Annotated in this window: 49 protein-coding genes and 1 other RNA gene (2 of these 50 only partly in view); 4 read left to right on the top strand and 46 right to left on the bottom strand. The window is 48.9% G+C overall.

From position 1 onward, the window contains the following. From DWY63_RS01265 to DWY63_RS01235, 7 genes are all read right to left on the bottom strand, one after another. Positions 1-1,361 carry the 5' portion of a cobaltochelatase CobT-related protein gene (locus DWY63_RS01265; protein ID WP_117800892.1) on the bottom strand. Its footprint begins 427 nt before the window's first position, so 1,361 of the gene's 1,788 nt are visible here — the first part of the coding sequence; the start codon lies at positions 1,359-1,361; its stop codon lies beyond the left edge, outside the window. Between the two features lie 11 nt (positions 1,362-1,372). Then, complete coding sequence (locus DWY63_RS01260; protein ID WP_117800888.1) at positions 1,373-2,284, bottom strand: AAA family ATPase; 912 nt, start codon at positions 2,282-2,284, stop codon at positions 1,373-1,375. A gap of 190 nt (positions 2,285-2,474) precedes the next feature. After that, a complete protein-coding gene (locus tag DWY63_RS01255; RefSeq protein ID WP_055226489.1) occupies positions 2,475-3,932 on the bottom strand; it encodes a radical SAM protein in 1,458 nt (485 codons plus the stop codon). Positions 3,933-4,162: 230 nt separating this feature from the next. After that, on the bottom strand, positions 4,163-4,621 hold the full coding sequence (locus DWY63_RS01250) for a hypothetical protein (protein WP_117800885.1): 459 nt from the start codon (positions 4,619-4,621) through the stop codon (positions 4,163-4,165). A gap of 323 nt (positions 4,622-4,944) precedes the next feature. Beyond that, complete coding sequence (aspS, locus tag DWY63_RS01245) at positions 4,945-6,279, bottom strand: aspartate--tRNA(Asn) ligase (protein ID WP_330415392.1); 1,335 nt, start codon at positions 6,277-6,279, stop codon at positions 4,945-4,947. A 387-nt stretch (positions 6,280-6,666) separates the two neighbouring features. Then, entirely contained in the window at positions 6,667-7,839 is a 1,173-nt protein-coding gene (locus DWY63_RS01240; RefSeq protein ID WP_022463295.1) for a metallophosphoesterase, read from the bottom strand. A 93-nt stretch (positions 7,840-7,932) separates the two neighbouring features. Further along, entirely contained in the window at positions 7,933-8,733 is an 801-nt protein-coding gene (locus DWY63_RS01235; RefSeq protein WP_055218178.1) for a PHP-associated domain-containing protein, read from the bottom strand. A gap of 296 nt (positions 8,734-9,029) precedes the next feature. On the opposite strand from DWY63_RS01235, the gene DWY63_RS01230 reads away from it, so the two are divergent. After that, positions 9,030-10,052, top strand: a complete 1,023-nt coding sequence (locus DWY63_RS01230; protein WP_117509079.1) for a hypothetical protein — start codon at positions 9,030-9,032, stop codon at positions 10,050-10,052. A gap of 21 nt (positions 10,053-10,073) precedes the next feature. Here the strand turns inward: DWY63_RS01230 and DWY63_RS01225 are convergent, their stop codons facing one another. The 25 genes from DWY63_RS01225 to DWY63_RS01100 form a co-directional block, all read right to left on the bottom strand. Continuing rightward, the gene (locus tag DWY63_RS01225) at positions 10,074-10,622 is read right to left on the bottom strand and encodes a TetR/AcrR family transcriptional regulator C-terminal domain-containing protein (RefSeq protein WP_055226495.1); all 549 of its coding nucleotides are present in this window, start codon (positions 10,620-10,622) and stop codon (positions 10,074-10,076) included. Between the two features lie 120 nt (positions 10,623-10,742). After that, positions 10,743-12,341, bottom strand: a complete 1,599-nt coding sequence (locus DWY63_RS01220; protein WP_243001821.1) for a sensor histidine kinase — start codon at positions 12,339-12,341, stop codon at positions 10,743-10,745. Further along, positions 12,338-13,021 (bottom strand): response regulator transcription factor, encoded by a 684-nt coding sequence (locus DWY63_RS01215; RefSeq protein ID WP_117800882.1) that lies wholly within the window; start codon positions 13,019-13,021, stop codon positions 12,338-12,340. Before DWY63_RS01215 ends, DWY63_RS01220 begins: the two co-directional genes overlap by 4 nt. A gap of 258 nt (positions 13,022-13,279) precedes the next feature. Further along, positions 13,280-14,383: a glycerol dehydrogenase gene (locus DWY63_RS01210; protein WP_117801211.1), complete on the bottom strand. Its 1,104-nt coding sequence runs from the start codon at positions 14,381-14,383 to the stop codon at positions 13,280-13,282. Between the two features lie 550 nt (positions 14,384-14,933). Continuing rightward, complete coding sequence (locus DWY63_RS01200; RefSeq protein ID WP_117800878.1) at positions 14,934-16,223, bottom strand: ATP-binding protein; 1,290 nt, start codon at positions 16,221-16,223, stop codon at positions 14,934-14,936. A gap of 223 nt (positions 16,224-16,446) precedes the next feature. Further along, positions 16,447-17,997: an ATP-binding cassette domain-containing protein gene (locus DWY63_RS01195; RefSeq protein ID WP_117509081.1), complete on the bottom strand. Its 1,551-nt coding sequence runs from the start codon at positions 17,995-17,997 to the stop codon at positions 16,447-16,449. A gap of 313 nt (positions 17,998-18,310) precedes the next feature. Next, positions 18,311-19,219, bottom strand: coding sequence for a phosphotransferase (locus DWY63_RS01190; protein WP_117800873.1), 909 nt, complete (start codon positions 19,217-19,219; stop codon positions 18,311-18,313). Positions 19,220-19,404: 185 nt separating this feature from the next. Then, positions 19,405-19,881 carry an LURP-one-related/scramblase family protein gene (locus DWY63_RS01185; RefSeq protein ID WP_117800870.1) on the bottom strand — a complete coding sequence of 159 codons (477 nt, stop codon included), beginning with the start codon at positions 19,879-19,881 and terminating at the stop codon, positions 19,405-19,407. A 199-nt stretch (positions 19,882-20,080) separates the two neighbouring features. After that, positions 20,081-20,438, bottom strand: a transfer-messenger RNA (tmRNA) gene (gene ssrA, locus DWY63_RS01180). 128 nt (positions 20,439-20,566) lie between these two features. Next, positions 20,567-21,037 (bottom strand): SsrA-binding protein SmpB, encoded by a 471-nt coding sequence (smpB, locus tag DWY63_RS01175; protein ID WP_022463315.1) that lies wholly within the window; start codon positions 21,035-21,037, stop codon positions 20,567-20,569. A gap of 19 nt (positions 21,038-21,056) precedes the next feature. After that, positions 21,057-22,886 (bottom strand): ribonuclease R, encoded by a 1,830-nt coding sequence (gene rnr, locus DWY63_RS01170; protein WP_243001829.1) that lies wholly within the window; start codon positions 22,884-22,886, stop codon positions 21,057-21,059. 223 nt (positions 22,887-23,109) lie between these two features. After that, on the bottom strand, positions 23,110-23,346 hold the full coding sequence (gene secG, locus DWY63_RS01165; RefSeq protein ID WP_055226503.1) for a preprotein translocase subunit SecG: 237 nt from the start codon (positions 23,344-23,346) through the stop codon (positions 23,110-23,112). Between the two features lie 86 nt (positions 23,347-23,432). Beyond that, positions 23,433-24,776: a phosphopyruvate hydratase gene (gene eno / locus DWY63_RS01160; RefSeq protein WP_022463318.1), complete on the bottom strand. Its 1,344-nt coding sequence runs from the start codon at positions 24,774-24,776 to the stop codon at positions 23,433-23,435. A gap of 56 nt (positions 24,777-24,832) precedes the next feature. Continuing rightward, positions 24,833-25,066, bottom strand: coding sequence for a hypothetical protein (locus DWY63_RS01155; protein ID WP_117509087.1), 234 nt, complete (start codon positions 25,064-25,066; stop codon positions 24,833-24,835). 270 nt (positions 25,067-25,336) lie between these two features. After that, positions 25,337-26,878 carry a 2,3-bisphosphoglycerate-independent phosphoglycerate mutase gene (gene gpmI / locus DWY63_RS01150; RefSeq protein WP_022463319.1) on the bottom strand — a complete coding sequence of 514 codons (1,542 nt, stop codon included), beginning with the start codon at positions 26,876-26,878 and terminating at the stop codon, positions 25,337-25,339. Between the two features lie 181 nt (positions 26,879-27,059). Continuing rightward, positions 27,060-28,349, bottom strand: coding sequence for a homoserine dehydrogenase (locus DWY63_RS01145; protein WP_117800866.1), 1,290 nt, complete (start codon positions 28,347-28,349; stop codon positions 27,060-27,062). Between the two features lie 13 nt (positions 28,350-28,362). Further along, the gene (locus tag DWY63_RS01140) at positions 28,363-28,746 is read right to left on the bottom strand and encodes a RidA family protein (RefSeq protein WP_055218381.1); all 384 of its coding nucleotides are present in this window, start codon (positions 28,744-28,746) and stop codon (positions 28,363-28,365) included. A gap of 298 nt (positions 28,747-29,044) precedes the next feature. Further along, positions 29,045-29,797, bottom strand: a complete 753-nt coding sequence (tpiA, locus tag DWY63_RS01135) for a triose-phosphate isomerase (protein ID WP_022463322.1) — start codon at positions 29,795-29,797, stop codon at positions 29,045-29,047. A gap of 35 nt (positions 29,798-29,832) precedes the next feature. Beyond that, on the bottom strand, positions 29,833-31,026 hold the full coding sequence (locus tag DWY63_RS01130) for a phosphoglycerate kinase (RefSeq protein WP_022463323.1): 1,194 nt from the start codon (positions 31,024-31,026) through the stop codon (positions 29,833-29,835). Between the two features lie 214 nt (positions 31,027-31,240). Next, positions 31,241-32,254: a type I glyceraldehyde-3-phosphate dehydrogenase gene (gap, locus tag DWY63_RS01125; RefSeq protein WP_022463324.1), complete on the bottom strand. Its 1,014-nt coding sequence runs from the start codon at positions 32,252-32,254 to the stop codon at positions 31,241-31,243. A 263-nt stretch (positions 32,255-32,517) separates the two neighbouring features. Then, entirely contained in the window at positions 32,518-33,318 is an 801-nt protein-coding gene (locus tag DWY63_RS01120) for a histidinol-phosphatase HisJ family protein (protein ID WP_117800863.1), read from the bottom strand. Continuing rightward, positions 33,315-34,409: a tRNA 2-thiouridine(34) synthase MnmA gene (gene mnmA, locus DWY63_RS01115; RefSeq protein ID WP_055218213.1), complete on the bottom strand. Its 1,095-nt coding sequence runs from the start codon at positions 34,407-34,409 to the stop codon at positions 33,315-33,317. The genes DWY63_RS01120 and mnmA overlap by 4 nt, the downstream gene beginning before the upstream one ends. 2 nt (positions 34,410-34,411) lie before the next feature. Continuing rightward, on the bottom strand, positions 34,412-34,849 hold the full coding sequence (gene nifU, locus DWY63_RS01110; protein ID WP_022463327.1) for a Fe-S cluster assembly scaffold protein NifU: 438 nt from the start codon (positions 34,847-34,849) through the stop codon (positions 34,412-34,414). Between the two features lie 107 nt (positions 34,850-34,956). Next, a complete protein-coding gene (nifS, locus tag DWY63_RS01105) occupies positions 34,957-36,138 on the bottom strand; it encodes a cysteine desulfurase NifS (protein ID WP_022463328.1) in 1,182 nt (393 codons plus the stop codon). Between the two features lie 6 nt (positions 36,139-36,144). Then, positions 36,145-36,600: an RrF2 family transcriptional regulator gene (locus DWY63_RS01100; RefSeq protein WP_022463329.1), complete on the bottom strand. Its 456-nt coding sequence runs from the start codon at positions 36,598-36,600 to the stop codon at positions 36,145-36,147. Positions 36,601-36,758: 158 nt separating this feature from the next. Here DWY63_RS01100 and DWY63_RS01095 point away from each other — a divergent pair, with 158 nt between their 5' ends. Then, the gene (locus DWY63_RS01095; RefSeq protein WP_117800860.1) at positions 36,759-38,120 is read left to right on the top strand and encodes a polysaccharide biosynthesis protein; all 1,362 of its coding nucleotides are present in this window, start codon (positions 36,759-36,761) and stop codon (positions 38,118-38,120) included. A 167-nt stretch (positions 38,121-38,287) separates the two neighbouring features. Beyond that, positions 38,288-39,322 carry a 3-deoxy-7-phosphoheptulonate synthase gene (locus tag DWY63_RS01090; RefSeq protein ID WP_022463331.1) on the top strand — a complete coding sequence of 345 codons (1,035 nt, stop codon included), beginning with the start codon at positions 38,288-38,290 and terminating at the stop codon, positions 39,320-39,322. A 98-nt stretch (positions 39,323-39,420) separates the two neighbouring features. On the opposite strand, the gene xerD is transcribed toward DWY63_RS01090, so the two are convergent. The 3 genes from xerD to DWY63_RS01075 all read right to left on the bottom strand — a co-directional run bounded on the left by xerD (position 39,421) and on the right by DWY63_RS01075 (position 43,786). Next, complete coding sequence (xerD, locus tag DWY63_RS01085) at positions 39,421-40,302, bottom strand: site-specific tyrosine recombinase XerD (RefSeq protein WP_117800857.1); 882 nt, start codon at positions 40,300-40,302, stop codon at positions 39,421-39,423. Positions 40,303-40,413: 111 nt separating this feature from the next. Beyond that, a complete protein-coding gene (locus DWY63_RS01080; RefSeq protein WP_022463333.1) occupies positions 40,414-40,989 on the bottom strand; it encodes a stage II sporulation protein M in 576 nt (191 codons plus the stop codon). A 214-nt stretch (positions 40,990-41,203) separates the two neighbouring features. Further along, entirely contained in the window at positions 41,204-43,786 is a 2,583-nt protein-coding gene (locus DWY63_RS01075) for a glycoside hydrolase family 3 protein (RefSeq protein WP_117800854.1), read from the bottom strand. A gap of 187 nt (positions 43,787-43,973) precedes the next feature. Here DWY63_RS01075 and DWY63_RS01070 point away from each other — a divergent pair, with 187 nt between their 5' ends. Further along, positions 43,974-44,804 carry an AraC family transcriptional regulator gene (locus DWY63_RS01070; RefSeq protein ID WP_055267029.1) on the top strand — a complete coding sequence of 277 codons (831 nt, stop codon included), beginning with the start codon at positions 43,974-43,976 and terminating at the stop codon, positions 44,802-44,804. 112 nt (positions 44,805-44,916) lie between these two features. On the opposite strand, the gene rny is transcribed toward DWY63_RS01070, so the two are convergent. The 11 genes from rny to dxs all read right to left on the bottom strand — a co-directional run. Next, positions 44,917-46,482 carry a ribonuclease Y gene (rny, locus tag DWY63_RS01065; RefSeq protein WP_117800851.1) on the bottom strand — a complete coding sequence of 522 codons (1,566 nt, stop codon included), beginning with the start codon at positions 46,480-46,482 and terminating at the stop codon, positions 44,917-44,919. A 148-nt stretch (positions 46,483-46,630) separates the two neighbouring features. Next, positions 46,631-47,257, bottom strand: coding sequence for a regulatory protein RecX (locus DWY63_RS01060; RefSeq protein WP_117800848.1), 627 nt, complete (start codon positions 47,255-47,257; stop codon positions 46,631-46,633). Further along, positions 47,258-48,325, bottom strand: a complete 1,068-nt coding sequence (recA, locus tag DWY63_RS01055; protein WP_022463338.1) for a recombinase RecA — start codon at positions 48,323-48,325, stop codon at positions 47,258-47,260. A gap of 273 nt (positions 48,326-48,598) precedes the next feature. Then, positions 48,599-50,041 (bottom strand): glycogen synthase GlgA, encoded by a 1,443-nt coding sequence (gene glgA / locus DWY63_RS01050; protein ID WP_117800845.1) that lies wholly within the window; start codon positions 50,039-50,041, stop codon positions 48,599-48,601. Positions 50,042-50,233: 192 nt separating this feature from the next. Next, positions 50,234-51,034 carry a sporulation transcription factor Spo0A gene (gene spo0A, locus DWY63_RS01045; RefSeq protein WP_022463341.1) on the bottom strand — a complete coding sequence of 267 codons (801 nt, stop codon included), beginning with the start codon at positions 51,032-51,034 and terminating at the stop codon, positions 50,234-50,236. A 206-nt stretch (positions 51,035-51,240) separates the two neighbouring features. Next, positions 51,241-52,461, bottom strand: a complete 1,221-nt coding sequence (gene spoIVB / locus DWY63_RS01040; RefSeq protein WP_158568303.1) for a SpoIVB peptidase — start codon at positions 52,459-52,461, stop codon at positions 51,241-51,243. 165 nt (positions 52,462-52,626) lie between these two features. Then, entirely contained in the window at positions 52,627-54,318 is a 1,692-nt protein-coding gene (recN, locus tag DWY63_RS01035; protein ID WP_055218237.1) for a DNA repair protein RecN, read from the bottom strand. Positions 54,319-54,382: 64 nt separating this feature from the next. Continuing rightward, positions 54,383-54,859 (bottom strand): arginine repressor, encoded by a 477-nt coding sequence (gene argR / locus DWY63_RS01030; protein ID WP_055218239.1) that lies wholly within the window; start codon positions 54,857-54,859, stop codon positions 54,383-54,385. A 29-nt stretch (positions 54,860-54,888) separates the two neighbouring features. Beyond that, the gene (locus DWY63_RS01025; RefSeq protein ID WP_055218241.1) at positions 54,889-55,746 is read right to left on the bottom strand and encodes an NAD(+)/NADH kinase; all 858 of its coding nucleotides are present in this window, start codon (positions 55,744-55,746) and stop codon (positions 54,889-54,891) included. Between the two features lie 19 nt (positions 55,747-55,765). Beyond that, positions 55,766-56,575 (bottom strand): TlyA family RNA methyltransferase, encoded by an 810-nt coding sequence (locus DWY63_RS01020; protein ID WP_022463346.1) that lies wholly within the window; start codon positions 56,573-56,575, stop codon positions 55,766-55,768. Then, positions 56,572-57,671, bottom strand: the 3' portion of a protein-coding gene (gene dxs, locus DWY63_RS01015; RefSeq protein WP_117800839.1) for a 1-deoxy-D-xylulose-5-phosphate synthase. It continues 778 nt past the right edge of the window; 1,100 of the gene's 1,878 nt are visible here — the last part of the coding sequence; its start codon lies off the right edge, out of view; the stop codon is at positions 56,572-56,574. The genes DWY63_RS01020 and dxs overlap by 4 nt, the downstream gene beginning before the upstream one ends.

Here is a 57,671-nt window from a genome sequence, read left to right as displayed (position 1 = left end):
ATCGTGTAATCCCAGAACGTACAGAAGCTCATCACGCGGAACGGGATGTGCAGGCGGCTTAAGGTCTCCGCCAGAATGTACGTCTGCAGTGTCACATTCTCCTGGCGCGGCCGCTGGGAACCGCTCGCATCTACGAGAATATCCACGACAAAATCCAGCGAATTCCGCCGCTGCTCCAGCCGGAACAGATCCGCATTCTGGCTCCGTCCCACCTTCCACATCCGCGCGGGCTGTAAAATTCCGTGGTCTGCATCCGCAAACGACTGATCCTCCTGCAGCAGCATCGCTTTTTTCAGTTCCTGATACAGCAGCGAAATGTTCTGCCGCACCGCGCGGTGCTGGTCGTAATAGGCATGAAGGTTTTTATCCTTCTGCTTCTGCGCGTAGGAGAGCTGATAATACTTTCCGACCGGATTTTTCAGCACACCCTCCGTGTAATAGAGGCTGCAGTCGCTGTGGATGCCGCGGCAGAGCTGGTAATTCCGGCTTTTCTCCTCACTCTCCGAGAGCCACGTTTTTCCGTAATTGCGCTGAATGTACTGATACATCCGTGCCAGCGCTTTCTCATCGCCGACAACGACCTTTTTGGTATCGCTTCCCGCTGTTTTTTCTTTCTTCTCTTCCGCCTCTTTTGATGTGAAATTTGTCATATCAAGCGAAACTCGCTCCAGATATGTCTCGAGCCCGTCCTCATACAGCTCTTCCGAAAGGAAATCCTTCCAGGAATACTCGGTGAGCTCCTCGATCGTTACCGCAAGAACCGAGGCAAGATCACCGTGCTTTTTCACAAATGCGGGATCGACAACCTTATTGTACAGCTCGTCCGTCACCCGGATCAGTTCCATTGTATCCGCTGTTTCGGGTGCGTGCTTCAGCAGCTCCATCCACTCCCTCGTTTTTCCCGAGTATGAAGGGCTTTTCCCCTCGTCCTCTTCTCTTCTTCCGCGCAGATACTCCAGTTTCAGGCGGCCTGTCTCATTTTTGGATAAAGATTCAAACGAGTGGTCCAGTATTTCCTCCGCTGCTCTCCTTCGAAAGCCCTTGACACCGGGGCGCTCGCTTTCGAGCCGCTTCGATACGGCCTCCTCCGTCACCAGCTGGGCGAGCATCATCAGTTCTCCCTCCGCTGCGCCGCTGTAAACCTTCTTCACCAGATACAGGCTGTAGGCTTCCCGATCAAAGTAACACGAAAAGGCGCCCTGGCGGATTGTGTCGTACAGTACCGTATCCGGCTCCTTCGCATACCGCTCCACATCCGGGTTCAGCTTCAGCGTGTAGTCGCCGCTGACAGTCCAGACGAGATTGCGGATCCGGCTTTCCAGCTCCATCTCATGCGTTTTTAATGTTTCCTCTGTCACCATACGTATTTCCTCTAAAAAATATCCTGCGGCGTCCACTCTTCCGGAATCCGCGTGCGCACGACATCCCGCACGATCTCTTTTTCAAACAGGTCAAAGCATTTATTGACAATGCCGATCTGCACCGCAAGATACGGGGACAGCCCCTGGCGCATCGTGCCGATCGCTCCGAACAGACCGCGGAGGTCGAGCGCGCGCGTGGTGATTTCCGCCTGTTTTGCCTTTTTCTGCAGATCGAGGTAAAGGCCGGCCAGCGCTTCGCGTGCCGCCGGTTTCAGATCCGGGAATTTTGACTGCATCAAATAAAACAGTGTCTCTTCTGTAAGCGGCGGCATGTCAATCACCAGAAAGCGGGACACCAGCGCTTCATTCAGCTCCCTCGTTCCCGCATAGCCGTAATTCATCGTTCCGATCATCCGCGCCGCCGGGTGAAGCGGAATTTTATCGTAGCCCGGCACATCGATGATGCGGCGGTAGTCGAGTGCGGCATGAAGAACACTGACCGCATCGTTTTTCGCCATGTTGATCTCATCGAGAATGCCAAAACCGCCTTCCTCTGCACAGCGGTAAATGCTGCCTTTCCGGAGTGTGACCTCCTGGTTCTGGAACGTATCGGTTCCGATCAGCTCGGCGCTTCCTGTGTTTACATGGAAGGAAACGTTGTACGTCGGTCTTCCGAAAACATACGCCAGTGTCTCTGCCAGCACGTTTTTTCCCGTTGCCTTCTCGCCGGTCAGCAGCAGATTTTCGCCCTGCAGCAGCGCGGCAATTGCCATCTCCAGAATCTCTTTTCCGAAAAACGGGATTTCCGGCGTGCTCATGCGGTTCTCTAAGCCCTCCGCCACCGGATAGCTCTCGCGGAATTTCCGCACACTCTCAATTAACGCCCCGCTTACGCCCTGTTCCTGTAAAAATGAATCATTCATCTTCTATTTTTTAATCCTCTCTGTCGTTAAAATATCTTTTTGCTTCTACCAGTATACGGGATCTGCCTTTTTTCTGCAAGACCTGTCGGACTTAGATTGAATTGGATTGAAACATAAAGACACCGGAAAACAGGCTTTATCCCGTTTCCCGGCGTCTTATTTCTGTCATTGATTCAGTTCATGCATCGCATTATCCGCGGATTCCGGAAAGAATCTCCTCTGTGGAAGCTTTTGCCTCCTCGTCCAGGTTCTCTTTCTTATAGTTCTCATATCTCTGTTTGTGATGCGGATTCTCTGCCCACAGCTCGTCTGCGGCTTTTTTCCACTCAGCAGCATACAGATCACATTTTCCGCACAGATGCTCTGCGCTCTCCGGAGACTGCAGGTCGGTTGACTTCGCGCCGGTCTTCTCTACCATCTCACGCAGCAGTTCCGGATTTTCGAGCATCGGACATGGACGCAGGTGGTTGCGGTTGAACGGCTGTCCATCGCGGTATGCCTGGAACAGCGGCTGCTGCAGTGCTTCGATCAGGGAAACTTCGTTGATGTTGGCGCCGGAGTAATGGATGAAAACACACGGCTCCACATCGCCGTTTGCATTGATATGGCAGTAGTTTCTTCCTCCTGCGATACAGCCTCCGACAAACTCACCGTCGTTCTGGAAGTCCATAACAAAGATCTGTTTGTCACTCTTATCGGAACGGATCTCACGCAGTCTGTGATAGATATATTTTCTCTGCTCAACCGTCGGCATCAGCTCCGGTGCAGCGTCCATGCCGACCGGCATGAAGTGGAAATACCAGCTGTAACGGCATCCGTGCTCGATCAAAAGATCCAGGAACTCGTCACTTGTAACGGTCTCGAGGTTTGCTCTTGTGTAGCAGATGGAAGTACCAAAAAGCAGACCGTGTTTTTTCATCAGATCCATGGCTGCCAGAACTTTATCGAAAATACCCTCGCCGCGGCGTCCGTCGTTGACCTCCTCGAAGCCTTCCAGAGACAGGGAGAAGGAGATATTGCCGAGCTTCTGAACCGCCTCACAGAACTCCTCGTCGATCAGGGTTCCATTGGTGAAGCAGTGGAATTCACAGTCATGATGCTCTTCTGCCAGACGCAGGATGTCTTTTTTGCGCACAAGCGGTTCGCCGCCGGTGAACATGTAGAAGTAGGTTCCCAGCTCTTTTCCCTGGCTTATGATATCAGAAAGTTTCTCATAGGAAAGATTCAGCTTGTGGCCGTATTCTGCTGCCCAGCATCCGGTGCAGTGCAGGTTACAGGCACTTGTCGGGTCCATCAGCATCGTCCATGGGATGTTGCAGTTGTATTTTTCACGGTTCATACGGATCTGTTTCGTTCCGACGAAAGCTGCCTGGAATCCCAGGTTCAAAGCAGTCATTTTGATCACCTGCGGATCCAGCTCGTCCAGTCCGCGGTTGACATACTGTACCCATTTGTTGTCCGGATTCTGCAGCATGGTGCGGATATTGTCGAACGTTTTCTCCGCAAACATATTTCCGGTAAATTTCTGTACAAAATCCGTCAGATTCAGCAGTGCTTTTGTTCTGTCATCTCCGTGGTTCACATATTTTAAAACACCATCGATCGCAGCGCCTGCAGCGGCTCTTTCTACTTTCATTTTTGCATCCATTGTTCACGATCTCCTTTGTAATAGTTTAATATTTTCGCCCGGAATTGATCTGGTTTTGAATACCACATCCTGGCTTTTTCCCATTATATTCTCCATATTTGGAAAATACAACCCAAAATTTCCTCGTTTTGGACATATCAAAAAAAGTGTCCCACGAGGGAACACTTTTTCCTGTTTTTCTCTTTCTGTTATGTTTCACATTGCATTTTCGGATTCACACAGGGCATTTCCTAATTTTCGATCAGAACCGCACGGATCGGGCCGCCGTATTGGTGTTTCTTTTGGATCGGCGCAGCCACGAGAAAATAATGACCAGAGGTCACTTTCTCCAGATTCAGATTTTCAACAATCACCGTGCCTTTTTTCAGCAGCTGCTGATGAACATCATTCCCTGATGTCTCATTTCCGACGGTTTCCTGCTCCACACCGAGTAGCACCAGTTTTTTCTCTGCCAGGTAATCTGCCCCATCGCGTGTAATCTGCGCATCGCCGCGGATCAGGAGACGTTCACAGTCTTCTTCCATGACCTCCTCGAGCACTTCTCTTGTCACTTTTCCCTCAAGCTCCGCCACCTGACAGATGCCAAGTGACCGGTCGAGCGTCGTCTGCGCCGTTCCTTCCTCCGTCATCAGATGACGCGGCGCGTCCATTGCGGAAAACTGCTCTCCGGAAATGTCATATAATTTCATATTTTCCTATCCTCAAACCGGGAAACTCCCGTCTTTCTTTTTTCCAATATTTGCCGATACTGCCAGATTCTGCCGGCAGCCAAACCTTGTTTAGTATAGCCTATTTTCGGACGCTTTACAAGGCTCATTTCTGCAAAAATTCTGACTTTTATACAGCAATCCTATCTGCAATAAACAATTTGTCATTTTCACTCCCCTGATGTATAACAGAAATATCCAAACGGTTACGCTATCTTTCAAAAGGGAGGGAAATCTTATGAAACTCCGGCTAAGCCCGTGGATCTGCGCCACGGCTTCGCCGGAGTTTTTTACACTCTTCTGGTTTACGGAATCAGACGGTGAATGTCTCTTGGAAACAGGGATGCGTTCCGCACATTTTCAAATCCGAGAAGCCGTGCCGTAAACCGCTCCAGCCCAAGACCGAGGCCGCCGTGCGGGGGCATGCCGCAGCGGTGCATCATTAGATAGCTCTCAAACGCTTCAACATGCATGCCGCGGCTTTCGAGCTTTTCCACCTGCTCCCGGTAATTGTGGATGCGCTGGCCGCCGGTCGTCACCTCAAGGCCGCGGAACAGAAGGTCAAAGCTTTCCGTCTCTGCCGGATTTTCTCTGCTGTCCATCGCGTAGAACGGGCGCTTGGCGCTTGGATAATGTGTCACAAATACGAAGTCACTGCCTGTCGTTTTCTTCACGTATTCGCACAGCAGTTTTTCCTCCTCCGGTTCAAAGTCCAGTTTCTCCGAAAAGGCTCTTTTGTATACGCGGCTCACCAGCTCTTTCGCCTCGGAAAAACGGATTCTCGGAATCTCCGTGATCACCGGCACCTCTGCTTTTAAAAGCGAAAGCTCCGCTCCGCATGTCTCCTGCAGCCGTCCAAATGTGTACCGCAGCATTTCCTGCTCCATCGCCATGATGTCCTCAAAATTCTCGATATAGCCCATCTCAAAGTCCACGCTTGTATATTCGTTCAGATGACGCGCCGTGTCGTGCTTCTCCGCCCGGAAGACCGGTGCGATCTCGTAGACACGCTCGAAGACGCCGACCATCATCTGCTTGTAAAACTGCGGGCTCTGCGCCAGATATGCCTGTTCGCCGAAATACGACAGGGAGAAGATATTAGCTCCGCCCTCGGCTCCCGCTGCTACGAGCTTCGGTGTGTGGATTTCGGTGAAGTGCTGTCCATCCAGAAATTCGCGGAACGCCTGACAGATCCTGGCCTGAGTCTGGAAAACCGCGCGCTCTTTTTCATTTCGCAGCGTGATGGGCCGGTAGTCCAGCAGGTTCTCGATGGAAGTGTTGACCCGCTTCTGGTTGATGACAACCGGCGGTACTTCTTCCGGCTCGGAGAGGATTTCCACGTCTAACAGATGCAGGTCATACCCGCTTCTGGAACGCTCTTCACGGATCACCTCCGCGGTAAACCGGACACACGCCTCTTCTTTTAATTCCTCCAATGCAAACCGGGCATACGCCGGCTCGTACACGCACTGCACCATCTGCCGTTTCGTCCGAAGCAGCACAAATGCAAATGAGCTCATTTTTCGGATTTTGTAAATGCTTCCATGCAGCCGCACGATTTCGCCGATGTGTGCTCCTAACTGCTCTGCTTCGAGTTCCTCTGTTTTTCTTACTTTTACGGTATTCATTTCTGTCTTCATAGTCTTTTCTGCCTTTCTGTTCTGATTTTTCTTTATCGCCGCAAAATCAGCAGAAAATCCATATGGACATAATCTGTATGTCCCATACGATCACAACCCTTCTCTGATGTAAATTTCAAGTCATTCCCGCATGGATAAAAAATGGCAAAGAAAAACCACACGGGGTATTTCTTTTTCTCCCGGTGTGGTTTCCCTTTGCCTTATCTTCCACACAGGTACAACACAATCAGCGCCTGTACCTGTGAAGTATAGTAGTCTTCACTTTGATACAAGCGCTATCAATCGTCGTCCCTGTGCATCTGTACGCTGTGCATCTCGTTCATCGTTGATAACCTCTGTTTCGTAGTTTTGTTGTATTATAATTCTGCGTTCCGGTTTTGTCAACCCTTATTTTCCGTAATCGATGATCACCACTTCCGCTTTCGTCCCGATCCGCATCGGCGGTCCCCAGAGACCCACGCCGGATGTGACGATGCTGTACATGTCTCCGACTTTCTTCATCCCGCAGGCATTCTCCCACATCAGGCCGGTAAGGATATTGCCTGGGAAGAGCTGTCCGTCGTGCGTATGGCCGCCAAGATCAAGGTCTGCGCCTGCCTCTGCCAGCTCGGTCAGCTCCGACGGCTGGTGGTCAATCACAAAAACTGGAAGCGACTGGTCCAGTCCGGTAAGTAGTTCGGACGGCGTGTCGCGTGTCTCCTGCGTTTTGCGGATCCGGTCGGGATCTTTTCGGCCCGCCAGATAAAAGGCATCATCGATACAGACCACATCATCCTCCAGCAGATGAATCTTCGCGCGGTCCAGAAACTCACCGAACCGGCGGTCGGCGATGCGCTCCTCCTTCGTCTCAAACGTAAAGCCCGCGAGAATCTTCTCATCGAGATCGTGGTTGCCGTAGCAGGCGTACGTGCCGTACCGGCTCTTTAAGCCCGCCAGAAGATCCGCCACGCGGTCCGGCTCATAGATGGCATCGTACTCATTATCAAAAATATCCCCGGCAATCACAACGACATCCGGCTCCTCAGCATTGATTTTTTCCACCATCTCTTCCATCTGATGACTGCCGATGCTGTACCCCAGATGAAGATCTGCGACGAGCGCAATTTTCAGATGTGCATCCTTTTTCGATGGAACCTCATATCGTGTCGTGTAAATATGGACTGCATGCACCATTCCGTAGATGCACATTCCCGTCACAAAAAGGATCGCGCCAAGGCCGACCGCTTTCAATCCCATCGGAGAATACAGCCAAGTTTTCGTCAGTGCCGTATGCGCAAAAATGAAGCGCAGCAGCACCAGAATCGCGGTGAAGCCAAGAAAATACAGATACATGCCAAGCCAGCAGTTGCTGATGACCTTTAAAATCCGGTGAACGGGATCTCTTTTGATCAGAAAGCTCGTCAGCAGGGAAAGTGCAAAAAATGCATACAGCACCAAAATGACACCCAGCACGGCCGGATGGCGGAACAAAGGATGCACCTCCTTCATCCACCGCAGCAGCCAGTAGGCGGTAAATACATTTGCCAGTATGTAGACCGGCGCAAGAAATATTGCAAGCATACGTATGTTTCCTCTCTTTTTCGATTCAAATACAGGGCAGGAAAAAGCGTGCCGAACGAAACGTTTCCGGCACGCTTTTTTGCCAGGCATTCATCAGAGTTTTTTCTCTATGATATCAAACAGCTCACGTCTCCGCTTCCGCCAGCGCCAGCCATTTGCAAGTTTGTTGTAGAAATAGAACGAATCCACAAGCACCATGTTCAGGCGGCCGATCCGGTCTTTCGTCGTTCCGTTGTAATGTTCGCCGCCGCATTCGATCTGCGGGCACGTTTTTACGTAGGCGATCAGATCATCCTCACTTCTGATAGTATCCGGCAGCTCGGTATACGCTTTTCCGATGCAGTCCAGCCGGTGCGCATCGCTTCCGCCAAAGCCGGGCTTATTGAATTTCTCCGCCAGCCGTTTCGCTTTTGCGTTCGTCTCCGCGCTCTCACACGCATTGAAAATTTCAACAAAATCGAACTGCGGGAGAAGCTGGGCAATCCGCTGCTGATACTTTTTCTTCCGTTCATTCGTGCTGATCATGCTCATAAATTTTTCGCCGTACGGATGCGCCGGTCCTAAAATTCCGCCGTACGCATGGACGATCTTGACAAGGATCGATCCCGGCAGGCCGCGCAGCTCCAGAATTTTTAATTTTACGCCGAACGGCATAATCACAAGAATGTGGCCGCAGTCGCACGTATCGTACTCAACACCTTTTAATACCACAAAATCCTGGTGTGCTCTTCCCTTGATGGCATTCTTCCACTCGCGGTATCCGTCATAGGAATCGTGGTCGGATACCAACATTCCTCCAAATCCTTTTCGTTTCAGTGTTCGGATGTACTCCTCAATCATGACTTTTCCATCCATCGAACCCTCTTTTGTGTGGCAGTGCATATCAAATTTCATGCAAAACGCCTCCTTTTATCTTCCATGTTCGAAAACCATTTCGTTTTTCCTATTTTTCTGGAATTGTTTCGGATGGTTCCGCCGCGTTTTTGGCGCGGCAGAATCGATAGTTTGTACCATCTAACTTTATTTTACCACTTTTTCCACAAAAGAAAAAGAAATTTCTTCTGAAGATCTGGTAAATTTTCCTTAAGGAATGGAGTTTTTAGACAATTCCTGTTCTTTGTCCCTGTTTTTACCGTGTTCTTTTTGCTATGATAAAAACAGCTTATTTTACTTGATCGGAGGAACACATTATGAATTCACAGGACATCACCCGCGCACTGATCGACACAACAGTTGCACGCGCGATGGTGGAGATGGACGCAGATCCGAAACGCAGCGTCCGCAAGCTCTGCGATCTTGGCCGCCAATTTTCCCGCGGCCGCTTTCAGAATCAGATTTTTGCCATTTTTCAGGATCTTCTGCGCAACGATGAAAGCCCGTATTATCAGGCGATCGACTTTCTGCTGCGCAGCAACGATCCGGAAGCGCTTCGTCAGTTCGGCATCAACATCGGCTACAACAGTTTTACCTACGGTGCGCAGATTCTGCGCCAGAAGCAGAAAGAACTTTCCTTTGCTGTTCCCTGGGTTGTCAAGCTCCGTCTCGACAGCCGCATCCCGGACACTTATGATTCCTCGTTTTTTGCATCCGTGGTCAGAACCGGTCTGACATACGGCATCTACTCTTATCAGCTCCGCTCCATGGATCATCATGAGGATATGGAATCCTACCTTGCCGTCATCCAGTCGCATCCGGAATGCGCGTTTCTCTGGTTTCTTTCCGATACGCCGCTTACCGAAAAACAGCAGAAACTGCTTTTATCCTGCCCGAACCTGATGGTTTCTCTTCCAATTGATGCCCCCTCAACGGCTTCCATGGCAAAAGCCCTGCGCCATCAGAAAACGCTGTTCGGTATGCACAAAGTCTATCAGGATGCAGATGCTGCCGCTTATCTGCTCTCTTTTGACCACCTGTATTCCCAGATGGAACAGAGTGTCTTTTTCTTTCTGGTCGCAGATGATTCGTGCTCAAAAGAAAGTATCCGGGCTGTTTCCGATGTTGTTCAACAGTACCGCTTCACCCCCATACAGCCATTCTTCCCGATCGAAGTGCAGGAAGACTCCCGCAAAATTGAGCAGATTATCACCGCCCATCCGGCGTATCTGCTGCTTCTGCCGGATCACATGGCCCGCACACTCGATACGCCCACCGTTTCCTTTGAAGAGTTGTCTCTTCGGAATATATTTTACCGTGAACTGCTCGCAGATGCATAAAAGTACAGCCAAAGCGGAATTTTATTTCTTTGGTTCCGCTTTGGCTGCTATTTTTTCTGATGATCTATATATCACTTCTTTCAGTTCTTCGACAAACGTTTCCGGTTCCAGCTCGCTTTCCATGGAAAACCAGCGCAGAACCGCGGTCAGGAAGGCATCACAGAAGAACGTTACAAACAGTTTCTGATTCTGTACCTGAAAGAGATCCTGTACAAAAAACGCCATGACCGGCTCGAGCATCTCGTAAAAGTAATCCTTAAAACTGTTCTGCCCTTCGATCCTCAGGGCACTCTGGTAAAATGCTTTATTCTGATAGAAAATATTGCAGACCGCCACCAGCACATCCCATTCATTCTCAAAGTTCTTTCCGCCCATGTTTGTCAGAAAGTCCACATAAAAGATCCAGTTTACCAGATCGTATTTATCTTTAAAATGATAATAAAAGCTTTTCCGGTTCAGACCGCATTCCTCGCAGAGATCTGAAATACTGATTTTTGCAAAAGACTTGCGTACCATCAATTTTTTCATTGCATCTGCAAGCGCACTCTTTGTACTGTTGGAATCCGCCATCTCTTCTCTCCCTCTCTTTTCGACCGTTTGTGCTATTATTCTACACCATCTTTTTCCTTTATGCAAGAAAAGCGCACCAGGAAAAGGCTGTATTTCCTTTTTCTGGCACGCTTTTTGCAATCATGCTTCTTCCGTTTTTCCATCTGCCTCCAGTGTGAACCAGAATGCCACACCGTTGTCGTAATTCTGGCAGCCGCACTGCTGCTGGAAGGAATCCATAATGGCTTTTACGATGGAAAGGCCGATGCCGCTTCCGCCGTATTCCCTTGTTCTCGCTTTGTCCACCTTGAAGAATTTCACCCATACCTTGTCGAGATCCTCCTCCGGGATCGGGTCCCCGGTATTGAAAACGGTTGTCTTTACGACATTCCCTTCTTTTTTGCAGGTGATCTCAATCGTGTGGTCGTAGTCCAGATGGTTGAGGGCATTCGTCAGATAGTTGGTGATAACCTCCTCGACTTTGAATTCATCGCCCCAGACATAGAGCGGGTCGCCGCCGGTAAAGAGCACTTTTGCCTCTTTCTGGCGGATCAGGATGTCGGAGGACTGCAGCACACCTATGATCACGGCGTTCAGATCGAACCGTTCCATATTGACCTGATCCTCACCGAACTCGAGTTGGTTCAGGTTCAGGAGTTTTTTGACCATCTCGTTCATCTTTGCCGCCTCGTCGATGATGACATCACAGTAGAACTCGCGGCTTTCCTCATCGTCGTTGATGTTGTCTTTCAGGCCTTCCGCATAACCCTGAATCAGAGCGATCGGGGTTTTCAGCTCATGTGTGACATTTGAGAGGAACTCGCGGCGCATTTCATCAATCTGCGTTTTTTTGTCAATATCTTTCTGCAGCTCAACGTTCGCACTTTTCAGCTCGGAAATCGCCTGCTCAAGCTGTTCGGACATGACATTGAAGTTGTTTCCAAGCTCGCCGATCTCGTCTTTTCCGCCGCTCACGTAGCGGGCATCGAAGTCAAGGGCTGCCATTTTTTTCGAAATTTCGGTCAGCTCCTGCACCGGACGGACGATCTGGCGGGTGATGATCCAGATCACAATGGCACCGATGATGATGATCGGAATGCCGATAAAGAGGTAAAACTGGTTGGAAAGGCCGACCGCATCCGTGATGCTCTCCAGCGGGCATCTTGCAAAGTAGCAATTTCCATTGTCAAACCAGCCGATGATCTGCAGATACTCGGCATCGGCGTGGCTGTCGTAGAATTTCTGGATCTGATAGTTGTCTTTGCTGTCAACGACTTTGGTATTTGCCTGCTCGTTTCCGCTGATCAGGCCGAAGATCAGGGTCTGGAGGCTCTGGCGGTCGGTTGCGTTGGAATAGACGAAGCTGCTGAGCTCCGGTCCGGTAATAATGACTTTCAGGTTGTTGGTAGCGCAGAACTGCTCGAAGGTATCAGGGATATTGTCGCTGTCTCCGCCTGTCGCATTCAGTTTCTGAAAGCTCTCTGCCAGAATGTGTTCTTTATCCCGGATATAAAAGGACCCGAGAAAGAAGTAATTGATCAGGCCGATGATAAGCAGGGTAGCTACCATGGTCGCAATAAAAGTGTAGGCAATTCGTTTTTTGACGGAGTGTTTTCTTCCCTTTTGTGGCATTTTCAAGTGAAACCGGTGCTTTTTCTCCGTCTGGTTTCCCATTGTCACACGGGAATCTTCTGCAGACATCTCTATGGAAGTCTCATTTTGTTTTTCTGTTCCGTTCATGATTCGTCCGCCTCGAATTTATAGCCCATGCCCCAGATGGTCTTGATTAAATCGCCTTTGTCGCCCATTTTGCTGCGAAGTTTTTTGACGTGGGTGTCGATGGTGCGGGCGTCGCCGTAGTAGTCGTAGTTCCAGACGTTGTTCAGGATTTTTTCTCTGGAGAGGGCGATTCCCTGGTTTTCGAGGAAGTAGGTGAGGAGTTCGAATTCTTTATAGCTTAACTCCATTGGTTTTCCGTCGATGGATGCCATGTGGGCGGCTTTGTCGATGCGGATGCCGCCGGCTTCTAATACGTCGTCTTCGCCGGTTTTGCCGCTGCGGCGCAGGATGGCTTCGACGCGGGCGACGAGGATTTTCGGGGAGAATGGTTTTGAGATGTATTCGTCTACGCCGAGGTCAAAGCCGAGGAGTTCATCGCGTTCTTCGCTTTTGGCGGTGAGCATGATGATCGGGACTTTGGAGTTCTGGCGGATTTCGCGGCAGACCTGCCAGCCGTCCATTTTGGGCATCATGACGTCGAGGATGATGAGGGCGATGTCTTTCTGGACGTAGAAGGTGTCTACGGCCTGTTCGCCGTCACCGGCTTCGATGACGTCGTATCCGGCTTTTACTAAGAAATCTTTGACGAGTTTGCGCATGCGGCTTTCGTCGTCTACTACTAGGATTTTTAATTTTTCCATGAGTTTTGTCTCCTTTATATGACGGACGGAAAACGCCCGGCTGCCCGCCCGCTCGTGCTTTTTCCTGATCTCGTTGTGTTTTTACTTCTGATATTTTTACCATTTTACTTTAGCATGGGTTTATGTTTTTTTTGTGAAATAGGATGAGTTTATTTTAACATATAGGAAGGGAGTTGGGAACTTCTATTTTTGTGTTGATTAAATTTGAGTATAAAAAAAGATCTCCTGAGGTTGGCAGGAGATCTTTTTTCATACGGGTTATTCTTCTTCGTCGAGATAGTATCTGCCGTAGGCGTCGGCTGCTTTGATGGCGGCGAAGACGGTCTCCGGGGTTACTTCGAATGGCATGTTGTGAAGGGTGTCGTTCTCTGCGCATGCGGTTTTGGCTACTTCCATGAGCTGGTCGTCGGTTACGTTTCCGGCACCGAGTTCAGCCAAGGTGACTGGGAGACCGACTTCGATGCACCATAAGATGATGTCTTCGAGTTCATCAAGCGGTACGTTTTCCAGGACGAGCTGAGTCAGGGTTCCGAAGGCTACTTTTTCACCGTGGTACATGTGATGGCATTCCTCGAGTACGGTGAAGCCGTTGTGGATGGCGTGGGCTCCTGCGAGGCCTGCGCTTTCAAAACCGATTCCGGAAAGGAGGGTGTTGGCCTCGATGACTTTCTCGACTGCCGGGGTGCATACGCCGGCTTCAAGAGCGATTTTGGCTTTTACGCCTTCTTCCATCAGAGTGTCAAAGCAGAGTTTCGCGAGTGCCATCGCTGCCTCGGTTGTTTTTCCACCGGCGCAGGAAGTAGCTCCGCTTCTCTGGCAGGCTCTTGCTTCAAAATAGGTGGCAAGTGCATCACCCATTCCGGCTACGGTCAGGCGGACTGGAGATTTTACGATGATGTCGGTATCCATCAGAACCAGGTTCGGGTTTGCCGGAAGGAAGAGGTATTTCTCGAATACACCCTCTTCTGTGTATACAACAGACAGTGCGCTGCACGGTGCATCGGTCGATGCAATGGTCGGGCAGATGAATACTGGTGTTTCTGCGTAGTAGGCAACTGCTTTTGCGGTATCAAAAATTTTGCCTCCGCCGACACCGATAACCAGATCACAGCCTTTTTCTTTCACGATAGCAACCAGACGGTTGATCTCACTCTCACAGCACTCGCCGTTGAAATAATCAAAAACAACGTCGCAGTCGCTTCCCGCAAAGCTTTCTTCGATCATTGCTCCGATCCGTCTGTAGCCTCCCTGGCTGATCAGAACCAGTGCTTTCTTTCCACATTTTGCCGCATATGTTCCGATGTTTTTCATTTCCCCTGCGCCCTGTAAATATTTAGAAGGGCTAATTAAAATTTTTGCCATTTCTCTTACGCTCCTTTTTTGTTTTTTGAACGTCAGCCTCCGCTTCTGGCGTTTTCTGCGAAAAATGAGTTTACCGCAGAACTTGTCTTTATTATAATAACTGCGCTGTAAAATTGCAAGAATATTTCCATCCAAAATGAACCCCGGAAGTTCACATATTTCCCCGGGATTTTTCGGTTTATTCTGCCTGATCGTAAATGATTTTGCAACGCAGCAGTCCTGTGCGTCGTTTGGGTAGGTATACGGTGCAAACAGATAGACAACTGTCGGGGCATCGTAAAAAGCATTCTGGATTGTGCTGTCATCAGCGATGCTGTCGGCTTCGAGAATTTTGTCCAGTTCTTCCTTTTTGATCTTCTCCGGCTGGTAAAACGGGTGGAACGTCTGGCTTTGATTAAAGTAACCGCCCCTCTGATACGTTTTCACGTAAATTGGCTAAGGGTTGGCTGTGTTGACGATCGCATCGGCATGAACTTTTGTGATGTCGTTTCGGATGATTTTAAATGGCATGGGGATCACCTTCTTTCGTGGGATTTATAGCTGTTTTAATTTATAAGTTGCAAACAGCGTATAATGGTATATTTACCATCCGCTCCTGCTCTTTATACTTCAATGTTGAAAATCGAACTGCTTCTTCCGGCTGGAATTTTTCGCAATATGTTTTAAGACTATGGGATCGAATGTTCTGTTCCGCCTTTACTTCAATCGGCACAATACTCTTTGCCTTCTGAATCAGAAAATCCTGCTCGAAAGTTGCTTTTTCATTTCCATAATAATATGGCGTATAAGGGGTATCTGAAATCAACTGCTGCAGAACGTACTGTTCTGTAAGCGCGCCTTTAAATTCAACAAAAATATCGTTACCCTCCAATATGGATTCTGCTGGCAGTTCACTCATTGCTCCGAGCAGTCCTACATCCAGTACGAATAATTTATATGCATTCATATTTTTATACGCCTTCAGCGGCATATGAGGCTCATTTACCCGGTTGACTTTATATACTAATCCACAATCCAGAAGCCACTGAATTGCTATTTCAAATTCGCTGCTTCTGGCTCCTTTCTTTATCTGTCCAAAGAAAAATTTTTTATTCTCCTTCGCCAGCTGCATCGGAATAGAATCCCATACCATTCGTATTCTTGGGAGAACTTTTGCTTCAATATGCTTTCCAAAATCACCCTCATACTGCCGTACAATATCACTCTGTATCTGTCGTACTTCTGCATAATCTTTATTCAAGCGAAATGCATCTACAACTGCTGGCATGCCGCCTGTATAATAATAATTTTTCAGCCAGAACAAATATTTATCCGCAAAATTGTCAATTAAATTGTAATCCTTTGTTTCCAATGCACTTTCCAGCCCTTCTTCGTCCATAGCGCACAGGAATTCTCTAAAATTGAATGGATATAAATCCAGTAAATCTACTTTTCCCACCGGATAGGATATTCCCTCATGAAGCGCCACGCCAAGAAGTGAACCTGCTGCTATTACATGATATTCCAGTGCTTCTTCGCAAAAATATTTCAAAGATTCCAACGCTTTCGGTGCATTTTGAATTTCATCCAGAACAATCAATGTATTCTCTGGGGTGATCGTTACGCCTGATTCAATATTGAGGTTCATAATAATACGTTTTATATCGAAATCCGTATCGAAAACCGCCTGCATTCTCTGATTATTGTAAAAAGAAATGTAGGCGGTTTTTTCATAATATGTCTTACCAAATTCTTTCATTAACCACGTTTTACCAACCTGCCGGGCTCCCATTAAAATCAGTGGTTTTCTGTTACTTTTTTTCTTCCAGTCTAATAGTTTATCCATTGCAAATCGACGCATGCTGATCTTCCTCCATTTCTCTTTTTTATTATTTCACATTTTTCCCTGGTTATTCTTACTCTAATTTAACATTTTTCCCGACCTAATTCAATATAAAATTAACATTTTTCCCGACTTCACCGGAACAGAATCTGCTGCGAAACCTTCTCTTAAGACAAACATAATCTCTCTACGGAAAAATACGACGGCCAGCCACCGTCGTATTTTTCGTTATCGAATATTTTTATTTTTCTTCTCTGATCAGTCTGAGTCCGTCTTTTTCCAGCAGATACTCCTTCCCGCACACCTCTCCGATATACTTCCTGTCATGCGAAATGCTGATGATGGCGCCTGGAAATTCGCGGAGCATTTTTCTTATGACCGGTCCCGATAAGGGTGAAAAGTTTCGGGTTGGTTCATCCAGAATCAGCACATTGGCATTGCCAAGGCTCATTTTCAGAAGCAATACTTTTGCCTTCTGGCCGCCGGACAGTTCGCGGATGGGGTGATCCATCTCGTCTGCCGTGTACTTCAGCGATCCGAGATACGTCCGAATCTTCGTCCTCTCACTCTTCTCCCCGGTGGAATCCAGAAAATCGACCGGCGTCATGGAAAGATCCAGCTGATCCTCATAATTCTGCGGCATATAATCTACGCGGAGATCCTCCCGTTCTTTCAGCTCTGCCGCAATCTTTTTCAGCAGTGTCGTTTTACCTGCCCCGTTCGGGCCGACAATGCATATTTTTTCCGGTCCTCTTATCTTTAAGGTGATATTTTCCGCCAGAACCCGCTCCCCATCCGGCGTTTCCAGTTTCGGAAGCTGATATTCGATGACCGTTTTCCCGGCGGGCATGGCTGCCTCTGCTCCTCCAAGCTGGAAGTAAATCGCTTCCTCCTGCTCCGGCATTTCTGTCATACGGGCATCTTCTTTTTCAAATCTGCGGTTCATCGCCTTTACGGTATGCATTTTGTCCTTCAGATTTTTCGCCACGGACGGTGCCTGACGGGAACAGTTGTTCAAGGCGTTCTGCACGCTCTGGTATACCTTTCGGTATTTCTCATCGCGCAGCGCTTTCTCTCTCCTGTCACTCTGCGCCTTCTGTTCCTGGCGCTCGAAGTTCTGCAGGCGCTCCTCTACATACGTCCGATAGGGAAGTTTCGCAACCGTGTATCTCGATTTTGTCTTCCGCACAATCTGTTCAATATGAATGACCATATTTGCCGTGTTTTCAATCAGCGTTTCATCGTGCGAAATAAAAACAACAATATGCTCCCATTCGCGGATCAGTTTCTCCAGAAGTTCCAGTGTCGCAAGATCAATATCATTTGACGGCTCATCCAGCAGAAGGACCGTGACATCCTCCATGAGAAGACGCATCATCTGCGCTTTCACCTTCTCGCCGCCGGAAAGCTCACTCATCTGCTGATCCCGATAGAAAAATTCTTCCGTCAGACCAAATTTTCTTGCCAGCACCGCCAGATCCTTCGGTGTCTGATCCCAGAACTTTTCTTTTTCATAGAAATACTCATACACCGTCTTCGTTTTCTCCGCCTCCGGAAGTTCCTGCGGCAGATATCCAAGCCGCTCCTTTCCGATGATGCGCTCGCCTGTGGATTCGATGTAATCTTCCGTCAGTGCGGGATCGTACATCCACTTCAGCAGCGTCGATTTTCCGTTTCCCTCCTCTCCAATGATAACGGCCTTATCACCGTCATTCAGTACAAGCTGAAAATCTTCGAGAATCACTCGCAGATCTTTTTTATGTGTCAGTGTTAATTTTTTTATCTGCATCATACAGAAGCCCCCTTTGCTCCGGCAGCCTCTTTTCTACTTTTTTACGCAAAACGAGCCTGTCCTGCGTACGCAAAACAGACCCGCAAAAAAATATCCCTGTTCTATTCTCATAAAAAAGGGAGATGATTCAGCGATTCTCGTCTTTAAGCGTACACGAAAAACAGGCCTGTTTTCCAGGCTGCCCGTTCTTTGTGTTTTTCTTAAAGTCGATTATCGCAGAAACATTCCCTCACCTTTACACCAATGGTGCTCTTTCTTTTTATTTTCTGTTCCCTATTATAGGACAACTTACAGATAAATGCAATCCGTTTTTTTACAAATTGAGAAGTTCCTCTGCCAGCGCCTGTGCATGCTCCAGATACCAGCCGTCTTCGTCCTCTTCTGCTTCCACAAACTCGATATACTCATTCAGCGTGGCCAGCTTCACATCCAGATTGAACTGTTCGCGTGAAATCTTTGTCTTTAACGCTTCATACATCCGATCCAGAAACAGCTCTTTCTGTGCATCGTTCATGTAGAACGGGAAAGTACTCCGTGTCTCGGTCGCATGTGCCAGGAATCTTGCAATGTCCAGAGAATACGGCATCATTCCACCAACTCCCCAGTCAATCATGACAACATTTTCGCCGTCATAGATCACATTCCACTGCAGGAAATCACCGTTTGACATCGTACATGGACAAGTCAGCTGGCGGTCCAGGAACATCTGATACGCTTTCCGCAGAATTGGATCATCCGCTACGGACGATGCTCGGCGCAGAACGCGTTTCCAGTATTCGACAAATCTCTGCTCCACTTCATTTTCCGGCGCTTTGTCCATCGACGGCGTCCAGAAATACGACTGAATTTTACTTAAGGTTTCTGCCGCTTTTTCTGTTGTCTCGTCCGTCATATCCCGCATGTCGTTTCCTTCTACATACTTCATGCAGATCCAGTCCGCATCCTCTGCCTGCCGCATGCCGACATACTGCGGTACGTGAAACTCTCCTTTTGACAGATACTGCGCATAAATCTGCGCTTCTTTGCTACCGGTTTTCTTCAGTGTATATTTTCCTGCATCTGTCTCGATCACATACACATCATACTCCCGCACTTCATCTTCCGCCTCGCCCCACTGCTCGCAGATGCGGGAAACTGCTTTTACCGATTCTCCGGTGATGTCTGATGCCATTTTTCGGATTTCATCTGACTCTACCGGTTTCTGAAAATTTCCTAACTCCATCTCTTTTGTTTTATCCTTCCCATTTTCACTTTATTCCAGTACTACATCACATCTGTGATGCTTTTGTCATTCTGTCTTCCAGTAACTCAATTTTTTCCATATACTTTTTACTCAATTACGCTTGCTCCAAACGGCATAAACGAGAGCCTTGTCAGCTCCCCTGACGCCATTCCAGACACTGCCAGCTATCCATTATTTTGTGAACAGTTTGCCGCATCGATCGCCAGCACCAGTAATAATGCCGGAATTTCATTGCTCGGATTATCATATTCGATGACATACGTGTCACCCCAGCTCAGAAGTTTTTTATGTACGTGGACGACTGCACTGCAGGCTTCATATACATCGTAATCCCATCCCATGAAGTCACCTTCTGCACGCCATCCCATGAAATCTACATCGTATTTGGGGCGGAACAGTGCAAAACGTTTTTCGATATGTCCCATTAACTGCCCGTTCCATTCAATTTCGAAAGTCGGAAGAAAGCAAAATAATTTCTGTTTGATAAACCCAATTTCATTATGCGCCGCATTGTACACATGCAGACGGTGTCCCAGCGAGATAAATTCATTTTTCACAAAATACTTTTGGTTCCCCTGCTCGTCATAGATATCATACGTGTCTGACCAGGAAAATACACGTTGTTTGATTAGTAACTGCATATCTGCTCCCCTTTTCATTTTTCTATCAGACAATCGACTTTTTTATGGAAAATTTTTCCTTTTCCCCTTAATTTTCGACCGCGATTTTGACGCCATTTTTTTCGGTCTGAAACGGTCTAAAGCGCTATTTTTACCCTGTTTTTTCTACCCAAAATGTACAAAAAAACCGCTAAAACACTGGATTTTAGCGGTTTTTCAGGTATGGACCTGAGGGGAATCGAACCCCTGTCCGAAAGCCTATTCATTCAGGCATCTCCCATTACAGTCATTCTATTAAAGGTTCCCCCATCGGCACGCCGGATGACAGGCTTGCCGCTTCGGTAGCTTCATAAAATCTTCCATCTCCGCAAAGCTTTGGAAACGAAGTGCTCCGCATCTGTTTGATGCCAGGAGAATAGCCGCGGAAAACTATTCAGCTGACAACGCCGCACTTAGGCAGCGTACGCTACGTAATTATCGTCTGCGTTTAAATTTAGGTTCCAGGTTGATGACGCGGTCCCGGAGTCCACGAATGGCTTCCCAAACTTCAAAACCCCCGTCGAAACCAGTACAAGCCCGTGCTGGCTCTACAGACGCTTTTCTTTGATACGGGGACGCAAACAGATCGTCCCGGTGCAGTGAAAACTCTCTTTCAACTGCCGTATATTGTATTATAGTCTTTCCCCATACTTTTTGTCAAGGATTTTTAATACAGATTTTTAACTTTGAAATCTCTCTCCGCCTCACGTCTCTGATCCTTCTTTGCGATATCCTGCCGTTTATCATACAGTTTTTTACCGCGTGCCAGACCGATCTCGACTTTTACGAGGCTGCCTTTAAAATACACCTGCAGCGGAACGAGCGTGTAGCCTTTTTCCTTGATCTGCGCCTCAAGTTTGCGGATCTCATAGTCGTGCAGCAGCAGTTTCCGGATGCGCAGCGGGTCTTTATTGAATATGTTGCCCTTCTCGTACGGACTGATGTGCATGCCGTAGATGAATACCTCATCACGCTCAATGCGGATGAAGGACTCCTTGATGCTGCATTTTCCCATGCGGAGGGATTTTACCTCGGTACCGGCAAGGGAGATGCCGGCCTCGTATTTATCCTCGATAAAATAGTCATGATATGCCTTTTTATTGTTGGCAATCATTCGATTTCCTTTTTGTTTTGCCATAACTTTTTCCTCCAGGGATTTATTCTGTCTCGGTTTCTTTTTCTACATACGTAAAATCGATTGTCCGGTTGGCAGGCTCGGCGTTTCGTACACGGACACGCACCGGCTCACCAAGGCGGAATACTCTTCCGTGCTGCTCTCCGACCAGACGGTAATTTTCTTCATCAAAATTATAATAATCGTCTTTCAGTGTCATGATGTGAACGAGTCCCTCAACGGTATTTGGCAGCTCCACATAGAAGCCCCATCCGGTCACGCCGGAAATGACGCCGTCGTACTCTTCGCCGACATGCTCCAGCATATATTCGGCTTTCTTCAGCTTCACAGCCTCTCTTTCTGCCTCTGCAGCACGCTGCTCCATCGCACTCGACTGCTCCGCCACATGCTGCAAAATGGACGAATATTTGCCGATTCTGCCGCCCTTGTCGAGACGTCCCCGCAGATCATCCTTGATAATGCGGTGGATCTGCAGATCCGGGTAACGGCGGATTGGTGAGGTAAAATGGCAGTAATATGACGCTGCCAGTCCGAAGTGGCCGCTGCATTCCGGGGTATAAATGGCTCTTGCCATCGACCGGAGCAGCAGGCGGCTGATCAGCGGCTCTTCCGGGGTTCCCTCGATGCTGGTGAGAATCTTCTGCACCTCACCCGGCGTAATCTCATGGGAACGCTTTTCGACTTTGATGCCCTGTTCACGGATCAGCGTCAGCGTTGCCTCCATGCGGTCTCCGTCCGGCTTGTCATGCGTCCGGTATAAGAACGGGATTTCGCGTGTGCAGTATTCCTCTGCCACGGTCTCGTTCGCCATCAGCATGAAGTCCTCGATCATCCGTGTTGCCACGTTCGACGGATACGGGCGGATCTCCACCGGCGTCCCTTCTGCATCAAGAATTACTTTGCTCTCCGGGAATTCAAAATCAATTGCTCCGCGTTCTTTCCGACAGCTCCGGATCAGTGCAGACAGTTCCTGCATCTGGCGGAACATCGGAACCAGCTCATGATATTCCTCCAGCAGCTCCGGATGTGCTTCCGGCTCGGTCAGGATTGCATTGACGGCGGTGTAGGTCATGCGGCGGTCCACGCGGATCACCGTCTCAGCGATCTGATGGCCGATCACACGGCCTTTCTCGTTGATCGTCATAATACAGGAGAGTGCCAGGCGCTCCTGTCCTTCATTCAGGGAACAGATGCCGTTTGACAGACGCTTCGGCAGCATCGGAATGACGCGGTCCGGCAGATAGACACTGGTGCCGCGCTTTAACGCCTCACGGTCGAGGGCGGAATTTTCCTGCACATAGTTGCTGACATCAGCGATATGAACGCCAAGCGTCCACGTATCGCCCGCTTTTGTGACGGATACGGCGTCATCGAGGTCTTTGGCATCCTCGCCGTCGATTGTCACCATCTGCCAGCTTTTCAGATCGAGGCGGCCATTGTAATCGTTTGGAATTACTTCCTCCGGGCATTTTTCTGCCTGTGTGATCACGCGTGCCGGGAACTCCTCCGGGATCTGGTAAACGTCCACGACTGCCTGGATATCGACAGTCTGGATACGCGGCTTCTTCTCTGTGTCGCCGTCCTTTCCATTCTTTCTACGGAATCGGTCATCGCGTCCTCTTCTGCCCTGCTCTCCGGCGCGGCGGTCTCTTTTTTCCCGTTTTTCCGTCGTTGTGGATGCACCGCGGCTCTTCTGGTAACGGCCGTCGGAGATCACATCGATTTTTCCTTCTTTTACCAGGATTTCCATAACCTCCGCAAGCTCCGACCGTTTTGCTTTCGGCACCTGCAGCAGCATGGCAATGTCTTTCAGACGCATCGGCTCATAGTTTTTCGAGCTTACGAGATCCATCAGCAGCGTCTTGCGGTTTTTCAGCAGTTTCGAACTTCTGGAACGCGGATGGCCCGCATGACCGCCATGGTTCCCGCTGTTCTGTCCTGCATGGGACGCCGCACTGCCCTGCGGATATTTCCTCCGATCTTTTTTCTTCTTATTATCTTTCATCTATTATCTCCTCTTTGTAGAAAAAGACACCCTTACGCCTTCTCGTGGGAATAAGGATGTCTTTACTTTGCTAAAAATTCATGTTTAATACAACCGACAGTACAATAAACAGAACTGCCATGATTTTTGTTGCACGGATCAGAGTTCCTTCTGCAGAACGGCTTTTGTTTCTTCCCCAGTAAGTGTCTGAGATACCTGCGATAGCACCGAGACCCTGCTGTTTTCCTTCCTGCATCAATACAACAACGGTTAAAGCAATACAATCAATGACATAAATGACTGTCAAAATCGTTCTTAAAATTTCCACAATTACACCTCCTACGGCCAACTTATATTATTTTACCATAGCGGAAGAACGATTTCAACTGTTATTTGCCTATTTTACGCCGTTTTTCACCATTCTCTTACGCCGGTTCCCTTTTGCGGGAACGGATTCCGGTATTTCGCTTCCTCACCGAGGCGTTCCTCGATGCGGAGAAGCTCATTGTATTTCGCATTCCGCTCCGACCGGCACGGTGCTCCGGTTTTGATCTGGCCGGCGCCTGTCGCGACGGCAAGGTCTGCCAGAAAATCATCCTCTGTCTCTCCGGACCGGTGGGAAATGACGGCGCGGTACCCTGCTCTCTGCGCCATCTCCACCGCATCCAGCGCCTCAGAGAGCGTTCCGATCTGGTTTACCTTGATCAGAACCGCATTTGCCGTGCCAAGTGCAATGCCGCAGGAAAGCCTTCTTACATTCGTCACAAACAGATCATCCCCGACCAGCTGTACTCTGTTCCCGAGCGCTTCCGTCATCTGTTTCCAGCCTTCGAAATCGTCCTCGCACAGCCCGTCTTCGATGGATACGATCGGGTATTTTTCGATCAGTTCCTCATAGTAGGCAACCATTTCTGCGGTATCCCGAAATACTGTCTTTCCGCACTGACGGGATTCCCCGGGAAAGTAGTAGACGTTCCTGCTCTCCTCGTAGAGCTCGCTTGCCGCCGCATCGATCGCGATCATCACGTCGTTTCCGGGCGCATAGCCGGCTTTCTGGACCGCATTGACAATGAGCTGCAGTGCTTCATCGGAATCCTTTAAATCCGGCGCAAAGCCGCCCTCATCGCCGACAGAAGTCGAGTATCCCTTCTCCTTCAGGAGCTGCTTCAGCGTATGGTAAATCTCCGCGCACATGGAAAGACCCTCCCGAAATGAGGGAGCGCCGCACGGCATAATCATAAATTCCTGCAGATCGACGGTGTTGTCGGCATGACGGCCGCCGTTTAAAATATTCATCATCGGCACGGGCATACGGCTTGTGTGGCAGCCGCCCAGGTACTGGTACAGCGGCAGATGAAGCGCATTTGCCGCCGCGCGCGCTACAGCAAGTGAGACACCGAGAATGGCGTTTGCCCCGAGGTTTTCTTTCGTTTCGGTTCCGTCTGCCTGGCACAGGATATGGTCAATCCGCTCCTGCTCGAGCGCATTCTCGCCGACAACGGCATCGGCCAGCACGGTATTGACCGCTTCTACAGCCTTTCTCACGCCCTGCCCCAGATAGCGCACTTCCTGATCTCTTTTTTCCAGTGCCTCAAATTTTCCTGTCGATGCCCCGGACGGCACCTGGGCACGCCCCATATGGCCTTCCAGCCCGAGAATCCCCTCCCCGACGGCCACTTCCACCTCTACGGTCGGATTTCCGCGCGAATCCAGAATTTCTCTTCCTGTCACGCTTCGAATTGGTAAATATCGAAACATAGTTTTCCCTCCTGTTTTGCTGCAAAGTGAACAGTAACCAAGTTTCTTCTCTGCGTTCACAGTATGACCGTGCTATGGGAAAAATATGTTGCTCTCTCTGTCGAAACCTCTTTTTTCCAGTCCTTATTCTTTTCAAACATAAAAAACGCAATATGAAAGCCATCCGATTTTTCCATTTTCGGATGGCTTTCATAAGTTAGAACTGTGCATTGGACTGAATCCTTTCTTTTTTTGTTCTTTTGTTCTTTTGTTTCACTTTGGGGTACTTCGTTACGTTTTCTTGGGTCCATACCTTCGCTTTCTTAGTTTATGGGGTAATTCGTTATGTTCTCGGTGGTCCGTCCTCTCTTTCTGTTTTTTTCTTCCGTTTTCTTTTGTTGACTTTACTATATCAGTTTTCTCACCGTTTGTCAACACTTTATTTTGATTTTTTATCTGTTTTTCATTTTTATTCTGTCTCTTATTGCGTAATTATTTTTATTTTCAGATTATTATGATAAAATATCCCTGCCGCACCCGTTTCAAAACGAATCCGGCAGGGACATTTTCACGATTTCTCTTTATTTCTTAATCAGCAGGGATTTTCCTGTCATTTCTTTTGGCTGCTCCATTCCCATCAGCTCGATCAGGGTCGGTGCGATGTCTGCCAGGCATCCGCCCTCTCTTAACGTGTAGGATGGGTCTGCATTAACCAGAATGAACGGAACCGGATTGGTGGTATGAGCGGTGTATGGCTCGCCGGTCTCATAGTCTACAAGCTGCTCTGCATTTCCGTGGTCCGCACAGATAAACATCTGGCCGTCAACCTCTTTTAATGCATCAACTGCTTTGCCTACGCACTCATCAACAGCCTCAACTGCCTGGATTGCTGCGCTCTCAACGCCGGTATGGCCAACCATATCCGGATTTGCAAAGTTGATGATGATGACATCGTATTTCTGGGAACGGATGGCATCCGTCAGCTTGTCGCATACTTCGTAAGCACTCATCTCCGGCTTCAGGTCATAAGTAGCAACCTTCGGGGATTTCACAAGGATTCTGTCCTCACCTTTATTTGGCTCCTCAACGCCGCCATTGAAGAAGAAGGTTACATGTGCATATTTCTCGGTCTCGGCGATACGAGCCTGCGTCATGTTATGTGCTGCCAGATACTCACCGAAGGTATTGGTGATCTCTTCTTTTTTGAATGCAACGGATTTGTTCGGGATGGTCTCATCGTATTCCGTGAAGCATACGTAGGTCAGATCCAGACGTTTTTCTCTCTCAAATCCGGTGAACTCATCTGCACAGAATGCTCTTGTCAGCTCTCTTGCACGGTCCGGGCGGAAGTTGAAGAAAATCACAGAATCTTTATCCTGAATCGTTGCAACCGGTTTTCCGTCTTTTTTCAGAACGGTCGGCAGAACGAACTCATCGGTTTTTTCAGCATCATAAGAAGCCTGAACAGCCTCTGCCGCATCGGTTCCTTCTACGCCTTCCCCTTTTGTCAGAGCTTTGTAAGCCAGCTCGACACGATCCCAGCGGTTATCACGGTCCATTGCATAGTAACGGCCGGAGATCACGCCGATTTCGCCGACACCGATCTCATCCATTTTTGCCTGCAGCTGCTCAACATAGGATTTTCCGGATGCCGGAGGAGTGTCACGGCCATCCAGGAAGCAGTGTACATAAACTTTCTCGAGACCCTTACGTTTTGCCAGCTCCAGAAGTCCGAATACGTGGGTGATGTGGCTGTGAACACCGCCGTCAGAAAGAAGTCCGAACAGGTGCAGTGCGGAATTATTTGCTTTTGCATTTTCAACAGCCTTTACCAGCTCTTCATTCTCGAAGAAATCACCGTCCTGGATTGCTTTCGTGATTCTGGTCAGCTCCTGATATACAACGCGGCCTGCGCCCATGTTCAGATGGCCTACCTCAGAGTTACCCATCTGTCCGTCCGGAAGACCTACAGCAAGTCCGCTGGCCTGTCCTTTTACGTACGGGCACTGGCTCATCAGCTGGTCCATAATCGGAGTTTTTGCTTCGCAGACAGCGTTATGCTCGCATTTGTCATTCAGTCCATATCCGTCAAGAATCATTAATACGGTTGGTTTTTTACTCATTGTGAATTCCCTTCTTTGATTTAATTTTGGGGTAACAATCCAGATCCCCATCTCGATTCCGCTTACGCTGCATCTCGATGTTGCTTTTCGCCATATGAAACTCCAGAAAAAGCGCTCCTTCATGCAAGCATGATTCGCGATTTTTCTTCCATTTCGCATGGATCTGAATTGTTACATTTTGTTAGTATACCCGGATTGTCGAAGAAATCTCCTGGATCATCGACATTCCGCCTAAAATCTGCATGGCATCCTCAAAATGGCGCTCTTTGACCTCGTCCGTAATGACGACGATCTCGGCGTATTTTCCATTGACACGTTTCTGAAGCATCTGTGCAATCGAAACCTTGTTGTTTCCAAAGACAGAAGCTACCGATGCCAGCGTTCCATACCGATTTTCAATCTGCATGCGTACAAAATATTTCGACTTAATTTCGCCGACACGCTTGATCGGGCATTCCCGGTAGCATGTGCAGCCGATTCTGCCGCAGCAGTTCCATAAAATATTGCGCACAACATCGAAAATATCGCCCACAACGGCACTCGCAGTCGGAAGCTCTCCGGCACCTCGTCCGTAAAACATCGTATCCTGTACGGCATCGCCTGTCAGGAATACGGCATTGTAGGAATCATTGACAGTCGCAAGCGGATGATTGCTGTCGATCAGCATCGGATGAACGCGGGCTTCGATTCCTTCCGGGGTATCTTTTGCCACGCCGAGCAGCTTGATCGTGCATCCCATCTCTTTTGCGTACTCGATATCGGTCGCCGTGATTTTGGTAATGCCTTCGGTGTAAACATCTTCAAATGTCACTCTGGAGTTGAACGCTGCCGAAGCCAGGATTGCTACCTTGCGGCCGGCATCAAGACCTTCCACATCTGCGGTCGGGTCTGCTTCTGCATAGCCCATGTCCTGCGCCAGACGGAGCGCATCACCAAACTCCATGCCTTCCTGCGACATTTTTGTGAGAATGAAATTTGTGGTACCGTTGAAAATACCCATCAGCTCTGTGATATGATTGGCGGCAAGGCACTGTTTCACCGGACGGATGATCGGAATTCCTCCCGCCACGGATGCCTCATAGAGAAAATCTTTTCCGTTTCTCTTTGCTGCCGCAAGGATTTTTTTACCCTCAGATGCCACCAGGTCTTTGTTTGCCGTTACAACATTCTTTCCTGCATCCAGGCAGGCAAGAATGTAATTCATAGCCGGCTGTTTTCCACCCATAACCTCAACAACAATCTCAATCTCCGGGTCATTGGCAATGTCCTCAAAGTTCATGGTAACGATCGACGGATCATCAACCTTTGCAGCTGCTTTTTCCACATTGCGCACGAGAATTTTTTTCAGCTCCACACGCGCTCCCAGCTTCGGAAGCATTTCCTCCTGCTGGCTTTTCAGCACTTTGTACACACCGGTACCGACGGTGCCAAGACCCAGCATTCCGATTTTAATTACTCTTTCCTCTGCCATACTCATCTCTCTCTTATTTCAGGGATACGATGCATTCAATTTCTACTTTTGCTGCTTTCGGAAGAGCAGCAACTGCTACACAGGAACGAGCCGGTTTGGACTCGCCAAAGAAAGCACCGTATACTTCATTTACCTTGGCAAAATCGTTCATATCGGTCAGGAAAATGGTTGTTTTCATCACTTTCGTGCGGTCAGTTCCTGCTGCTGTCATGATTGCGTCCAGATTCTTTAAAGAGAGGGTTGCCTGCTCTTCTACAGTCTCCGGGATCACGCTGCCATGCTCTACATCAAAGCCAAGCTGTCCGGAAATAAATAAAAGGCCGTTGTCTGCGACTGCCTGTACATAAGGTCCGATTGCTGCCGGTGCTTTTTCTGTATTAATGATTTCTCTTGCCATAATCATATTCTCCTTTATGCTTTCTTTCGCGTCGTCTGATTTGCCGCGTTTTTTCCCTCTATCATGCGGTTTTTCCGACACTTTTTGTCGTTCCCATCATATCACATGTGGAAGATGTCCGCAAGTGCGAAAAAGCATTGCAGAAGTCTATTACGCCAGATCCTAAAGAGCGGTATTGCCATCACGTCGTAAAACAGCAAACGCCACCAAACACTTTCCCTTCGGCATTTCTGCCAAATTTCACCGTGTTTGGTGGCGTCTTAGTCTGTTTTATTTATTGATTTCGTATAAAAATCAATTATTTATTGTAGTTTACGATAGCTCCGAAATCTGGTTTCAGGGATGCTCCGCCTACCAGGCCGCCGTCGATGTTCTCCTGTGCGAACAGTTCCGGTGCGGTTTTTGCGTTTACAGAGCCGCCGTACTGGATACGGATAGCTGCTGCTGTTGCATCATCATAGATTTCAGCGATGCACTCGCGGATGCCTTTGCAAACTTCCTCAGCCTGCTCTGTTGTAGCAGTTTTGCCGGTTCCGATTGCCCAGATTGGCTCGTAAGCGATAACGGCTGTTTTGGCCTGATCTGCTGTTACATTCAGGAATCCAACCTTTACCTGCTGACGGATGAAATCCATCGTTACACCCTGCTCTCTCTGCTCCAGAGTTTCTCCGCAGCACATGATCGGGGTGATGCCGTGCTCGAAAGCTTTCAGCATTTTTTTGTTTACGGTCTCGCTGGTCTCTGCGAAGTATTCTCTTCTCTCAGAGTGGCCAAGTACAACGTATTTCACGCCAGCGTCTGTCAGCATAGCCGGGGAGATTTCGCCTGTGAAAGCACCTTTCTCCTCAAAATACATATTTTCAGCACCAATCTGGATGTTGGAGCCTTTTGCAGCCTCTACAACCGGGATGATATCGATGGCCGGTACGCAGAAAACAACGTCAACGTCGTCATTTGCCACCAGTGGTTTTAATGTATTGACTAATTCTACTGCCTCGCTCGGAGTCATGTTCATTTTCCAGTTTCCGGCGATAATTTTCTTTCTTGCCATGATCGTTTGATCTCCTTAGTTTTGAATATAAATTCTTATTTGTCGTTTGCTGCTGCAACGCCCGGCAGTTCTTTTCCTTCCAGGAACTCCAGGGAAGCGCCGCCGCCAGTGGAGATATGAGTCATCTTATCGCCATATCCAAGCTGGTTTACAGCTGCTGCGGAATCTCCGCCGCCGATGATCGTAACTGCATCTGTTTCAGCCAGTGCTGCTGCAACTGCTTTGGTTCCTGCTGCAAAATTCGGCATCTCGAAGCATCCCATCGGTCCGTTCCATACAACGGTTTTAGCAGTTTTAACAGCATCAGCGAACAGTTTTGCAGTTTCCGGTCCGATATCCAGACCTTCCCAGCCATCCGGAATCTGTCCGGCCGGAACAACCTGTGTATTTGCGTCGTTTGAGAATGCATCTGCAACAACGTTGTCTACCGGAAGAAGCAGTTTCACGCCTTTTGCTGCTGCTTTTTCTTTCATTTTGTTTGCATAATCCAGATAATCCATCTCAAGCAGAGAATCACCAACGGTGCCGCCTGCTGCTTTTGCGAAGGTATAAGCCATACCACCGCCGATGATCAGGACATCAACTTTATCGATCAGGTTGTCGATAACAGAAATCTTGCTGGATACTTTGGATCCACCAAGGATGGCAACAAACGGACGCTCCGGATTGTTGACAGCATTTCCAAGGAATGCGATCTCTTTCTCCATCAGATAACCAACAACAGCAGTGTCAACATATTTGGTAACACCAACATTGGAGCAATGAGCACGGTGTGCGGTTCCGAATGCATCGTTTACGAATACGTCACACAGGGAAGCCAGTTCTTTGCTGAACTCCTCACCGTTTTTGGTCTCTTCTGCACGGTAACGGGTGTTCTCCAGAAGGATTACATCTCCGTCTTTCATAGCCTCAACAGCTGCTTTTGCGTTCGGTCCTACAACCTCAGGATCTGCTGCAAATTTAACTTCCTGTCCAAGAAGCTCGGAAAGGCGAACTGCAACCGGTGCAAGAGAAAGCTCTGGTTTTGGTTCTCCTTTCGGTTTTCCAAGATGAGAGCAGAGAATTACTTTTCCGCCGTCAGCGATCAGTTTTTTGATCGTTGGAAGAGCTGCTACCAGACGGTTCTCATCTGTGATTTTTCCATCGATCAGCGGAACGTTGAAGTCGCATCTTACAAGGACTCTTTTTCCTTTTACGTTGATATCATCTACGGTTTTTTTGTTTAACATGGGCGTTTCCCTCCATATATCCAACTGCATCTGCCGCGCCGTTTCTTTGTTTTTGCGGCATCGCGGTCCTTATTTAAAAATGCAGTTTATAATTTTTGCACACGGAAAAGGGCTGTTTTTGTGCCGTATTTTTCCGCCGCATTCGCAAAAAGGGCCCGGTCCTTAACAGACCGGACCCTTTGGGCTCTAAAATTTTGCCGTTCAGTTTGTTAAATTATGCTAACTCGCTGAAGTATTTGATGGTACGAACCATCTGGCTTGTGTAGGAGTTCTCGTTATCATACCAAGAAACAACCTGTACCTCTGTTGTTCCGTTGTCCAGCGGAAGAACCATGGTCTGAGTTGCATCGAACAGAGAACCATATCTCATACCAACGATGTCGCTGGATACGATTTCATCTGTGTTGTATCCGAAGGACTCGGTTGCAGATGCTTTCATTTTTGCGTTGATCTCGTCAACAGTTACAGTTCCTTCTACAACTGCTGTAAGGATTGTGGTAGAACCGGTTGGGGTTGGAACACGCTGTGCAGAACCGATCAGTTTGCCGTTCAGTTCCGGAATAACAAGGCCGATTGCTTTTGCAGCACCGGTGCTGTTTGGAACGATGTTAACTGCAGCTGCACGGGATCTTCTCAGATCGCCTTTTCTCTGCGGTCCGTCCAGAGTCATCTGATCTCCAGTGTAAGCATGGATAGTAACCATGATACCGGATTTGATCGGAGCCAGTTCGTTCAGAGCTTTTGCCATAGGTGCAAGGCAGTTTGTGGTGCAGGATGCAGCGGAGATGATGTTGTCGTCTGCTGTCAGGGTCTCATGGTTTACATTGTAAACGATGGTCGGAAGGTCGTTACCAGCCGGAGCGGAGATAACTACTTTACGAGCGCCTGCATTGATGTGTGCCTGAGCTTTTGCTTTGGAGGTGTAGAATCCGGAGCACTCCAGAACTACGTCTACGCCAAGCTCTCCCCATGGGCAGTTGTTAGCATCCGGGAAAGCATAGATTTTGATGTTTTTGCCATCTACTGTGATGGAATCTTCATCGGATGTTACGGTATCAGCCAGAGCATATTTTCCCTGAGAAGAGTCATATTTTAACAGATGAGCTAACATCTTCGGGGATGTTAAATCGTTGATTGCTACTACTTCATAACCTTCTGCTCCAAACATCTGTCTGAATGCAAGACGTCCGATACGGCCAAAACCATTGATTGCTACTTTTACTGCCATGATTTTCAATTCCTCCTAAAAAGTGAATTTTAATTTTGAGTCTCTGTACTTTGTTAAAGAAACATCAACCTTATCTGTATAATACCTAATTTCGTCGGAAAATTCAAGTTCTATTTTCAAGAAAATACGAAATTATTTCTAAAATTTGTGAAGAAGCCGGATGCCAATCCGTATTTCTGCAAAATTTCGAAAGATCCGTCTATTGCAGAAAGAGCCGGAATCCAGCCTTTCTGGGGCTTTTTCCGGCTTTTCCTGCGTGTTTTCTATTGGATCGGCAGATATTCCGGCTTTTTCTCTTTAAACCGCACGTAGTACCGGAATCCGGCTTCCTGCGCGATAGCTGCCGCGTCCGCGAAATGAAACGCTATATGTTCCGGTTTGTGGGCATCGGCACCGAAGGTGATCTTTTCGCCGCCCAGTTCCCGGTATCTTCTGATGACATCCGGCGTCGGATTCGGCACGCCAAGGCCTGCCTTGTAGCCGCCGGTGTTGATTTCCAGCGCGATATCGTACTGAATCAGCTCTTTTAAAATGGTATCGATCTCGTCCGTAAATGCGCGGTAGCTGTAATCTTTTCCCTTTTCTCTGCAGTAGCGTACCACATAATCCAGATGACCAAGCGTCTGGAAATTGTGGAAGAACCGGATATTTTCTGCTGTAGCCCGAAAATACGCCCGGTACAGCTCTTCTGCTGTCCAGTCCGGGAAAGCATCCTCATAATAGGGGTCTTTTCCGTCAATGACATGCATGGAGCCGATCACGTAGTCGAACGGCCACGCATTTACATACTCTTCCATCCGTTCTTTTAAGTGGAGCTGCAGTCCCAGTTCCACGCCGAATCGGATATCAATTCTGTCGTGGTATTTTTCCTGCAGTTCCCGGATTTTTGCCGCATATGCCGGTGTATCGAGCTGGAACTCGCCGGTACTGTAATCCATATCGTAGTGATCCGTCAGGCAGATTGCCGGAAGTCCCAGCTCGACTGCCCGTTTTACCATCTCTTCTGTTGGTGCTTCGCTGTCACTTGAAAAGAAACTGTGCATATGACAGTCCGCTATTTTCATCTTTCGGCCTCCGTAATCGTTCCGCCTCCGCCGACACAGCCGTCCACGTAGAAGACAACAGCCTGTCCCGGTGTCGGAGCACGCACGCCGTCCGGGAAGGTACAGGTAATCTCATCTTCCCCGGTCCGTTTGATCACGCACGGGGAGCCTTTGTGCCCGTACCGGATTTTTGCGGTGCAGGAGAGCTCTTCTCCAAGTTCCAGCGGCGGAATTGCCATATAGTTTACTTTGTTTGCTTTTACTACTTTTGCGAAAACCTCTTCATTTTCGCCGACCACAACCTCGTTCGTCTCCGGACGGATTTCCAGTACGAACACGCGGTGTCCCATCGGAAGGCCGAGTCCGCGGCGCTGTCCTACGGTGTAATGGGTAATCCCCTCATGGGTACCGAGGATTTCACCCTTTGTATTCACGAAATTGCCTTTCGGTGCCACGATTCCTGTCTCGTTCTGGATAAAGGAAGCGTAATCCTGATCCGGCACGAAGCAGATTTCCTGGGAATCCTTCTTTTTTGCTACCGGAAGACCGATTTTTGCTGCAATCTCACGAATCTGATCTTTTGTGTAGTCTCCGACCGGCATCAGCGTATGCGAAAGCTGCTCCTGGGTCAGATTATACAGTGCATACGTCTGGTCTTTTGCCGCTGTTACCGAATTTGCAATCGCATACCGTCCATTGGCAAGCTGTTCGATTCTTGCATAATGTCCGGTCGCAATGTAGTCCGCTCCAATGGAAAGACTGCGCTGAAGCAACGCTTCCCATTTCACATAGCGGTTGCAGGCGATACACGGGTTCGGTGTTCTGCCGCAGAGATATTCGTTCGTGAAATAGTCCATGACGTTCTCACGGAACTCTTTTTTGAAGTTCATGACATAATACGGAATGTCCAGCACCTGTGCCACGCGCCTTGCATCATCAACAGCAGAGAGGCCGCAACAGCCCCCGTTTTCCTCCTGGACTGTCTCGGCCTCATCCTGCCAGATCTGCATGGTCACCCCGATGACATCGTATCCTGCTTTTTTCAGGAGATACGCTGCCACCGAGGAATCTACGCCGCCGGACATTCCAACGACTACTTTCTTTTTTCCCATACTTAGTATTCTTCCTCTTCCTCGCCCTCGCTGATATCAGACTTCGGTTTTGCAAGACCTTCGATCTTGATGTGGTGTTTCTCTGCGTAATCCCAGAGTGCAGCGTGAATTGCTTCTTCTGCAAGCAGAGAACAGTGAACTTTGACCGGCGGAAGTCCGTCGAGTGCTTCCATAACAGCTTTGTTGGTTACTTCCAGAGCTTCCTGGATGGTTTTTCCTTTTACCAGCTCGGTTGCCATACTGCTGGTTGCAACTGCGGCGCCGCAGCCGAAGGTTTTGAATTTGCAGTCCTGAATGATGCCGTTATCGTCGATGTCAAGATACATTCTCATGATATCGCCGCATTTTGCATTTCCAACGGTACCTACACCGCTTGCGTTCTCAATTTCTCCTACATTTCTCGGATGCTGGAAATGATCCATTACTTTTTCACTGTACATTGTTATTCTTCCTCCTGAACTATTTCAAAGCAGTCCTCCTCCGGCACAGCTTTTACCTGAATTTTTCTGTACCGGCTTTCTGGATGGACTGTCTTATTTTTTTAAACTTATTTACCCTGCTGTTTTTTGATGTAATCCTCATACAGCGGGGACATGCTGCGCAGACGGTCTACGATCGCTTTAATCTGCTCTACAACAAAATCAACGTCCTCTTTTGTGATCTCCTCACTTAAAGTCAGACGTAAGGAACCGTGTGCTTTCTCGTGCGGCAGTCCGATGGCCAGCAGTACATGGGACGGATCCAGGGATCCGGAAGTACATGCAGAACCGCTGGATGCGCAGATACCTTTCATATCCAGCATGATCAGAAGGGACTCTCCCTCGATGAATTCAAAGCTGATGTTGCAGTTGTTCGGCAGACGTTTTACCGGATCGCCGTTCAGACGGCAGTTCGGAATCTCGGTTAAAATACGGTTGATCAGATAATCACGTACTTCGATTTCTTTTGCGGTACGCTCCGCCATAGTTCTTGCCGCACGCTCTGCCGCAACTCCATATCCTACGATGCCCGGTACATTTTCTGTTCCGGCACGGCGTTTTCTTTCCTGTGCACCGCCGTGTACGAAGGAGCGGATTTTCACACCCTTTCGGATGTAAAGGAAGCCGATTCCTTTCGGTCCGTTAATCTTATGACCGCTGGAACTGAGCATATCAATATTGCACTCATCCACATTGATCGGGATCTGGCCAAATGCCTGTACGGCATCTGTGTGGAATAAAATATTGTGTTCTTTTGCAATTCTTCCGATTTCCTTGATCGGCTGAATCGTTCCGATTTCGTTGTTTGCCGCCATAACGGAAATCAGAATGGTCTCAGGTGTGATGGCTGCTTCGAGTTCATCCAGATTGACAACGCCGTTCTCATCGACGCCGATATAGGTGATTTTCGCACCGCGCTCTTTTTCCAGATACTCACAGGTATGAAGAATCGCATGATGCTCGATTTTTGTGGTGATGATGTGGTTTCCTTTATTTTTATATGCTTCAAAGGTAGCTTTTAACGCCCAGTTATCGGACTCGCTGCCGCCGGCTGTGAAATAAATTTCCTCCGGTTTTGCGCCGAGCACGTTTGCGATCTGCTCTCTTCCTTTGGTGATGGCTTCTTTGCTTTTTCCTGCAATTGCATAAATACTGGATGGATTTCCGTAGTATTCGCTGAAATAAGGAAGCATAGCCTCGACAACTTCCGGGGCTGTTTTTGTTGTTGCCGCATTGTCCAGATAAATCATTGTTGTTCACTCCTTGTCATTTCTATCGCTGTTTCTGTTTTTCTCTAATTGCCGGCTCTGCTGAACCAGCTCTCCGAGGCTGATGGAATCCACAGCGTTCGTAATTCCCTCATTGATCCTCTGCCACACAAAACGCGTGACGCAGAAATCGGCCGCATCGCAGCCGCCCAGGCCTTCATTGACCGAGCACGTGACTGCCTCGAGTCCGCCCTCCAGCACACGGAGAACATCTCCTACCGAAATGGAATCTGCCGGTTTTGCAAGTACATATCCACCGCCTGCTCCCCGCACACTCTCAATGAATCCGGCTTTTCGAAGCGGACGCACCAGCTGCTCCAGATAGCTCTCTGAGATATTCTGGCGTTCTGAAATGCTGGCAATGGACACTGCACCCTCTTCTTCGTGACTCGCCAGATCGATCATGGCACGCAGACCATATCTTCCTTTGGTCGATAATTTCATTCCTGGTTCTCCTTTTTTCTGTGCTGTCGTTTTCCAATTCCGACAGTTTTAATCGGATTTATTTCTCACTCAGAATAGCACCTATCACGGGGTTCTGTCAAGGAGTTTTTTCGCATATTTTAGACTATCTGCGCAATGCCGTGAAAGGAGTCTATCCCATGCTGAAAATCACAAGAAAGAACACGCTTCTTCTTGGCACACTGATCCTGACCGCGTCCGGGATCATCTGCAGAATTCTTGGATTTCTCTATAGAATATTCCTGTCGCGCCGGATCGGTGCGGAAGCCTTTGGTATCTACCAGCTCGCCACACCACTCTACGCACTGATGCTCTCCCTTGGCGCAGGCGGCATGCAGACGGTGCTCTCGCGCTTTGTCGCATCGTACCTTGCCAAAAAGGATTCCAGACGGGCAAAGATCTGTCTGGCGGCCGGATGCGGCATTGTAGTGATACTTTCCTTCTCCGCCTCCATCTTTCTCTTTTTCAGCGCGGATTTTATCGGAACACGGCTTCTTTTTGAGCCGCGGACGATTCTGATCCTCCGGATTTTATCACTCGGCATTCTCCCCTCCGGGATCCACAACTGTCTCTCGGCATGGTATCTTGGCCAGAATCAGACGGCACTGCCTTCTTTTTGCCAGCTTTTGGAACAGTTCGTGCGCATGGGCGCTTCCTACCTTGCCTGGCTTTTCTGTCTTTCCACAAGCCTCCCCTCTGCCGCTGTTGCTGCATTCGGTACTGCCGCCGGCGAACTCTTTTCGTGTCTCTTTCTGATGGCCTGCCTGTCCGTCTCGCACAGCAGGTCCCCTCAGAAACACCGCCCGATTTCTGTTTTTTTCAAAGAAAAGACCCTCTGGTACGATACCTTCCGAGAGCTTGCTGTTTTGAATCTTCCGCTTACGCTGAACCGTATTCTTCTGAATGTCCTCCACAGCATTGAAAGTGCTCTGCTCCCCGGCTGTCTGGTCACCTCCGGTCTTTCCCGGAAAGCAGCGCTCTCGCAGTATGGCATTCTCACCGGTATGGCACTTCCGATGATCTTTTTTCCATCTGCCATCACCCACGCAGTGTCCGTCATGCTTCTGCCCGGCGTAGCAAAACAGCAGGCCGACGGTACGCCGGAGCAAATATCAGACACGATCCGTTATACAATTTCTTTCTGTGTGCTGCTTGGCACTTCCGCTGTTTTTGCCTTTTTCTTTTTCGGTCCGTGGCTTGGACGTTTCCTTTTTCAAAACGAAGAAGTCGGCGTTTTTCTGCGTATCCTTTCATTTTTAAGTCCTTTTCTCTATCTGGAAACGACACTTGGAAGCATTTTAAACGGCCTTGGAAAAACTTCTCTCGTTTTTTTCCAGAACCTTGCCGGAGATGTAATTCGTATTCTTGCAATTCTTTTTCTCGTCCCGGTTTTCGGCATCCGTGGCTATCTCTATGGTATTCTTGCAAGTGAACTTACCATTATGACAATGGCACTTTTGTTCCTGCATCGGGAATCTGCAAACGGATTTGCTGTTCATTGATACCTTTTTTCTATCTTTTTTAAGAGAAACAGAATTTTCGCCGAAAAAATATCGACAATCTTCGCGTTATGTATTATAATTTATAGATAGTTTGCGACGGGGCACACAAGAACGCTCCTCTGTCCGCAGCTAGAAAAGAAGTGCATCTAAGATAAAGGAGAACGAAAATGAGCCTTGAATTTGTAAGAAAACTTCCCACCCCAACAGAGATCCGGGAACAATATCCCTTAAGCGCCCGCGCAACCGAAATCAAAAAACAGCGTGACGCTGAAATCGCAAAAGTCTTTACCGGGGATTCCGATAAATTTCTTGTTATCGTAGGACCTTGCTCCGCAGACAACGAAGACGCTGTTCTGGAGTACAATCACCGTCTGGCAAAGGTTGCCGACAAAGTATCCGACAAACTGATCATCATCCCGCGTGTCTATACCAACAAACCGCGTACCACAGGTGAAGGCTACAAAGGTATCGTTCATCAGCCGGACCCGGAAGGAAAGCCGGACCTGCTGCACGGCCTGATCGCCATGCGTAAAATGCATATGCGTGTAGTAGAAGAGACTGATCTGACTTCTGCAGACGAAATGCTGTATCCGTCCAACTGGAGCTATCTGTCCGATATTCTCTCCTACGTTGCTGTCGGCGCACGTTCCGTAGAAAATCAGGAGCACCGCCTGACCGTTTCCGGCATCGACATTCCGGCCGGCATGAAAAACCCGACCAGCGGTGACCTTTCCGTTATGATTAACTCCGTCATCGCCGCACAGGGCTCCCACTCCTTTATTTACCGTACCTGGGAGGTAAAGACAAGCGGAAATCCGCTGGCGCACACCATTCTCCGCGGTGCGACCAACAAGCACGGCAACTCCGTGCCGAACTATCACTACGAGGACATTCAGCTTCTGCTGGAGAAATACAACGAAACACATCTCGTAAACCCGGCTACCATCATCGATGCCAACCATTCCAACTCCGGAAAGAAATACGAGCAGCAGATCCGTATCGTCAAAGACGTTCTGCACACAAGACGATGCAACAAGGATATCGAAAGTCTCGTAAAAGGTGTTATGATCGAAAGCTATCTGGAGCCTGGCAATCAGAAAATCGGATGCGGAAATCATGTCTATGGTAAATCCATCACTGACCCGTGCCTTGGCTGGGATCAGACCGAACGCCTGATTTATGATATCGCTGAGGAGTGCTAAATTTTCTCAACACCCTAAAAACATCAAAAACCTTCGCTGCAGTTTTTCACCAGTCTGCGGCGGAGGTTTTTCTATCGTTTTACTTTTCTGTTCCACCTTTACTTTCTCGGATGTGCCTTCCGGTACACATCCCTGATTTTATTCACACCAAGGTGGAGATACATCTGCGTCGTCGAAATATCGGCGTGTCCCATCATCTCCTGGACACTCTTTAAGTCCGCACCGTTTTGCAGCAGATGGGTTGCAAACGAATGACGCAGGGTATGCGGCGTAATATCCGCAGTAATGCCTGCGGATTTCGCATAGGATTTCAGAATTTTCCAGAATCCCTGACGACTCATCGAACCTCCGGAGCAGTTGACAAACAATACATCATCATCCCGTCCATGCATCAGGGCTGCGCGCGCACTCCCAAGATACTGCTCCAACGCCTTTTTCGCCGGTCCGCCGAACGGAACGATCCGCTCCTTTTCATCGCGGCAGGTGATGTAGCCCATCATAAGATTGACATCCTGTGTTTTCAAATGGATCAACTCACTGACACGGATACCGGTCGCATACAGCATTTCCAGCATTGCTTTATCGCGGATACCCTTTGGCGTGTCGGTTTTGGGCTGGCGAAGCAGCAGATCGACCTCTGCGATGGAAAGGATCTCCGGCATTTTCCGCTCAACCCTCGGTGGCTGCAGTGCTTTCGACGGGTCAGATACCATTTTTCCCTCCTGACACGCATATTGGCAAAACATATGAATCGCCGCAATGCTGCGCGAGATCGTTGCCGGGGAGAAGTGTTCCCGCTCCAGATATAATAAATAAGAATTTAAAACCGTTGCATTCATCTGCTCCGGTTTTTCTATTCCGTGCTCCTTCAAAAAAACTGCCAGCTTTCGAAGATCGCGCTGATAGGAGACTTCTGTATTTTTTGATGCTTTCTTTTCCGTCTGTAGATAGTCCGTAAATGACTGTATCGTTTCCTGCATAGCTTTTTTCCTTTTTGCTTTTTTCTCCCTCTCACTGCCCGATAAAGGGTAACAATGCTTTTAATTATATACACGTTTTTTCAAAAATGCAATTCCCTTTTCCGACCGTTTTTACAGGATTTTCGCAAGAAACCACGGATTGACATAACTCTCAAGCAGAATACCCCACAGAAGCAGGATCAGTGCAAAGAAGTAGCGCACGCCAAAGCAAAAATATTCCTTTTTCTGTATGCCGCCGGCAAGGTGATTCGTCTCTGCCATCCGGCTGCACGCAGCAGCCATCAGAAATAACGCGGCAAGGTAGAGGAAAATCTGCGGAAAAAGAGCCAGAAAAAAGAATAAAAGACCTGCCATTCCGTTCTGCAGATAGGCAGCCGAGAGAAAGACGCCACACAGAAAACCATATGCCCAAACGGCAGCAGTGGCAAAATACGCACCGATTGCCGTCAATCCAAAGAGAAGTCCCGCAAATGCCGGTGCTAACCGTACCTTTAGAAGATAGGAAAAGCAGGCCTTTGCGGAAATTTTTCTTCCAAAAAACGCCTCCGCCTGAAATAGGCGGACGCTATTTCCCTCCTTCATTCCCGTGTGGGATGCCGCAAGCAGCAGCAGTACACCGAGGGTCATACCGGCCGCAAACCAGAGGGCAAAAAAACGAATATATGCATTCTCATCCCGTTCTCTCATTTGCTTTTTGCGCCTCCTTATTTTCTGCCTTACTGTCAATGTATTCACGGTTCATAGACAATATACGTAAAAGAAGTGCCTGCTCCGCAGACCCCCATCTGCGAATGGCACTTCTTTCCTCTTTTCAGGGTCCCCCAATGTCTCACGCACCGAAATGTCCGTTCATTTCAAACCCTGCTTTTTGTATATCCCCATAAGATATTTTTCACTTCTTTTATTTCACGACAAGATAGGTATCCAGATCATCGAACTGATCAAGGTAGCTGACTGCGCCCTCGTACATATTGGACTGCAGTACGATATTTACCGTGTTATAGATGCAGCGTTTCAATTCTGCCATCGTCAGAGTTCCATCTGCAAGTTCTTTTTTGATGTTCTCGTGATCCTCCGGCAGACCCGGCATTACCATGTCATTTCCGGCTCTCATGCAGCCCGCTGCCGTACACTCGCCCTGGATCTGTACGTTGGTGGTTGTCCAGTCGGTCATGATAGCTCCTGCAAATCCCCACTCATCTCTCGCTGCTTTCGTGCAGGTATCGTAGCAGTTTGCAGCGTGTACACCATTGATCAGGTTGTAAGATGTCATAATGGACATCGGCTGTGCATCTTTGACTGCGATTTCAAAGCCTTTCAGATAGATCTCACGCAGGGCACGCTCGGACAGGATGGAATCGGAGCCCATACGGTTATCCTCCTGATTGTTGCATGCGAAGTGTTTGATCGTGGTTCCGCAGCCCGGTACCTTCTGTACACCGAGCGTCATAGCAGCCGCCATCATACCGGCAAGCAGCGGATCCTCGGAATAATATTCAAAGTTTCTTCCGCAGAGCGGATTTCTGTGGATGTTCATGCCAGGTGCCAGCCACAGTGTTACGTTGAACAGCTCCATCTCATGGCCGATCATCTCGCCGACTCTCTTGATCAGTTCTACATCCCAGCTCTGTGCCAGAAGTGTTCCGACCGGAATTGCGGTACAGAACTGATAATAGGTTGTTCCGCGTTTTTCCTGCGGCTTACTGAAGAAACCGCCTTCCAGGGCAGCCAGGAAATCGCTCGCTACGATCTCTCCGTTGTCTACCTGATATTCTCTCTTCAGACGAAGACCTGCAGGTCCGTCGACCAGAGCAATCGTGGTTACATTCCACGGCTCCTCCGAAGCACACGGGGATGTCTCCGCTGCTGCTCCCGGAACAGAAATTCCTGCGGAGCCAAGCGCGTTGCCCTGTGCTCTTCCCGGATCACCGGTTGCAAGGAGTGCCAGCTGATCCACAGAAAGGGATTCCACAATCTTTCCTGCTTTTCCAGGAAGCTCTTCCGGTACCGGCTGGTAATCTACTTTCTCAGTTGGGATCTCAGATGCTTTGAGCTCGATCACGCTCATTCTCTTTTCTTTTACTTCCTTCTGCCATGCAGCCTCTCTTGCCTGAACTTTTTCTGCATCAGGAACAATCTCATTCAATTTCTCTTTCAGCGGGCAGATATTTTCACACGCTGTCATGACTGCTTTCTCGTCCAGCTCCAGCGCGCCGGAGAGAACAGATGTATTCAGATCATTTCCAATCCAGATACCATACATGCCCGGCTCCAGAATCCAGGATGCGCTTTCCTCCTCATAAGAAGTCAGCTGATACAGCGGGAAGGTGATGGTCATGGTCTGGGATTCCTTCGGAGCCAGCAGTTTTGTTTTTCCAAAGCCTGCCAGGCGGCGGAACTCTTTCACCAGTCTGCCCTGCGGGCAGGAAGCATAGATCTGTACAACTTCTTTTCCTGCATAAGTATCGCCGGTGTTGGTAACGGTAACAGTCACGCTTACTTTCGGATTCATCATACCGCGGCCGCTTACTTTGATGTCATCGGTTCTGATCTCGAAATCGGTGTAGGACATACCGTAACCGAAGGAGTAACGGACTGGTACTTCAAAGGTATCGAAGTAACGGTATCCAACGAAGATACCCTCTTCGTATTTTTCTTTCATGAGGTCGCCGCTCTTGTAGCTGTAAACCTCTGCACCCGGATAATCATAGTAATCTTTTGCCCAGGTATCTGTCATTTTTCCGGATGGGGTTACATCGCCGCTTACAACATCAGCAAATGCATTTCCGCCTTCCTGGCCTGCCTGTACGTACTGTAAAATAGAGCGGATATTGTCAAATTCTTCTACGAATGCCAGATCCATCAGGCCGCCGGTGTTGATAACAAGAACAACGTTTTTATAGCATCTGGAAACCTGTGCCAGAATAGCTTTCTCTTCTTTGGAGATGAAGTAGTCACCCTCCGTATCAAAACGGTCTTTGTTCTCTCCTGCGATACGTGCCAGAACGAAGAATGCGGTGTCTGCACCGTCGGCTGCTGCTTTCTCTTCATCGATTGGGTTTCCGGATGGCATAAAGAACGGGGTTGCAGAGTAAGCATCAAAGAATTTTGTGTCGTCTCCGTTCAATTTTGTGAAAATCTCATTTTTCCAGTCCAGTCTTGCCTGTACGTAGAGTTTATCGTAATCCTCCAGCCATTCACTGCTTGTTACGTCGTAGCCTGCATTTTTCATGCCCTGGAAAATATTAACGCTGTCACGCTCATTGACATCGCCGGAACCGGTGCCTCCTTTGATGGTGCGGATCGCACCTGCTCCGTAAAGACCTACCTTGCTGCCCTTTGCCAGCGGCAGGAAATGATCTTTGTTTTCCAGAAGAACGAATCCCTCTGCTGCTGCCTCGCGGGCAAGTTTGCGGTGATCTGTTTCACGCTGGGTTACTTCCGGAGATGTAGTTCCGTTAAAGGTTCTTACCTTTGCTTTCATGTCTTTGTTCCTCCCAAACTTTGTTTCGTGCTAATGTCTCCATTATCTTCCCTTTTTCGTGTAACTTCTAGTTCCTTTCTTGTCCTTTCTCTGGTTGATATTGATATTTCGCCCAATTTCTGGTACAATATTCTTATCTTTTTTGATTATAATTGACGTATATTTCTATCACATCCTGGAGGTACTTATGGAATCCTGCTTTTACGAAACAATACACGAAACCGATCTGCTGCACGTCCGTTTTGAGCTGCAGGATGCGCCCGCTTTTGTTTTTCCGGCGCACTGGCACGAATATGTGGAAATTCTCTATCTGATCAGGGGACAGTTTTCCGCGATTGTCCAGGCAACGGAGTATCGGTTAAACGAGGGCGATCTGATTATCATCAACTCCGGCGACCTCCATATGACGCGCTCCAACACCTGTACATATCTTCTGCTGCAGATTTCCGCAAGCCAGATGCGCCAATATCTGCCGGACTTTGATACGATGCGTTTCGACACGATCATTCCCTGCTCGGAACAGCCGGCTCCGCTCCGCGCACTGCTCTCGGAGATGAACGAGATCCGGCAGAATCCTTCCGATTCATACCAGCTTCTCTTTACCTCACGACTGTACGAATTTCTGTACCATCTCTGCCGGTCGTATTCCCACCAGATCCCTTCGGCATCCCTCACGGGTTCACAGCGCGATCTGCAGCGCGTGACACACGTTATGAACTGGGTGAAAGTGCATTACCCGGAACCGTTAAGCCTCGAAACAGCCGCGGATTCCCTGGCGCTCTCGAAGGAGTATTTCTGCCGGCTCTTTAAAAAGTATACCGGACAAACCTTTCTCGAATATCTGAACGATGTGCGCACGATGCACCTGTACGAAGATTTACAGAATTCCGACGAAACGATCACGGTACTGATGGAGAAAAACGGGCTGTCGAATTACAAAATTTTTATGCGGACCTTCAAAAAGCTGTATGGCTCTACACCTCAGAAAATGCGCTCGAACCGGATACGGCACGTATAAATTCTTTTGAAACTTACTGTTCTTATACACACTGAAAAGGCTGTGGAACATGATTGCTCATGTCCACAGCCTCTTTTTGATTTCGTTATTAAATTGTTTCGTAGAAAGTCTTTTATTTCGCGTAATCCGTTACACGGCTCTCGCGGATAACATTGACCTTGATCTGTCCCGGGTATTCCAGTTCAGCTTCGATCTGTTTCGAGATATCCCTTGCGAGCAGTACCATTTCAGAATCGGATACCTGCTCAGGAACAACCATGATGCGGACTTCTCTACCAGCCTGAATAGCAAAAGATTTTTCGACACCCTTGAACGAATTCGTGATGTCTTCCAACTGTTTTAATCTGTTGGTATATGTTTCGAGTGTTTCTCTTCTTGCACCCGGTCTTGCTGCGGAAATTGCATCCGCTGCCTGAACGATACATGCAATCAGAGACTGGGGCTCTACATCCCCGTGATGTGATTCTACTGTGTTGATCACAATCTGAGATTCTTTGTACTTTTTGCAGAGATCTGCACCGATCTGAATGTGAGATCCTTCTACCTCATGGTCGATGGATTTACCGATATCATGAAGCAGTCCGGCACGTTTTGCCATGCGGACATCGCATCCTACCTCTCCTGCGAGGAGACCGGAAAGCTGTGCTACCTCGATCGAATGCTTTAATGCATTCTGTCCGTAGCTGGAACGGAATTTCATTCTTCCAAGGAGACGGATCAGCTCCGGATGAAGTCCGTGTACACCGACTTCCAGTGCGGCTGCCTCGCCTTCCTCGCGAATATTCTGTTCTACTTCTTTGCGGGCCTTTTCTACCATCTCTTCGATGCGGGCCGGATGGATTCTTCCGTCTACGATCAGTTTTTCCAGAGCAATTCTTGCCACCTCACGGCGGATCGGATCGAATGAGGAAAGAACGACTGCTTCCGGTGTATCGTCGATGATCAGGTCAACGCCTGTCATGGTTTCGAGTGTACGGATATTTCGTCCTTCACGGCCGATGATGCGGCCTTTCATTTCATCGCTCGGAAGCTGTACCACGGAGATGGTACTCTCGGATACGTGATCGACAGCACATTTCTGAATAGCTGTTACCACATACTCTTTTGCCTTACGGCCTGCTTCCTCTTTTGCTCTGCTCTCCAGCTCTTTGTAGAGCTTTGCTGTGTCGATTTTTACTTCGTCTTCCACAGATTTTAACAGATACTCTTTTGCTTCCTCGGAGGTAAAACCGGAAATTCTTTCCAGTTCCTGTACTCCTTTTTCGTGTAGACCGTCTACTTCCTTTTCTTTCTTTCTGACGCTTGCCTCTTTTGCTGCAATTTCGTTTTCACGACGCTCCAATACGTCCGCTTTTTTATCTACAGATTCTTCTTTCGATAAAACGCGCTTCTCATATTTCTGCAGTTCCGCTCTGCGCTCTCGGGTCTCTTTTTCTACTTCATTCTTCGTACGAAGAGACTCCTCCTTCGCCTCCAGCAGGGCTTCCCGTTTCTTAGTTTCGGCAGTTTTCAGTGCTTCATCTATGATGTTTCTCGCCTTTTCTTCCGCTGTGCCAATTTTCTCAGCATCCTGCTTGATTTTATTGTCCACAGCAATTTTCCTGGTAACAGGAACCGCAATAAGCAGCGTGACTACTACAGCAATGAATACCAGCAGAATTGTAATACCTGTACTCATTACCGGAGCACCTCCTTATTTAGTTTTCATTGCACATTTACAACACTACAATTTTATACTGTTTTCACAAATTTGTCAATGTTTTAAAAATATTCATGTAATTTATTGCACATAATTTCGCGGCATGTGGCGGAATCGCCGGGAATATTCAGAATTCTTCGTCAGCGGAATCTTGGTATTCTTCCAATGCCCGACGGATTTCGGAACTGCCGAATCCCTTCCGCATCAGAAAACCGGCGGCACGGCGGTACTCTTTTTCATCCAGCCGGTGCGGCGTGCCGAGCTTTGCGAAGGCGGCACTTTTTGCAAGTTCATACTCATCGCGGGCATCCTCCTGCTCTTCCAGGACGGATTCCACCAGTTCCCGGTCCACGCCTTTCTGTGCCAGCGCATAGAGGACTGCCTTTTTCCCTTTTTTCGCACCGCTGCCCGCAAGATACTGCTCCACGTATGCGCGGTCGTCGATATAGTGAAAGCTCTCCACGTACGAGACAGCCTCTTCAATGGCTCTCTCGGGATAGCCGTCTTTTCGTAACTTATCTTCCAGCTCTTTTTTCGTCCGCATCTGTCTGAGCAGCAGATACATCGCGCGGTGTTTGGCCCTTTTAGTCAGCACTTCCCCTGCCAGCTTTTCATAAACCTCATCGGGAAGCTCCTCCTGCTCTTTGATGCGGGAAGCGCGGATTTCCCCGTTATAAAGAACCAGATCCTCTCCGTCATCGAAGAGGATCCGTGATTTCTTTTTATTCAGAGGACGAATCTCTGTCACAAACATTTATTCGTCGTCTCCTTCGGTTTCCGGAACTGCTGCTGTTTCTTCTGTGCCTTCCGGTGCTTCTTCCTTGATCAGGCCGTAAGCCACGCGCACTTTGTGCTCGATCTCATCCATGATTTCCGGATGCTCGCGCAGGTATGCTTTCGCATTTTCGCGTCCCTGGCCGATCTTGTCGCCGCCGTATGCGAACCATGCGCCGCTCTTCTGTACGATGCCGACGGAAGCTGCCAGATCCAGAACGTCTCCTTCTTTGGAGATTCCTTTTCCGAACATGATATCAAATTCTGCCTCGCGGAACGGCGGAGCTACTTTGTTTTTCACGACTTTGATTCTGGTACGGTTTCCAACCATCTCTCCGCCCTGCTTTAAGGCTTCGATTCTTCTGACATCGAGACGGATGGAAGAATAGAATTTCAGTGCACGGCCGCCGGTTGTGGTCTCCGGATTTCCGAACATGACACCGACTTTTTCACGCAGCTGGTTGATAAAGATAACAATACAATTGGATTTGCTGATCGCTGCAGTCAGTTTCCGGAGTGCCTGAGACATCAGACGCGCCTGCAGTCCGACGTGGGAATCTCCCATGTCGCCGTCGATCTCGGCTTTTGGAACGAGGGCTGCAACAGAGTCCACGATGATGATGTCTACCGCACCGGAACGAACCATCGTCTCGGTGATCTCAAGTGCCTGCTCGCCGTTGTCCGGCTGTGAGATGTAGAGGTTTTCAATATCAACACCGATGTTTTTGGCATAGGCCGGATCGAGCGCATGCTCTGCATCGATGAAGCCGGCAATTCCGCCGCGTTTCTGTACTTCGGCTACCATGTGGAGCGCTACGGTTGTTTTACCGGAAGACTCCGGTCCATATACCTCGATAATTCTTCCCTTCGGCACACCGCCAAGACCGAGTGCGATATCCAGGCTTAAAGAGCCGGTCGGGATGGTTTCCACGTTCATGTTTGCTGCGGAATCTCCGAGCTTCATGACAGCTCCTTTTCCGTACTGTTTTTCAATCTGTCCAAGTGCGGCATCGAGTGCACGCAGTTTATCTTCGTTATTATTTCCCATACTGAATATTCTCCTTACCATGCGAACGTCCGTTCGCTTCTGTATACATACTATTACAAATCTGCTTTGTTGTCAACTGTTTTTCTTGTGTCTTTTTTCAGCCCCCAAATCCTCTGCACCGGAGCTGCTTCGAATATATCCTTATGCACAAGTGTAGCATATTCCACTCTCCTGCCGCAACCCAAAAATACTGCAAAAAAATCCCGAAACGGCTTTTCTTTCCTCTTCTGCCATTTCGGGATTTTTTTCTTATTTTTCAGAATGCAGACCAGCTTATCCGATCAGCCAGTTGTACATTTCCTCGTACTGTTTTGCGGAATTCGCCCAGGAGAAATCCTGTGCCATTGCGCGGTCGATCATCTTGTTCCACTCGCGTTTTTTGTCGTAATAGATGCGCTCTGCGTACCGCACGGTACCCATCATCTCATGCGCATTGTAGTTTGTGAAGCTGAATCCAGTTCCTGTTCCCTCGTACTCATTGTACGGCTCTACGGTGTCTTTGAGGCCGCCGGTCTCGCGGACGATCGGAAGGGTTCCGTAGCGGAGGCTCATGAGCTGGGAGAGTCCGCATGGCTCAAACAGGGACGGCATCAAGAAGGCATCGCAGGATGCATAGATCTTGTGTGACATTGCATCGGAATAGTAGATGTTTGCCGAAACCTTCTTGTCGTATTTCCATGCGAAGTGGCGGAACATGTTCTCGTAGCGCTCCTCGCCGGTTCCAAGGATCACAAACTGTACGGCATCCTGGCACATCTCATCCATCATATAGCTGATGAGGTCGAAGCCCTTCTGATCGGTCAGACGGGATACGATACCGATCATCATCGTCTTCGGATTGACCTCGAGTCCTAACTCCTCCTGCAGTGCCAGTTTATTTTTCACTTTCTCTTTACGGAAGTTCTTTACATTGAAATTCTTTGCAATCTGAGCGTCTGTCTCCGGGTTCCACTCATTGTAGTCGAGTCCGTTTACAATACCGCGCAGATCGTTTGCTCTTGCACACATCAGACCGTCGAGTCCTTCGCCATAGAACGGGGTCTGAATCTCCTGCGCGTATGTATTGCTGACGGTGGTGATCGCATCTGCGTAAACCAGACCGCCCTTCAAGTAGCTGGCATCGTGTTTGAACTCCAGCTTATCCGGTGTGAAGTAGTAGTCGGAAAGGCCGGTAATGCTCTGAATCGTCTTGCGGTCCCAGATGCCCTGGAATTTCAGGTTGTGGATCGTCATGACGGTTTTGATTCCCCGATAGAATTCATCTGCCTGGAAACGCTCGTGCAGGTAAACCGGAACGAGACCGGTCTGCCAGTCGTGGCAGTGGATGAGGTCCGGGCGGAAGCCGATGGTCGGTAAAATGGAAAGCGCTGCTTTACTGAAGTAAGCAAATTTTTCCAGATCCCACGGCATGCCCGCATATGGAGTGCTTCCTCCGAAATGCTCCTCGTTGTCGATAAAGTAGAATTTGATGCCTTCATATTCCATCTCGAAAATGCCGACATACTGCTGTCTCCAGTTCAGATCCATGTAGAAGTTTGTCACATACTGCATCTGATTTTTAAACTGTTCTTTGATTCCTGCGTATTTTGGAATCACCACGCGCACATCAAAATACTCTTTCGGGAAGTATTTCGGCAGAGAACCTACTACATCCGCCAGACCGCCTGTTTTGATGAACGGTACACACTCTGAAGCCACGAACAAAATATTTTTCATGAAAAGAATCCTCCTGTAATTTCATGCTGATTATCGCATCTTTGTTTTTCTGTAATTCCTTCCTTTTTGTCACGATCCTATGAAACGCGAAAGGATAATCAACGTCCTGTCTGTATTATACCGTACTTTGTCCAGAAAAAAAAGTCTAAACTTCTGTAATTTCTCCGTTTGTTCGGATTTTTTTGTTACTTTTTACTGATTTTTCAGTTCAAGACGTATTTTATCTGCAATTAATGCAATAAATTCAGAATTTGTCGGTTTACCCTTGCGGTTGTTCACGGTATAGCCGAACAGCTCGTCGATTGTATCCATTTTGCCGCGGCTCCAGGCCACTTCAATCGCATGGCGGATGGCACGCTCGACACGACTTGACGTTGTCTGGTGGCGTTTCGCGATGGTCGGATAGAGAATCTTGGTAATGGAATTGAGCATTTCCGTGTCCTCTACGGAAAGCAGAATCGCATCGCGCAGGTACTGGTATCCTTTGATATGGGCAGGAACGCCGATCTCGTGGATCATATTTGTCACATCGATTTCCAGACTGTTTTCCGGCGGACAGATCGGCTCTTTTCCGGGGTTTGTAAAATTTCTTGGATGGTATCTTCTTACTGATGTCATTCCTTTTGTTGCTTTGATCCGGTTCAGAAGAGTTTCGTTGTCGAACGGTTTTAAGACGTAATAGTAAGCGCCGAGCCGGAACGCATCTTCGGTGATCCTCTCCTCTCCTACGGCGGAGACAACGATAAAGGCAGGTCTTTTTTTCAGATTTTTATCCTCATTGACTTTCTCCATTACAGTCAGACCATCCATCTTCGGCATGAAAATGTCAAGCAGTACGACGTCCGGTTCTTTGTCGCGGATGATACTGTAGATATCATTTCCGTTTCCGGTCTGCCCGATCAGTTCAAGCGTGTCATCCTGTTTTATGACGTTCCCAAGCATTTCCTGCATGCGTTCGTTATCATCCGCGATGGCAATGTTGATCTTTTCCATAAAGCTCTCCTTTGCAAAAACTCATAGTCTTTCCGGAATTTCACTGCATCCGTTTTCTTCTGAACTTTTTCCAATCACACAGACATTATAATTTTATTTTTTCGCATTTTCAATATATTTCCCGTAATTTTTTGAAAATTCGATCGACATTTTCCGTAAAAATTCGGAAGTTTGTAACAATTTCAACCAAATTAACGCATATTTTTTCAGTTCCGTTCAAGCATGTTTTCCGCAAAGACACCGTAGCCTTTTTCTGGATGGTTTACGAAAACATGGGTAATGGCGCCGATCAGCCTTCCGTTCTGGAGCACCGGCGAGCCGGAATTTCCCTGTACGATGCCGCCGGTTTTCTGTAGCAGCCGTTGATCGGTAATTTCGAGCACAAAATTTTTGTTCGTATTCTCGCTTCCAAGATCGATTTCTGTAATCTCCGCCTCATACTCTTCTACCGTATTGTCCACGCACATCCGCACGGTGGCCGGGCCCGTCTCGATCTCCTGCCGATAGGCAATTTCCGTCACGGTAAGCGGCAGTGCACTGCTTTTTTCCCTGTCCAGAACGCCGTGGATACCGTAGATGGTATTCTCCGCCACTGACCCGATACGGTTCTTTTCTTCGTAATGGATCACGCCCTGCAGTTCACCCGGTACACCCGCTTTTCCCGGGATCACAGACAGAATCTGTGTCAGATACAGTTCTCCGCCGTTCAATTGGAGCATTTTTCCGGTATCGATATCACTGATTCCATGGCCGAGCGCTGCAAAGGTTCCGTCCGGTTCCACGAAAGTCAGTGTTCCGATTCCCTGCATATTGTCGCGGACCCAGGCCCCGAGGCGGCAGGTGCCGTCCTGGCTTTTCTGCGGTGTCACCTGCACTTCGATCGTTTCCCCGTCCCGAAGCAGGGAAAGATACACCGGGGAACCGTTTGATACTTTTACTGCATCAATCAGATCCTGCTTGCTGCGGATGCTCTGTCCGTTTACTTTTGTGATATAGTCGCCTTCCCGAAGAATATTTTCTGACGGACGGCTGACGGTTCCGTCGGACGAACGGATTTCGGCTGTACGGATCACCATCACACCGTCGGTCTCCATATAGATACCGACCGGCGCTCCGCAGACGGCAACTTTCGGCCGTTCTTCCTGGATCACACGGATCTTTTTCAGCGGGATCCCGGCGGCGGAACATTCTACAACCGTTTCTCCCGTTTCTCCGAATTCGGTTTTTTCTGCTTCCTTCGTATCTTCCGAAATCGTCAGAAGCGGATGTTTCGTGAGCGGCTGAAACGGGCTTTCGCTGTTCTCATCCACATACATCGTATCCGGCAGGGATTCGCGCATGGCATCGTAGCCAAGAAGAACAGCGAGGATCAGAAACAGCGCCGCCAGCGCAAGCAGGACTCTTCGGTATTTTTGTTTTCTCGTCATTTGCATTCCCATCCTTTCCGCCGCAGGGCAGAACTGCGGCATTTCTTTTGTTTTCGCGGCGGTCGTCAAGTTCTCGTGCAGGCACGGACTTTGACTCGCCGCCCGCGAAAAAGAGGGAAACCACGCTTTGTTTCGTGATTTCCCTCTTAGTATGCGGACTTCTCTTTATTTGAGTCTTGCAGATTTTTGTACCTGTGCCAATTCCTTCATCTCGCTGGCATTTGCCAGAACAGAATCCGTAATTTTCGCGCCGCCGAGCATTCTTGCCAGTTCTCTGACAGAATCTTCCTCGGATAATGGATGGATCGATGTGACGGTCTCGTTTTCTTCGACGTTTTTTTCGATTTCAAAATGAGAATCTGCCATCGCCGCGATCTGCGGCAGATGGGTGATGCAGATGACCTGATGGCGCTGCCCGATCTGTGCCATTTTTTCGGAAACCTTCTGCGCCGTCCTTCCGCTGATTCCGGTGTCGATTTCATCGAAAATCAGGGTTTCTGTCTCGTCGCGGTCGGCAAGAATCGTCTTGATTGCAAGCATGATTCGCGACAGTTCACCGCCGGAAACAACTTTCGCCAGCGGACGGATCGCTTCGCCCGGGTTTGTGGAGATTAAGAACTCCACAGCATCGGTTCCGTTTTCGGTGTAGCTTTTTGTCTTTTCAAATGAAATTTCAAATGCGACATGCAGGAAATTCAGGTCGCGCAGACCTTCGATAATCTGTGTTTCGAGCCGTTTTGCATAGTTTCTGCGGATTTTGGACAGATTATGTGCGGCCGCATCCAGTTTCTGCTCCGTTTTCTGTAACTGCTCCTGCAGTGCGGCACGGCAGCTCTCAAAATTTTCCAGTTTTTCCAGTTTTTTCTGCTGTTCTTCGCGGTATGCGGTGATCTCTTCCATCGTCTTTCCATACTTTGCTTTCAGGCGGTTGATCTCATCGAGCCGCTTTTCCGTCTCGTAATACTCTTCTTCAGAAAAGGTCAGTTCGGAAAGATATGCGGAAATTTCGCGGTTGAAATCATTCAGCAGTCCGTCAATATCGGAAAGGGTCTGCGACGGACCGGAAAGTGCATCGTCGTACACCGCGGCCTGCTGCAGCTCCCGGATTGCGCGGCCGACCTGCTCCCCGGCGCTGTTCTCTGCACCGTAGCCGGTGATCGCATATACCGTCTGCAGAGATTCCGCGATCTTTTTCGCATGGCCCATTTTCCGGTACGCAGTTTCCAACGCTTCGTCCTCGCCCTCTTTTAGCTCTGCCTGATCAATCTCGTTGATTTCAAACGTAAGAAATGCTGCCTCCCGCTTTCTTGCCTCCTCGTCGAGTTCGTACGCCGAGAGCTCCTTTCGGACATTCTTCCACTCCTGGTACAGCGCCCGGACCTCTCCTTTTGCCGTGGCCGCCTCGGTTCCCGCAAACGCGTCAAGAATCGCGATCTGCCGGTCCGGATAGAGCAGCGACTGGTGCTCATGCTGGCCGTGGATGTCGAGCAGCAGGGACGCAAGAGCTTTTACCTGCGAGATATTGCATGCCTCGCCATTGATGCGGCAGACGCTGCGGGATCCGGTGATCTTTCTGGAAATAATCACCTGTCCCTCCTCCGCCTCGAGATCCATCTCTTTTAACAGCTCCAGCACATGCGGATTTTCGGTTTCAAAGACCAGTTCCACCAGCGCGCTTGTCTCTCCCGTCCGGATCATCTCGCGGGATATCTTCTTTCCAAGCGCCGCGTTGATCGAACCGATCAGGATGGATTTTCCGGCTCCGGTTTCTCCGGTCAGTATATTCAGGCCCGGACCGAACTCCACTTCCGCTTCGTCGATCAGGGCCAGATTTTTTACGTGTAAGTTTGTGAGCATTCTTTTCCTCCGGTGTCACACCTGCTGTCATCTTTTTGTCTCTTTTTGCAGAGACGTGCGTTCTTTAGAACTCTTCGCCCGTCTCCTCCATGCCGTCCACCATTTTTTTCAGTCGTTCTGCTGCCACAAGCGCCGCATCATCGTCTCTTGCCACGCAGAGAATCGTATCGTCTCCGCCGATGCAGCCGACAATTTCATTCCAGTTCATCTCATCGAAAGCCGCTGCCGCCGCCATCGCCATTCCAGACACGGTTTTGATGACCAGAATATTTTTGGCAAGATCAACAGAAATAAACGCGTCTTTTAACACGCGCGCATAGCGGCTCCCAACCTCGGACGGTGCGTTCTGCAGAACCGCATAGCGGCTTCCGCCGTTCTCTTTTGGTACTTTTGTGAGCTTCAGCTGGCGGATATCCCTCGAAATCGTCGCCTGCGTTACGGCAAAGCCGCTCTCCTCCAGCTTCTTTGCCAGCTCCTCCTGTGTTTCAATATCATATTGGTTAATTAATTTGATAATCTGTGCATGTCTCGCGATTTTCATTTCAAGCATCCTTCCCCAGTAACTATATCTTAAATGTTTGCCATTTTCTTTCTTAATGTCTCCAGAAAACTGATGTTGCTGATTTTCACAATCAGAGTATCCCGTCTGGCCTTTTTGATCACGATCCGGTCGCCGGTTTTCATCGGAACGCGGGTGTCGCCGTCAAAATATGCCATGCCCTGTTCAATGCCGCCGTCTCTCGAAGGCCCGAGCTCCACCTCGATCACATCCTCTGCCGGAAAGACAATGCTTCTCGTATTCAGGGTGTGCGGGGCAAGCGGTGTCATCAGCATCAGGCTGGCTGACGGTGAGATGATCGGGCCGCCCGCGGAGAGGCTGTAGCCGGTCGAACCGGTCGGCGTTGCGATGATGATGCCATCGGCGCTGTAGGAATTTAAAAACTCCCCGTTGACGTAATTGTCGAACCGGACGACACGCAGGTTTCCCTCACGGGTGATCGTAATGTCGTTGAGTGCCGCGTCCTCCGCAATCAGCTTTCCGTCTCGGTAAATCGATCCGCAGAGCATCATGCGGTGCTCAATCGTATACTCATCCGCCATCAAATGATCCAGCGCCAGATAAAGCGTGTCACGGTCGATTTCCGCAAGATAGCCGAGCGTTCCCAGATTGATGCCGAGCAGTGGAATCTGTAAATCCACCACGTCGCCTGCTGCCTGCAGAAGCGTGCCGTCACCACCGAGCACCAGAATGCCGTCGATATCTGACGGAACCTTCGCCGGATCCGTATAATGGTATTTTTCCCCTTTTTCGCTGTTATCGCAGAGAAGACACGTTTTTCCGCGCTCCTCCAGATATTGCCTGATCTGGTCTGTCACGGTAAGGTCCGGGTCTTTTGCTCTGTTTGTGATCAGGTAAAATCGCTCCATATCATGCTCCTTAACCCTTTTATTTATCCAGTGTATCGTGTGCGCTCTTTACAACGGCGTCTACATCGACATTGGTCTCTTCCTCTGTCACGCCGTCCGGCAGCCGGACAAGGTGAACGAGATACTCGATATTTCCCTCCGGTCCTTTGATCGGAGAAAATTCCAGATGGCGCACGCCGAAGGAAATGCTTTTCGCATAGGAAATGACCATCTCAATGACTTCTTTGTGTACAGCCGGATCACGGACAACACCTTTTTTGCCGACTTTTTCGCGTCCTGCCTCAAACTGCGGCTTGATCAGAGCTGCAATTTCGCCGTTCTCTTCCATCAGATTTCGAACCGGAAGCAGCACCTTGGTCAGGGAGATAAACGATACGTCGATCGATACGAAGGACGGTCTCTCCTCGATATCCTCCGTCACGACGTAACGGATGTTCGTGCGCTCCATGCAGACAACGCGCGGATCGTTCCGCAGCTTCCAGTCGAGCTGGCCGTGGCCGACATCCACGGAATATACCTTGACGGCGCCGTTCTGCAGCATACAGTCGGTAAAGCCGCCGGTGGATGCTCCGACATCCATGCAGACCTTTCCATCCAGGGTAAGGTTAAAGTTTTTCATTGCTTTCTCTAATTTTAAGCCGCCGCGGCTCACATACGGCAGTGGTTTTCCTTTTAAGACAATCTCCACTTCTTCCGGGAACATGGAACCGGCTTTATCCTCCCGCTCATTGTCCACCAGAACTTCTCCTGCCATAATCATGGCTTTCGCTTTTTCCCGCGATGTGGCAAGGCCCCGTTCTACCAGTAATACATCTAATCGTTTTTTCATCTTTCTTCCTGCCCCTGTTTTCTGTAGTATTCCTCAATTCTGCCGCAGATATCTTCCGGCGTAAAGCCGACCTGTTTCATCTGGTATGATACACTTCCGTGCGGAATAAAGCGGTCCGGCAGTGCAATGATCTCCACGCCGAACGGAAGGTCTTCTTCCTCGGCAAAAGCAAGGACGCGCTCTCCAAAGCCGCCGTCTTTTACATTTTCCTCGAGTGTTACGACAAGCTCATACGTATCGGCAAAGCTTCGAAGAAGTTCTTCATCGATTGGTTTGACGAACCGCGCATTCACAAGCGCCGCATCCATATCCATCCGCTCTTTTAACTGTTTCTGCACTTCTTCTGCCATTTTTACCATACTGCCGACGGCAAGAAGTGCAACACGGCTTCCCTCATGGATCACTTCTGATTTTCCGAGGCAGATGGGCGCACGGAACTCTTTTAATCCCGTATACGCTTCCCCTCTCGGGTAGCGCACCGCGATCGGGCCGTCGTAATCGACCGCAAATTTGATCATATCCGAAAGCTCCCAGAGGTTCTTCGGTGCAAGAATTGTCATATTCGGCATCGAACCCAGATAGGAAAGGTCGAAAATGCCGTGGTGTGTCTCCCCGTCGTAGCCCACAAGACCGGCGCGGTCAATCGCAAAGACGACATGGAGATTCTGCATACAGACGTCATGCATGATCTGATCGTACGCCCGCTGCAGGAATGAAGAATAAATCGCAACGACAGGCGTAATGCCGCCGAGTGACAGTGCCGCTGCAAATGTCACCGCGTGCTCTTCTGCGATTCCCACATCGAAACAGCGGTCCGGGAACATGTTGTAGAAGCGTTTCAGTCCGACACCGGTCATCATCGCCGCCGTGACTGCCGCAACATCCTTTCTTCGATCTCCCATTTTCCGCATGACTGTGGAAAAGACATCCGTGTACGTCGGATTGGATTTTCCAACCGGCAATCCTGTTTTCACATCGAACGGACCCGCACCGTGGAATCTTGCCGGGTGGCGCATCGCCGGCTCATAGCCGCGGCCCTTCTGTGTCAGGACATGCACCAGAATCGGTCCTTCAAACCGTTTTGCTTCCTGGAAGG

The organism is Blautia sp. AF26-2 (assembly GCF_003460955.1).
In the GTDB taxonomy this organism is placed as follows: Bacteria; Bacillota; Clostridia; order Lachnospirales; family Lachnospiraceae; genus Fusicatenibacter; species Fusicatenibacter saccharivorans.
Note: the sequence above shows the minus strand (reverse complement) of the source record. Positions and strands in the feature narration are given on the sequence as shown.

Coding starts and splice junctions, on each gene's coding strand:
- DWY63_RS01260 (WP_117800888.1), bottom strand. CDS start 2,284: ATGAATGATTCATTTTTACAGGAACAGGGCGTAAGCGGGGCGTTAATT.
- DWY63_RS01255 (WP_055226489.1), bottom strand. CDS start 3,932: ATGGATGCAAAAATGAAAGTAGAAAGAGCCGCTGCAGGCGCTGCGATC.
- DWY63_RS01250 (WP_117800885.1), bottom strand. CDS start 4,621: ATGAAATTATATGACATTTCCGGAGAGCAGTTTTCCGCAATGGACGCG.
- aspS (WP_330415392.1), bottom strand. CDS start 6,279: ATGAAGACAGAAATGAATACCGTAAAAGTAAGAAAAACAGAGGAACTC.
- DWY63_RS01240 (WP_022463295.1), bottom strand. CDS start 7,839: ATGCTTGCAATATTTCTTGCGCCGGTCTACATACTGGCAAATGTATTT.
- DWY63_RS01235 (WP_055218178.1), bottom strand. CDS start 8,733: ATGAAATTTGATATGCACTGCCACACAAAAGAGGGTTCGATGGATGGA.
- DWY63_RS01230 (WP_117509079.1), top strand. CDS start 9,030: ATGAATTCACAGGACATCACCCGCGCACTGATCGACACAACAGTTGCA.
- DWY63_RS01225 (WP_055226495.1), bottom strand. CDS start 10,622: ATGGCGGATTCCAACAGTACAAAGAGTGCGCTTGCAGATGCAATGAAA.
- DWY63_RS01220 (WP_243001821.1), bottom strand. CDS start 12,341: ATGAACGGAACAGAAAAACAAAATGAGACTTCCATAGAGATGTCTGCA.
- DWY63_RS01215 (WP_117800882.1), bottom strand. CDS start 13,021: ATGGAAAAATTAAAAATCCTAGTAGTAGACGACGAAAGCCGCATGCGC.
- DWY63_RS01210 (WP_117801211.1), bottom strand. CDS start 14,383: ATGGCAAAAATTTTAATTAGCCCTTCTAAATATTTACAGGGCGCAGGG.
- DWY63_RS01200 (WP_117800878.1), bottom strand. CDS start 16,223: ATGCGTCGATTTGCAATGGATAAACTATTAGACTGGAAGAAAAAAAGT.
- DWY63_RS01195 (WP_117509081.1), bottom strand. CDS start 17,997: ATGATGCAGATAAAAAAATTAACACTGACACATAAAAAAGATCTGCGA.
- DWY63_RS01190 (WP_117800873.1), bottom strand. CDS start 19,219: ATGGAGTTAGGAAATTTTCAGAAACCGGTAGAGTCAGATGAAATCCGA.
- DWY63_RS01185 (WP_117800870.1), bottom strand. CDS start 19,881: ATGCAGTTACTAATCAAACAACGTGTATTTTCCTGGTCAGACACGTAT.
- smpB (WP_022463315.1), bottom strand. CDS start 21,037: ATGGCAAAACAAAAAGGAAATCGAATGATTGCCAACAATAAAAAGGCA.
- rnr (WP_243001829.1), bottom strand. CDS start 22,886: ATGGATCTCGTAAGCTCGAAAAACTATGAGCCGATGCGTCTGAAAGAC.
- eno (WP_022463318.1), bottom strand. CDS start 24,776: ATGTTTCGATATTTACCAATTCGAAGCGTGACAGGAAGAGAAATTCTG.
- DWY63_RS01155 (WP_117509087.1), bottom strand. CDS start 25,066: ATGGACCCAAGAAAACGTAACGAAGTACCCCAAAGTGAAACAAAAGAA.
- gpmI (WP_022463319.1), bottom strand. CDS start 26,878: ATGAGTAAAAAACCAACCGTATTAATGATTCTTGACGGATATGGACTG.
- DWY63_RS01145 (WP_117800866.1), bottom strand. CDS start 28,349: ATGGCAGAGGAAAGAGTAATTAAAATCGGAATGCTGGGTCTTGGCACC.
- DWY63_RS01140 (WP_055218381.1), bottom strand. CDS start 28,746: ATGGCAAGAGAAATCATTAATACAGAAAAAGCACCGGCAGCAATCGGA.
- tpiA (WP_022463322.1), bottom strand. CDS start 29,797: ATGGCAAGAAAGAAAATTATCGCCGGAAACTGGAAAATGAACATGACT.
- DWY63_RS01130 (WP_022463323.1), bottom strand. CDS start 31,026: ATGTTAAACAAAAAAACCGTAGATGATATCAACGTAAAAGGAAAAAGA.
- gap (WP_022463324.1), bottom strand. CDS start 32,254: ATGGCAGTAAAAGTAGCAATCAATGGTTTTGGCCGTATCGGACGTCTT.
- DWY63_RS01120 (WP_117800863.1), bottom strand. CDS start 33,318: ATGAAAATAGCGGACTGTCATATGCACAGTTTCTTTTCAAGTGACAGC.
- mnmA (WP_055218213.1), bottom strand. CDS start 34,409: ATGGGAAAAAAGAAAGTAGTCGTTGGAATGTCCGGCGGCGTAGATTCC.
- nifU (WP_022463327.1), bottom strand. CDS start 34,849: ATGTACAGTGAAAAAGTAATGGATCATTTCCAGCATCCGAGAAATGTA.
- nifS (WP_022463328.1), bottom strand. CDS start 36,138: ATGATTTATCTGGACAATGCGGCAACAACAAAAACAGCCCCGGAAGTT.
- DWY63_RS01100 (WP_022463329.1), bottom strand. CDS start 36,600: ATGAAATTATCGACCAAAGGAAGATATGGTCTGCGTGCCATGATCGAT.
- DWY63_RS01095 (WP_117800860.1), top strand. CDS start 36,759: ATGCTGAAAATCACAAGAAAGAACACGCTTCTTCTTGGCACACTGATC.
- DWY63_RS01090 (WP_022463331.1), top strand. CDS start 38,288: ATGAGCCTTGAATTTGTAAGAAAACTTCCCACCCCAACAGAGATCCGG.
- xerD (WP_117800857.1), bottom strand. CDS start 40,302: ATGCAGGAAACGATACAGTCATTTACGGACTATCTACAGACGGAAAAG.
- DWY63_RS01080 (WP_022463333.1), bottom strand. CDS start 40,989: ATGAGAGAACGGGATGAGAATGCATATATTCGTTTTTTTGCCCTCTGG.
- DWY63_RS01075 (WP_117800854.1), bottom strand. CDS start 43,786: ATGAAAGCAAAGGTAAGAACCTTTAACGGAACTACATCTCCGGAAGTA.
- DWY63_RS01070 (WP_055267029.1), top strand. CDS start 43,974: ATGGAATCCTGCTTTTACGAAACAATACACGAAACCGATCTGCTGCAC.
- rny (WP_117800851.1), bottom strand. CDS start 46,482: ATGAGTACAGGTATTACAATTCTGCTGGTATTCATTGCTGTAGTAGTC.
- DWY63_RS01060 (WP_117800848.1), bottom strand. CDS start 47,257: ATGTTTGTGACAGAGATTCGTCCTCTGAATAAAAAGAAATCACGGATC.
- recA (WP_022463338.1), bottom strand. CDS start 48,325: ATGGGAAATAATAACGAAGATAAACTGCGTGCACTCGATGCCGCACTT.
- glgA (WP_117800845.1), bottom strand. CDS start 50,041: ATGAAAAATATTTTGTTCGTGGCTTCAGAGTGTGTACCGTTCATCAAA.
- spo0A (WP_022463341.1), bottom strand. CDS start 51,034: ATGGAAAAGATCAACATTGCCATCGCGGATGATAACGAACGCATGCAG.
- spoIVB (WP_158568303.1), bottom strand. CDS start 52,461: ATGACGAGAAAACAAAAATACCGAAGAGTCCTGCTTGCGCTGGCGGCG.
- recN (WP_055218237.1), bottom strand. CDS start 54,318: ATGCTCACAAACTTACACGTAAAAAATCTGGCCCTGATCGACGAAGCG.
- argR (WP_055218239.1), bottom strand. CDS start 54,859: ATGAAAATCGCGAGACATGCACAGATTATCAAATTAATTAACCAATAT.
- DWY63_RS01025 (WP_055218241.1), bottom strand. CDS start 55,746: ATGGAGCGATTTTACCTGATCACAAACAGAGCAAAAGACCCGGACCTT.
- DWY63_RS01020 (WP_022463346.1), bottom strand. CDS start 56,575: ATGAAAAAACGATTAGATGTATTACTGGTAGAACGGGGCCTTGCCACA.